This is a genomic window from Candidatus Mancarchaeum acidiphilum (assembly GCF_002214165.1).
Lineage (GTDB): Archaea > Micrarchaeota > Micrarchaeia > Micrarchaeales > Micrarchaeaceae > Mancarchaeum > Mancarchaeum acidiphilum.
The window spans coordinates 573,941-631,611 of sequence record NZ_CP019964.1 but is presented as its reverse complement, the minus strand read 5'-3'; the positions used below and the strand labels follow the sequence as shown (position 1 = coordinate 631,611).

The following is a 57,671-nucleotide window of genomic DNA, read 5'->3' as shown; positions in this document are numbered from 1 at the left end:
GCTCCTTCCAAATTCAAGTGTTCAGGGATGTTACCTAAATATAGCTAACAAAACCAAGAACATCTCTTACTGCGGCCTTGTAAACACCTCTTCAACGGCTTACCAGAACTGCGTTTACTCTTTCACAAATGCCTCAAATTCAAACATATGCCTTTCAAACAGCAATGCGACCTTAAGATCCGAATGTGCCTCCAAACTTGAACTAATATCAAACCAGACCGATGACAAATACTGCAGCTACCTGTTAGGGGATGCAAACAAATCCCTATGCTATAATGAATATTACTTCAAGTCCGCAATCTACGATAACGTGCCGGAATACTGCAGCTACCTTCCGGACAATACATCGGTTCCTTTGTCAAATCTCCTTGAGATGCTACCATTAAATAAAAGCGCGGACTATAATCTTGAGGGGGATTCACTTTATCTGGACCAAAACCATATCGTAAACGATAGGAGCCTCTGCTATGTATCACTTTTCGAGCTCACGAACAACAGGTCGCTGTGCAGCGATATACCAAGCTCGCTATCATACTTGTGCAGCTATAATGTGACAACGCCCACTTTGATAAACTCAACCGAGATAAACGAGACCTGTGCCGATGTGCCGTCCCTGCTGCACAGCGTATGTATATCAGAGGAATACTATAACCTTGCGAATGAAACAAAGAACTATAGCTATTGCAGGTATGTAACTAATGCTACATTGAAGTCAAAATGCAATGAAATCAAGTGAACAAGAAGGCAGATAAACAAATTTTAAGTGATCTTATGTCAAATGAAGAAGTGATAATAACATCAATAAAGTCAAATCCAAGATATGATGACTGCTACTATACAGCCATCAATTCCCATAGCATATTCATGTTCAAGGCCAAATCGGGATACAAGCTTTATGACAAGTTAAATTATGATCCGGAGGACGGATCTATAGATACGATAGGCGCAGCCACAAAAGAATATTACGAGGAAGTGTTATCTGCACTGTCGGGCCAAATACATGGGATGAATCCGGATGACAAGAATATAAAGAAGATGGAGAAGCCACTTAAAGAAGCCTCCAATATGGTTGTAAGGTCTTTGCTGTCAGGGGCTCCAATGGCGGTCAGATTCCATATGGACGGGGACGGAGCTTCAGGGGCAATCGCACTCTATAAAGCATTTGGAGCGATAGGGAACATATTTGGGATAAAACGGCCAAATGTCATATGGAGCCCTAACAAAGGTGTGGGTTACAGCCCTTGGATTTACAACATAGACAGGTCATATGTGCAAAGTTTTGAATCGATAGAAAAGCCCATTATACTTCTTACTGATTTTGGCACAACTCCCGAAAGCGAACCTGCAATAAAAGAGTTCACGGAAAATGTAATCTGGCTGGAGCACCATCCCATATATGAAGGATTTCCAATCGAAAATATCAAGCTTTACATAAACCCGTGGATGTATGGAATGGATTCAAATGTGACCGCTGGATTCCTTACAGCCGAATTTGCATCAATGATAGCGGGCGAGAGATACAATAATCTGGAAGGCGCTTCGCTTATAAGTGACCATAGCAATTTCGCGGACCTCAACGACAAAGCATCAAACGACCTTGCCACCGTTCTTGATGCACTCACAGTAAACGAGTTCTACGACAATTACAACAGGATATCCCCCGCTTATATGATTGGTATAATAGAGGACAAAGCCGGTTTTGAGTATGTCTTGAACAAAGCAATATCCGAGCTTAACGAATCACTCGATATAGGGGTAAAAAGGTCAAGGAAGCATGTACTTAAGGATGGCACAATCGTGTATACAATGGACTACAAGTTCATAGACGAAAGGAACTACGACTACATGAAGCATGGAAGGTATACGACAAAGCTTCACGACAGGCTTGAGGAGCTTAACCATGGAGGCAACGTCACAATGGTCTACTTCAGCAAATACATCTCAATAAGGGTTAGCGACAGCCTTGTCGAAAGGGTGCAGCTCCTAAAGGTAATAAAAGAGCTTGAAGATGAGGATTTAATATGCAATGGGGGAGGGCACAACGAGGCTGCCAGCATAAAGGTGAAGCCAGAGGAGGGCAGCCTTGAGAAAACAATAGAAATGATAATATCTAAACTTGATGACTTACCAAATGAGGGCGGCAAGCATGATTAAAGAGTCCATCCATAATAAGCGGTCATAAGCTGTTGTCCTTGATCCAATCGACTTCCTTTGCATTCAGCCCATACTTCCTCGAAAAAAATTCATAGGACTCTGGATCCAAAATACCATCTTTTGAATTTGACCTTATCATCTCCTTAATAAGAGGAAGGTAGTACTCCTTTATTGTGAAGACGCTCTCATTTATCATATGCTTTAGATCAATAGATATCTCATTCATCTTGGCATTTGAATCCTTCCTAATCCCCCTCTCCTTTATCATCTTTGGATAGGAGTAGCGGGAGTTTGAGGTATAATACCTGCTTTTTGAAAGGGCTACACCGCTTGTCATAAAGATGTTCATATATCTCCAATAAGCATAATGCTGCCTTCTCACTGCTCTCGAATTGTACACAGTGGCAAGCGATAGCATATTGAATGCGGATGCAAGGTCATTTCCCTTATATATCTTGGGTATATTCTCAGCCAGCCATTGCATCGTCATATCAGGAGTCAGGTCTATGAGCGAAAGGGCATGGAGCGGACTCGAGAATGTGATTGAGGAGAAAACCTTGTTCAGGAAAGAGAAGATGTCATCCGTCTTGTCCCTTAGGCCGACAACATTGTAGCCGTCATATTCTCCGTCATCTTCAATACCGCCCGCATACACGGCATAAAGATCATTGATTGCGGCTCTTGCATCTCCATTTACGGCTTTTGCTATATAATCTATCAATTCCGATTTAGGCCTTATTCCGAATTTATCCGCTTTGCCCGAAAGTAGCTTCCTGATATTGATCTCATTAAGTTTTTTGAATTCAACCTTGTCTGCCTTGTCTCTGAGGAATGATATGCCTTTATCATATGCATCGTTTGCTATGAATATTATAGGGCTTACAGATATCTTTATAAGTTCGGTTATTGCAGATGATGCTCCTTTGTCGAATTTTAGGTCAAGATTGTCTATTTCATCAAGAAGTATCATATTCCTCTTATTCGATAGGGACATTGAATTGGAAGCGTAGAAGAGCTGCTTCTCAATAGAATCCTTGTCCCTGTAATCGCTCGCATCCAAGTTTATTATATTGTAGCCAAGCTTTTCAGCCAAGAATTTGACTATAGAGGTCTTTCCAGTGCCTGTGGGCCCGTATACAAGAAGGGGCTTTCTCTTCTCCTTTGGAGAGAAGTTCTTTAAGTATAAGGTTATAGAGTCGATAGACTCCTTGTTGCCATAGAACTCGTCAAGAGAATCAAACCTATAAAGCTCATCAATATCCATCGGATCAATTAGTATTAGTGTTAAACAAATATAAATTTTATGAGCAAGCAGAAAGAATTAACTGCCATCCAAATCTCAAATAAAAAATAAAAAAGGAAGATATCAAATCAGGATATCTTCATTGTAACCTTCGCCACCTCTACAGCATAATATGGGGCAGTATTATTGGTTGCCTGCAGTGTGTATATTGCCCAGATCTCTCCGGAAGTCGTTGAACCTATACCTCCAGGTATGCTTCCCACTTTAGGGCAACTGGAAAGTGCATTGCCTTCTATGCAGTCATCGCTTGATGGGTCATCATTGAAGAATACTTTAGTTGGAAATCCTGATTTCATGGCTGTGGCTCCCTGTGCACCATCGAAGTTTCCGCCGTTAAGGCTTATGACGTTCCCAATAACCGAGCCATCAGGGTAAGAGAGCATATTCTCGGTAGCGGGCATTATAGAGCTTGAAGGCACAAACGCCAAGGTCGTAGCTGCCCAATCTGTCTGGCCTATATTTGTCAATGAAACAGAGAAATTATAAGGTGCTGCTATAGGGGATGTGCACAATGCACCGTAAGCAGGAGAACAGGATGTGCCTACAAAAGTTGACCCATTGAATACGCCAAGCACATAAAGTGCTGCCAGCACTATCGCAACAATCAATATTGCCCAACCATATGTCATCAGATATTCCATAGCGCTTTGCGCTTTGAAATTTTTTTCCATATTACCACAACCATTTTAAATGAAGGATTAGGATAAACCGCATTTAAACTATTTAAACGTTTGTTATTAAACTATCTGCTAATGATCGAGTATCAATAAAGCATCAATAAAACAAGCTTAAAAGAAATAGTAGTTAATCAAAATTCAAATAAAAAAATAAAAAGAAGATATCAAATCAGGATATCTTCATTGTTGCCTTTCCAAGTTCCTGTGCATAGAAAGGAGATGAATCATTTGTTGTAGGCAGTGTGTATATTGCCCAGATCTCTCCAGATGTTGTTGATCCTACTGCACTTGGTATGCTGCTGCATTTGCTTATAGCATTATTGTCCTGTGAGGTTAAGCAATCTGTAGCTGCATCAAAAGTTACTGTTGTTGTAAATCCACTTGTCATTGAAGATGCACCAGGTACATCACCACTAGTACCACCCGCATACGGTATTATATCATTTACTGTGCCTGAAGGAACACCCAGCACTGAATTAGCAGGGTATGAAGTCATACTTGTTGTTGCTGGCATCACAGATCCTGTTGGCACAAACGCGAACGTTGTTGCTGCCCAATCGGTCGTGCTAACCTGCCCTAATGTCACTGAAAATGTGCTCGGCGAAGCTATAGGAGATGTACATAGTGCTCCAGATGTTGCTGTGCACGTTGTCCCTATGAACGCAGAACCATTGAACACTCCAAGTATGTACAGTGCCGCAAGTACTATTGCAATAATCAATATTGCCCAACCATAAGTCATCAGATATTCCATAGCGCTTTGCGCTTTGAAATTTTTGGTCATTCTATCCACCACTCATATAATTCTTAAATTTAAAGTATTTAAACCTTGCTATTATTTAGCAGGTCCCGCAGTTCTTCTGCCTCCACATCAATATTATGGTCTTTCATTATCGACGCGAGCACATTTTTGCTTCCCTTCTCCTTGAATTCCTTCACTATCCCAAGAAGCTCATCTTTGCTGAGCTTCCTCAGCTTCCTTTCCTCAGCGATCCTGTAAAGATCGCCTTTGTCCGCGGAAGGGGATTCTTCGGCTGCCGCCCTGACCATCTGCACAATCCCCCTCTTTGTCAGCTTACCCTCCTTGTATATCTCGAATATCGACTTCAGGGTGCCATCGCTCATGCTGTCCACGTCAATGCCTTCTCTTTTCATCTCAGTGAATTTTTGCATGAGGATGTCGGCTATTATCTTTTTGTCTACGTCAATGGATGACGATATCTCCTTGTATAGCGGATATCTTGGCGAAAGCAGGAGATTTTTGACCAATGCTTCGTCTTTTATCGCATCCTCCAGCTCATTTATCGCGTTTTCGAGATTGGGCTTCGATTCTTCCGCCTGCTTTATCATCTCTTCGGTAACAAGTATTGGCTTTGCATCTGTTTCGGGGTACATCCTTGAGCCTCCCGCTATTGGCCTCATGAATCTTGTCGTATAAAGCTTGTCATCGTATACGGACCTTGTTTCAGGAGGAACGCCTTTCGCGAAATATGCTATCCTCCCAAGCGCATAATCCAATGCCTTTTCCGCTTTCGCCTTGGGCGCTGTTACCATTATGAACGAATCATCATCTTTAATGTTGAGCCTGCCCCTGATTGCCGATATCTCGGAATCCGATAATCCATATTTCGATTTTAAATCCTCATCCGCATGTATCAATCCTTTCACGCCTGCAAGCTTTGCGTAGTCGCTCACCTCGCTTCCGAGCCTTCTGTCGGGATTGATCTCCTTGCCCAAGTAACCTTTGAATCCTTTCACGTTCACCGCGATTACCGATCCGTTCTTTTCAAGAGACGCTTTTATCAAGCGCGAGCTTGTGCCCACGAATAAGTCTGTCAAATCCTCGAAATTGCCGAATTCAGGCTTCCAGTCGATTTTTGCAAGCTCCCCCTTTACCAATATAAGGCTCCTCTGCCTCTCTATCTCGTTCTCTATGTACCTGTCCATGCTTCCGAGATCCTGGAATCCCTTTATCTCAACCCTTGCCCCTCCTTTTATAGAGACGTTTACATCCTGCCTTATAGTGCCTATGCCCCTTTGGACCTTTCCTGTTATCCTGAGCAGCATCCCAATGTATGAGGCCACATCCTTTGCCTCCGCGGGGCTCCTTATATAAGGGTCCGTATCTATCTCCACCAAAGGTATGCCAAGCCTGTCCGTGTTGAACACAGCCTCGTCATCCCCATTTGAGACAATTCCTGCGGATTCCTCCTCAAGCATCATCGAAGGTATGAGCACATCATGGCCGTTGACCTTTATCCTGCCATCCAATCCCACAATCGTGGTCCTCTGGAATGCGCTCGTGTTGCTTCCATCAACAACCTCCTTCCTCATCGGCTCCAGCTCCTTGAATATATGCATTTTAAATGCGGCCGCCAATGACAATGCAATTCCCAATGCCTCGCCGTTCATCTGGTGCGGCGGCTCTTCATCTATGTCGACAAGGCAGGTATTGTCCTTGAATACGTTGTAATGGTATGCTTTCTTCTTCCCTTCCTCTATCTTTGCTGCCGCGTCTATCTTTCCCAACTCTCCCGCGACCGCGCGCTGGTACCTTGTGATGCTCGCCTCCGGCTTTTCATCATCATCGATAGGCTTCGAGGTGCACGAGCAGAAAAGCTTCTCTTTTGTGTTGAGCCTCTGGTGTATCTCAAGGCCGCACATGAATCCTATAGACTTGTAATAATCTTCATCCATTTGATCATCTATATGAGAAATTCATCGTAAAGGGTCCTGTCCCTTATCTCTCCGGCTATGTTCTTGTTAAGCAGCTGCCTTGCTTCATCCCTATTGTAATTTCCCAGCAGCCATCCAAGCTTTATGTATGCGGTTTCCGGTGTCATGTCCTCGCAGTATACGACTCCGGCATTGCTGAGGAGCCTCAGGTTTGTGTAAACCTTGGAGTTTACCCTTCCATATAGGCATTGCGAGGTCATCCCTATTATCATGCCGGAATCAATCGCTTCCTTTATGTTATTCAAATATGATTTTTCAGGCCTTCCCGATACCGAAGTATGTCCGAGCCCTGTGCCCTCTATTATTATCCCTTTGTAGCCTTTATTTTTGTAATAATTTATTATGTCAGGATCGGAATTAGGGTATACCTTAAGCAGCGCTACCTTATCTGAGAACTTGTCCATAATGGTTATCCCTTCGGCCGAACTTTTGACTTTGTTGTAATCGCTGTCGTAATGTATCTCCCCTTTTATGCCAAGATGCGCTATAGGCAGGTCGTTTATTGGCCTGAATGCATCCCTCCTGCTCGTGTTCATCTTCCTTGCCTTCGTTCCTCTTATCAATTGGCAGTAGTCATCGGAGCTGTCCTTGTGCATGCAGATGCCCACCTCCGCTATGTCCGATTCAGCTGCTATGCGCACCGAGCATATGAGGTTCATGAATGAGTCGCTGGACCCCCTGTCGCTGCTTCTTTGCGATCCGGTAAATACAACAGGTGCATTGAGGCCTTTGAGCATAAAGCTTAAGGCAGATGAGACATAATGCATCGTGTCCGTTCCTATTGTTATGACAACTCCTCTGCTTCCGCCCTTTATCTCTTCTGCAACAGTGCTTGCTATCCGCTGCCATTCAAGGTATGTCATGTCCTCGCTTGCTATGCTGAAGAGGTGCACCGGATGTAGCATTGCTATATTAGATAGCTCGGGGACGTTGGCTATAAGCTCCTCCGGCTTCAGAAGCATATGCACCCCCCCAGTCCTGTAATCGAGCTTGCTCCCTATGGTGCCCCCAGTATATATTATAGATACTTGGGGTAGATCTTTGTTCAATTCAATACTCTGCAATTCCGATTCAGAAGGATCATCAGATTTCTCCTTGTGCTCCGCCTTCTCTATACTATCTATCTCATCGACAGATATTCCGAAGTTGTATCCGCTTTCAAGCTTGACTACCAATATCCCTTTCTCCGTGAATTCGGAATTCGGCAGTATCTTTACCACCTCCTTTGAATTGCCAAATTCAATTAGAGCAAAGTCTCCTATCTTTAAGCCATTTTTATCAAGAAGCTCCTTTACCAAGCCATTGTACATGGTCACACCATTTTGAATGCATTAATTAAATCTGCTATAAGCACCGAATCAATTTAGCACTTTCCCATATAAAGCGTTTGATGTCGACGAGTATATTTTCACTTTGCATCTGTCTCCCAATTCAAGGCCATCGCTTTCTCCAGCTATTATTACCTGCTTGTATGACGGGTTCCTGCCGTTTATCGAAATCCCCGTCCTTTCCGTGAGCATCACATCCTGCGATGTGCCGATGAGTTTTTTGTTTATCGAATTCTGGACCCTGCGTATGATGCGTGTTGCCTCAACACTCCTTCTCTTTATCTCGTTCTCCGAAAGCTGCTCAAGCTTCGATGCCCTTGCATGGGGCCTTCTTGCGAACTTTGAAAGGTTTGATACGTCAGGCTTTACATCTTTCACCATCTCGAGGGTTTCCTCAAAATCCTTTTCCTTCTCCGTAGGGTATCCGACTATTATATCGGTTTCAAGCATAAGATCCTTCACATTGGACCTGAGCCTGTCAACAACCTCATAGAACTGCGAAATGTCGTAATCCCTGTTCATGTCCTTAAGTACCGAGTCGCTTCCCGACTGCACAGGAAGGTGTATGAATTTGTAAAAATGGCCGCTGTTAAGCGCATCTGTGAATGCCTCTATATGCTTAAGAGCATGCTCCGGATTAAGCATCCCTATCCTTATATAGTAGTCATCTCCTATGTCAAGGGTTTTTATCTTGTCCAGTAGCTCCGCGATGCTGCTCTTTCTGTCTGCTCCATACGCCCCGACATCCTGAGATGTCAGTTCTATCTCCTTTGCCCCCTTCCGGACGCTGTAAGAGATCGCCTTAGCTATGAGGTCTGAGGAGAAGCTGTTCAGAGGGCCTCTTGCCCTCTTGGTCTCGCAGAATGCGCAGTTGCTCAGGCACCCATCCCCTATCGGGATTCGTGATATTATGCCGCTGCCTGGCTTGAAATAGGACATCCTGTCAACAGCCCCATATCTGTCGTATACAACTCTTTCACCTTCAGCAACTTTGCCAAGTGCAGCAGGAAGGCTGCTTATATTTGGGGCCGTTATTATGCTTACAGAAGGCACGTATTTTGATATGAGATCAGGGTTGGCGGAAGCCATGCACCCTGTGACTATTGTCCTCTTCCCGCTCTTCTGCAGTCTCTCAAGCTTGTTTATTATCCTCTGCTCCGTTGCGGTTTTGACAGTGCAGGTGTTGACTATCACAGCATCAGAATCCGCCTCGTCATCCGAAACGGTGATATTGCTGTCCTTGAGCAGCGTCTTTATTATGTCGCTGTCCGCCTGGTTGAGGGTGCATCCGTAAGTCTTCACATAAACCTTCATGATACCACATTCAAAAATATAAGCGATTATCCAATATGCATTTTTTTCTAAAAAGCTAAATAAACCAATGCTAAACCAATAGGCAATGATCTACAAAAGCGGGCATATCCAGAATCGGCAAAACGGCTAATGCTGAAATAATAAAATAATAATACAAGGAAATACAGAAAAAGACCGAAAAAGAGAAAAAGATTCACATTATGTGTGTCTCAACAGGCTCGTTAAATGCCCTTCCGGATTTGTATGCCTTCCTTTTCTCCATATCGCTCCAGCAGTCCTTGCATATGACTAGCCTTTTCGTCTTTGTAGCCCTCTGGGAAGACTTCATGCAGTTATTGCAAATCTTTCTTCCGCAGTAATCACAAACTTCATACCTGTATATCTCGCGCTTGCATCTTTCACAAAATGTTGTCAATATAACACCTTAATATAATTGATTTGATTAGAAATAATTAAGAAAACAACAATAGGATTTGCTCATTATATTATAAATACCTTTTGCAAAGCCAGCAAAATAACCTGGCAGTACAATGCTATTCATATATAGCCGCACATCCGGTCATTTGCCTCTTTCATTTTTCTCTATCGCTATCTTTATGCTGTTTCCCGGAGATATCTCAAATGAAACCTCCTCCAATCCATTAGCATCGGAGAGCCTTTCATCTATAGACCTGCTGTTTGTGACCTTCTTTATCCTCTCTATATTCTCTTTTACAAGAGCTGAAAGCGCCACGTCCGCTGACAGGTATACGTTTATCCTGTCGGATTTGCTGAATCCTTTTTCCTTCCTGAGCATCTGTATCCTGCGTATAATCTCCCTTACCAACAGCTCGCCCTTGAGGTCGTCCGTTATCTCTGTGTCAAGGTATATAAGGCCGTACTTCGATTCCTCCTCGTTCTCCTTTATAAGGTCTTCCGATATGGTGTACATCTCAGGTTTTATGGTGAAGTTGCCCTTTTCCGTATGCAACGTGTAGTACCCCTCTTTTTCTACGGCTTCCGACAGCTCCTTAGGGTCCGCTTTGCGCAGCGCATCAGATACAACGTTGCTGTTCTCCTTGAATTCAGGGCCTATCTTCGCGAATACAGGTATTATCCTCAAGTTAAGGTTGTCAGATATCTCGGCGCTTATTGTTTTTACATTGGTAAGCGACTCTATTATGTTCGAAAGCTTTGCGACCGCATCCGCAACCTCGTTGTACCTCGTTATAACCTTTGCGTTTGACAGTGGCTGCCTAAGCCTGACACTGTTCTTCTCTCTAAGGTTCAGTATCTCGCTTGAAAGTTCCTTTGCAATGTCGAATTCCTTCTCTATGTTATCGTCAATGTACTTTATATCCGCCTTAGGCCACGGTTCATAGAAAACGCTGCCGCCGTCTATGGAAAATAGCTTCTGATAAATGTACTCCGATGTAAATGGAAGCGCTACGGATGAGATAACCGTAAACTTGTAAAGCACGTAATTTATCAGGTTTGAGAGATACCTAAGCTTCTTCGTACTCATATCCTCGGATTTCTGCTTTGCGATCTTCAAATAAGTCCTGCTGAAATCATTGACAAGGAAGTCTGCCATCTGGTTTATCGCCTGGTCTATCCCGTAAGAATCAAATAGCTCCGTGGAATTCTTCACTATTGTGTTTATCCTTGAAAGTATCCATCTGTCATCCTTGTCTGCAAGTGCCAGGTTCGGCTTCTTCACTCTCTTTGAGTCGGATCCCGAAAGGTTTGAAAACTCCCTCGCAAGCTTCATGATGTTGTAGTAGGTCACAATTATGTTGTCGCTTTCTTTCAGCTCAGAGACTTTTACCTTTAGGTCCTCCCATCTTGGCTTGCCAAGGCACCAAAGCCTGTACCCATCAGCTGACACATACTTGGGCAGGTCCTTTGCAAGTATGAGATTTCCCAGGTGCCTGTGCATCTCCATCCCATGCTCATCGTAAACCATTCCCCCTATCGTTACCTCCTTGAATGGGGTCTTGCCATACAATGCAACCGATGTCCTTATCAGCATGGAGAACCATCCTCTTAATTGGTCCCTGCTTTCGGTTATCCAATCTGAGGGGAACAGCCTCTTCCACTCTTCTTCGCTCAAGCTTGCCGTATGCGCTATTCCAGAATCCCACCATACGTCGAATACGTCCTTGACCCTATGCATGGTCCCTTCGCATTTGTCGCATTTGAAGGTTATATTGTCTATATATGGTATATGAAGGTCTTCAGGCTCTTTGCTCAAGCCTGCCTTCTCCTTGAGCTCTGCGGCGGATCCTATTGCAATGGTGTTGTCGCAGTCGTTGCATTTCCATATTGGTATTGGCGCTCCCCAGTATCTCTGCCTTGATATGCACCAGTCTGGGGAATTGCGCAGTGTATCGTCCTGCCACTCTTTCGTGTTTTTAGGGTGCCATTTTATCTTTGAGTTTGCCTTTATTGTCTTGTCCTTTATCTTCTGTATATCTATGAACCACTGATCTGTCGACCTGTATATAAGCTTGCTGTTGCACCTCCAGCAGTGGGGGTAGCTGTGCGTTATCGATCCTCTGTAAAGCAAGCTTCCATCCTTCTTAAGCTTCTCAAGCACGAATTTGTTTGCTTCATCCGGTATCTTTATCCCTTTAAGCCCGCCTGCCTCATCCGTGTATTCTGCTTGGTCGCTTACAGGGGAGTAAATAGGTATGCCATTCTTGAATCCGACATTGAAGTCCTCTGGACCATGCCCCGGAGCGACATGCACCAATCCTGTTCCATCGCCCATGGAAACAAGCCCTTTCTCCATCAATACCCTATGGAATTTTGCAAACTCCCTCTGCTTAGGTATCTCGTCTTCGAATGGGCCCTTGTAATAAATCCCCTGCAGCTCTGATCCATAGAATTCTCCAAGCACTGTGAAGCTCTGGTCTATGCTCTTCGCGAATGCGTCAAGCCTGTCCTTTGCAACTATATAAATATTATCCCCAAACTGCGCCTTTACATATAGCCCTTCAGGGTTTACCGCAACCGCCATGTTAGACGGAAGCGTCCAAGGTGTTGTAGTCCATATGACAAGGTAAAGGTTGCTCTCAATGTTTATCCTTGAATCTTTTGACCTTTCAGGATCAACCTTGAACCTCACGAATATTGACGGGTCGGTATCATCGGAATATTCTATCTCCGGCCCTTGGGCTGAGAGCACTGTTTCGCAGTGGGGGCAGTAAGCCAGTGCTTTCTTTCCCGAATATACGAGCCCTTTGTCGTATATCCCTTTGAACATCCTCCATCCGGCATCCATGTAATTTTTTTTGTAAGGTATGTATGCATCCTCAAAGTCCAATGAGGAACCATACTTCCTGTAAATATCTATCATCCCGCTGACCTGCTCGTCAGCGAAGCTCTTGCATGCCTCTATGAAATTGTCAATCCCGTATGAATCTATATCCTCCTTCGTCTTCAACCCTAGCTTGTGCTCAACCTTGTTCTCTATAGGAAGGCCATGGACATCGAATCCAGCCCTATCGTGGACATAGAAGCCCCTGAACCTTTTGTACCTAAGCATCACATCCTTTACAACGCCAACCCAGACATGGTGCACCCCAAGCTCTCCTGTCGCATAGGGAGGCCCGTCCAAGAAGTAATATTTTTTCTTGTCCACAGACTCTTTTTTGATTTTTTTAATAGGATCCTCTTTTGACCAGTATTCCTTGGTAAAATTTTCTATCTCTCCGAGATCTATCATCTAATACCCCCAATTAATATGTACGCATAAAAATTAATAATATGCTATAACCGTAATATTAAACTTAAATCGCAGTAAAAATTAATAAACTAAGTGTATAACCATGGGGCATGGAGAATCATCGAGCTACAGCGGAAATGAGTCGTACAGGTACATCGACCCTCTGGTCTCAAACGATGACAGGTACCTTTTCATAATCTCGCCCTTCATAAGCAAAAATTATATCAAAAAATTGGTAAAGATGTCGTCAAGGAAAGAGATAAAGGTGATAACGTCAAAGGCCGCTGCGAGCGGAGAGGTTGCAAAGGATTACATAGCCAAGAGCCATGCCAAGTATCTCATATACGCGGCAATGATATTCGTCATCCTTTCATTGGCGCTTTACTTCACAAAGATGATGCTTCTGCTTTCTATCGTGGTATATGCTGCTGCTTTGGCAATCATCATCTATGTTCTGATCATATCTTTCAATAGGTATCCAAAGAGGCGCAGGCATATAGAGTTCAAGTTCGTGGAAGGCAGGTTTGTGCATGAAAAGCTTTACATAGGGGAGGAGGAAGCGATAACAGGAAGCGCCAACTTCACGTACAGCGGCCTGCACAAGAACATAGAGCACATAGAGGTAGTGCACGACAAGAAAAAGATAAAAGAGCTCACAGACCATTTCTATTCTGTGTGGAATTCGGCCTGAATCAATCCGCTTTTCCGAAAGCGAAGATCCTTGGCTCCTGCTTGCGTATAAGCATGAATGAATCAGAGCTCTCTATGCATAGGGGCTTGTCAAACACCAAGGATATGCTTTTTCCATCAAAAGAGCTTACAGTTGCGCTTGTGTAAGAGAATCCGGATACGAATATATAGGAGGATTTCTCTTTGACATCCTCCTTGTTTATGCTGCTCACGTTTATCGTTGCCGTTATGCTCTTTTTCGGATCTATCTTATAATTTGATAAAGTATCGCCCTTTTTGAATTCATCTGAATCGGCACCCTTAAGCGCAAGCCCAACCCTTGTGCTGACTCCTGCTTCCTGGATGTCCCTGTCCTGGCTTTGTATGGATCTTACAATCACTTCCTTTGAATCTTTGCCCAATAGCTTGTCATGCACTTTTACGGATCCTTTTCTTACTATGCCCAAAACTACCGTGCCTGCGCCTTTTACGTTGAACGACCTGTCTATGTCCACCCTGCATTGGCCGGAAGCGTCATTCGAATCAAGCTTGTAGCTTGCTATCTTCCCAAGTATGTCCTCCATCTTGCATGTTGTATAATTTGGCAGGTTAAGCTGCTTCAGCATGCCCTCCAATTGGGATTGGTCTATTGTATCATGCTCTATTATTATAGTGGGCTTGCCGGCCAATGCCGTGGCTATAAGCACTTCGCCAAGCTGCTTGTCTATCGATTTTGCATCTATCACTATGATATGGGACAAGGTGATAGATTCCGCAAGCCCGTAGAATTTGTCATCCAAGTTTGCAGGAGATATTGCAACAATTGTGTCATCGTTGTAAATCCTGTTATAGTAAACCAAGCTGTCCTCCGCGCCCTTCTTGCCTATGAAGTCGGCTACCCCATTGTTTATCGGTATTGAGATTAAGTGACATCCTCCCACCTGTAAATGGTGTGGGCTTCCAGGGTGGTTATGATTTGTCATCATGATGCCACCCATGTAGTTCCTGCTTCATAGGCAACTGCCTCCCCTGCGGAAGGTCTTATGTCGTCTCCGCGGGCTTGACTTCCCGAATGCCCTTCGGTAGTTGGACTGATGGAGTCCAAAGCCCTTTTGAGTATATTCTGTGCCGCATTCACATCCCTGTCCATTGACATCCCGCACTTTTCGCAGACGAATGTCCTTTGGGATATTGATATACTTTGCACATTGCCACATTTGCTGCATGTCATTGATGTGTATTGAGGATTCACTTTCATTGCCACGCAACCAGCGCTTTCAGCCTTGTATTGCAGCAATTGTGTGAAATTTCCCCAAGAAGATTCATTTATCGATTTTGCGTATCTGTGGTTCTTCACCATATTGTTTATCTCTAAATCTTCATACGCAATGAATGAATAAGAATTCACCAGTTCATTCGAAAGATTGTTTATGCAATCCAATCTTATCCTTGAAATATGCTCTGAGTATCTTGCAAATCTTGTCACTGCCTTTCTTCTGTTGGATGATCCCTTCTCCTTCCTCGATATGTTTTGTTGAAGGGCTCTTGAATGTTTCCTCTCGTGTTTTGTTATTTTTGCGTTTTGGAGTATTGTATTGTCCGAAAGCGCGGCGTATTGCATTATTCCTAAATCAATACCAATCCTTGGTTTACCGTTTGAAATGAATGGCTTGTCCTCCTTTTCAACAGCAATCGTGATGTACCATTCCTGTGATTTTGTCTTCTTTATATTTAATGTTTTTATTCCTCCTTCAATATTTCTGTGGTTCACGAAATTTATCCTTCCTATTTTTGAAAGTTCAACCTTCTTCTTCTCTATCTTGAAGCCATTGGTTTGAGGATATGTCAAAGATGATACGAACTTCTTGTATCTTGGAAATCCCGCCTTTACCTTCTTTCCTTGCTTCTTCTCCTTGCACCTCAAGAAGAAATGTTTGTATGCATCTGACACTCTTTTTGAGATATTCTGAAGAACCTGGGAATGGATTTCCGCAAATTCCGGTTTTTCCTTCTTTAATTTGGTTATCCAACCGTTCATCCTGAATTCCGTTAAGGTTTTTCCTGTCTCCTTGTAATATGACTTTGACTTTTCAAGAAGCAGGTTGTATAGTTCCTTTGAAAGATACATCTGTCTATTCAGAGTTCCCTTCTGTTCCTTTGAAGGATATGCACGATATTTGTATGCAGTTTTCATACAAAACATGTATATTTTATTATCTGTATTTATACATGTTGTGGTGGCTTATATCCCACCGCTGAAGCGTGTGGGTTTTACGCCAAATTTGATAAAAATAGCATATGTATCCAAATTCAGTTCTCTACACCATTAAACGCAATTTGTATCATATGATGCAAAGTACATCAAAGCAAACGTATGAGGCAAATTGCATTTGCTTCGCTGCTTTGCTGATTACACTATCTTCCCTTTTGCGAACGCTATCGCTCCAAGTATAAGCATTGCTATAGCAATTATCCCTAGTACAATTGCGTCCACGTAGCCCGGGAATACCGAAATGCCTATCAGGGCAAACCTCATTCCATCCACTCCGTATGTCAGTGGATTGAAGTATGTTATGTACTTCACAAATGTTGGCAGCACCGTTATAGGGTATATTGCGCCGGACAGGAAGAACAGCGGGAATATGAGCAGGTTTAATATTAGCCCGAAACCCTGCATATCCTTCATGAAAGACGCTATTATAAGGCCCAGGCATATGAAAACAATGCCTATCAGCACCATGAATCCGTATGTTATCAATATGCCTAGTACGCTTGGCAGCTTAAATCCAATGAAAAGAGCTATTATTATAAGCAATGTGCTCTGTATTATAGCAGTGCTCAATCCTCCAAGAACCCTTCCCAGTACTATGCTCACACGCCTAACCGGTGCGACCATAACCTCCTTCAGGAAACCGAACTGTTTGTCCCAAAGAAGCGATATTCCGCTTGTCGTCGCGGCGAAAAGCATTGACATCCCTACTATACCCGGAACCAGGAAGTCTATATAGCTTACACCTGGCGGCAGATGTAGGAATGCTGCCAACGAACCGAAACCGGCATCCAGGAAAAGCAGGAAGAGCACCGGCATTGCAATCGAGCCTATTATCTGGGATGGAGACCTTATGAACCTCTTCATCGCCCTAAGCCAAAGAACATATATTACCGATATATCTCTGTTCATAATATCACCTATTCCTGCTCCTTATAACCGCCTGTATCCTCTCGTTGGGATTTGCCTCCTCATCCCTGATGCTCTTTCCCGTGTAGTGTATGAACACGTCTTCAAGGCTTGGCTTGCGTATGTCTATGCTTGTTATGCTGAGCTTTGACCTGAATGCCTGCTCTATTATCTCTGGCAGGTCTGATGCGGCGCTCTTCACATTTAGATAGGCAATCTTCTTGTCGGCCTCGTCAACCTTTATCGACACTACGTTCTTGAACTTCTTTATATTTTTCTGAAGGAACTTGACCTCCTTTTCCTCCTTTAATGATATCTTGACTATGTCCCCGTGTAGCCCTTCCTTGAGCTTCTGTGGCGTGTCGCACACTATAATCTTTCCGTGGTCTATTATTGCAACCCTGTCGCACAGGTAATCGGCCTCCTCTATGTAATGTGTTGTCAGAAGGACTGATAGGTGGTATTTCTCGTTCAGCTTTTTCACGTATTCGAGTATGTGCCTTCTTGTTTGGGTGTCCAATCCAACAGTTGGCTCATCAAGGAACAGAACTTTTGGCTCATTCAAAAGCCCTCTTGCTATCTCAAGCCTCCTTCTCATCCCTCCCGAATAGCTTGACATAACCACATTGGCTTTGTCTGAAAGCTCAACCATTTCAAGCATCTCATTTATCCTGCGCTTTCTGGTTTCTTTGTCGATTCCATACATCATCGCATGAAGCTCAAGGTTCTCGTACCCTGTAAGCCTGTCATCTATTGATGGGTCCTGGAAGACAATTCCTATTTTTGACCTTACCTCATCCTTGTGCTTTGAAACATCGAATCCGGACACATATGCGTCTCCGGAAGTCTTGTCTATTATTGTAGTGAGGATGTGCACGGTTGTCGTCTTTCCTGCACCATTAGGGCCCAGGAAGCCAAAGATCTCGCCTTCTTTCACATCAAATGATATGCCATCGACTGCGGTAAAATCCCCATACCTCTTTACCAAATTTGATACATGTATTGAATAATCAGTGGATTTCATATATACCGGTAATTATTGGGATAGTTTATTTTTAAACCTTTAGGTAAATAATTTTTATTTGGTTAAGACGGCTCGAGCAAAAATTGCATCCTATCGCTTATTTCTTTTCCTCTTTGTCCACCGCTTCCGGAGAACCTTTTGATTCTGAAAGGCCCAAGCGGAGAAGTATCACAAGGAAGAATGCTATTATCAATCCGCCCACTATTCCAAATGCAAGGACAAGAGGCTGGGTTGAGGGCGTAACCAAAAGGCTGGCGAACGCAAGTTTGTCATTGAACAATCCGGGGTACTCAAGAAGCTCAAATGAGAGTATTGAAATGAACAACGTTATTGGCACTGCAAACTTGGTATACCTCTCCTTATATGCGTATGTTGACAGGGAGATTGCAATCAATATTATTGGAATGGCTAACAGGTAGTATTCAGAGTACATGTTGCTTATCAGGTAGTTCAAGTTGCCTACATAAAGTGATGATATTATGAACAGCAGAGACAGCACAACAATGGCAATTGGGTAGATGATGCGCTTTGAGAACCTGAATATCAACATGTCTGCAAACAATGCCAGCAACGCCTCGCCTATGAAAAGCGTTATGTTAAATCCGTTGAATATCGATTGAAGCACGTTAAGGCTGTATGATGACAGGTTTACACCTATGCCGCTTACGGTTGAATTCAGCACGGACATCGCAAGGAATGCGACAAATATGATTGATATCGCATATACCCTAAGATACTTCTTTTCGTTCACTTTGTTGCTTATGAATTCAGAGTACCCGAAGAATGAATTCCTGAACACGAATATTATTCCCGCAAGCATTATTGGTATTATGTAAAGGAATCCAATAGGGACCAACGCAGTTGGGAACGTCGCTTCCGTATCCACCAAATAGAACACGCCGAAGGTGCCGTCTATCTCCCAGACTGGCACAAGGTAGCGCATTATTTTCTCCTTGTCCTTGAAATCAATCAGCAGAAGGAGGGCAAGCCCAACTTCTATCAGGAATGCCGAAAGGAATATGGCGAAGATTATAAAATTGAACAATATTATATCATGCATTTTCTAATTCACCTTTCAGCGGCCTTGAATCAAACAGCCTCTTAAGCACATATGCGGTTGCTGGGATTATGAATATGTATATCAATATGATTATTGCTGCGAAATATGCAATTGACGGCGATGTGTTTGCTGCCGCGGATATTGGCATGACATCATAGACTATCCATGGCACTCTGCCTACCTCGTCAACAACCCATCCGCTTTCCATAGTTATCAACACAACCGCTTCTATTATTACGAACAGCACCAGCACTGCCTTGTTCTCAAAGAAATTCTTTTTAATGAACAGCTTTATCAGCATCACAAGCCATATGAATCCGCCAAGCAGGAATCCTATCCCAACCATCATGTCAAACAGCGTGTGTATGAACAGAGGTGGCCATGTGTCCTTTGGATAAGCGTTTAGCCCTTTTATTACGATTGACTGTGCACTTTTTCCAAACCCGTAAGCGAGTATGCTCTGCAGACCCGGTATCTGAATCCCTCCTACGACGGTTCCGTTGACAACTGTTCCGTTATATACGGTATGCCCTAGCGGGCTATAGGTGCCAAATATTATCTCAGGCACATCGGAACGCGTTATTAAGTCAAGTTCAATGGCATCAAATTTTTCGGTCTGGTACTGCATAAGCGTGGTTATTGACATTATTCCGCTTATTATCACGAATACTATTATCACTGCGATGATGCCAAATGTTATGTTAAGCCCTCTCTTATAATATTCTCTCTCGTCATTGTCCTTTGTCTTCAGAAGTTTGTACGCGAAATAAGAGAAGAACACGCTTACGCCTGCCAGTATTGAGGTAGATATAACATGGAATACCTCTATTCCGGTTGAAGGAGTGTCAAATGCAGTCAGTGGATGCACGTCGGCAATTGTCTTGAACCCTGAAGATATGAACAATGCAGTGTTGAAGCCCGTGGGCGTATTCATCCATGCATTGACCATAGTTATCAGAACTCCGGACAATGCCGCTGCAAAAGCTACAATTATTATTGATGCAATCTTCAGCTTCTCGCTCTTTATTTTGTCTCCGAAGTACACATATATTGACAGGAATATGACTTCCGTAAAGAATGCGAATACCTCTGTGAAGAACGGGAGTATTGCGACGTACCCTACCAGCCTCATGAACGCGGGCCATAGGAATGCAAGTTCAAGCGCAACCAATGTGCCTGAAGCAGTGCCAACTGCAAAAAGTACCACCAGAATCAAGGACAGCCTATGGGCAAGTGCACGATAGTACTTGTCATTCTTTTTATAGGCCAAGTACTCCGCTGTTGCCACTATTATGGGAAGCCCTATGCCTATCGTTGCTAATATTATATGTATGCCTAATGAGAAGCCCTGCGTGAATTCGTACAATGAGAGCAAAGACAATATATACACCTAAACTGCATCCGCTTTCTTACCTAAAGTATATTTAACCGATAATTTTTTAACTTTCCTGTTAATTTGCATATTGTTTAATACCACCTTCAGATTTCATATGAACCCATACCAAAGCAGTAGTATCCCTATGAATTCGGAATAATAAAGGAAGACCGGTATCTCAGCTATGTACAATGTTCCGGCAACTGAAACCACCAATACGCCTATTATTATGCTTATCATCTTGTAGCTTTTCTTCTTTAGGTAGCTTACCACTGCTATCGCTATAAGAAGTATTGCGGCTGGGAATGTTACCAAAGATGATGAGAGCACCACACTTAACGGCAGAACTGAAAAGACTATGTAATGCTCAACTATATCCTTTATATTAGATGTCAGCAGTGATGCCAGCAGTATCGCGGTTGAGGCAATCATGAATGCCCCATACGCTATCGATGCTTTCCTTGATTTAAGCAGCTGCACGGAACCCATTGCAAGCATCTCTACTATTATCGACACAAATAGCAGATACAAATCTCCAACTAACACATTGTAGTAGCCGAATGAGAAAAACAGCTCTATTAGGACACCTATGGTGAAAAACCACATCCCAGTGCTCCAGAACAGCAAAGGCTTTATCTTTGATTTTAAGTACCTCTTGGTCATTATTATTGTAAGTCCAAGAGAAAGTAGCAGTATTACAAATACCGATATCTCAACAAATGCTTCTGAGGTTAATATTGACATCAATATCTTTATGGTATATAAATTTTAATATGTTTTGATTTGGGGTTTATAATGATTTCCAGTAACCTATAAATATTAAAAATTTCCCAAGATATATCGGGTTTAAAATCCCGATAGGGTATTTATGTACGAAACACCGGAAAGATTGAAAAATAAGAATTATGAGAGGAAAAAGGACAACATAAGCGAAGATTACCTTGAGCATAAGAATGGTTATCTTGGCAAGATTCTTGTCACCGCCGGTGGCGCACTGGCATTTATCGCAACCGACCTTTATTTCCATATCAAGGAAGTTTCACCCGCTATTTATGAAGGAAGCCGTACAATTCCCGCACAATACCTGTCTGCTGATCACGGCATACCTTGGATTGGGATAGCATTTACTATATCGGGAGTCGCAAGCTTGGGCTTGATGGCATTAGGATTAAAAAGGATCCTCAGGGATAATGAGGATAGTGAAGGCAATGGGAATACGGATGAAAGCAAGGAGACAAAGGAATAGATTGGTTTTATAAGCTTGTGGCATTCCCAAGCTTCTTTAAACTTTGGAAAGGCTCTGAATTATAACCTAATTTTTTCAGGTTTGCTGAAAATATATGAGAATTCTCCCCATATGTGTATATCTTCTTCGGGTCTGCGAAATCTATGTATCTCAAGGCTTGCTTAAAGTCGGAATGGTCGCTTAGTTCAAACTGCTTTTCTACGGATAGGCTGAATACCTTGGAGAATCCGGTCGTTTCGGCCGTGTATACGGGCTTGTGGTGAAGGTAGGAGAGCATATGCTTTACCTTCTTAAGGCTCCTTGTACCTATTATCCCTACAAAATCCCCATCGAAAAGGTCCTCGTCCCCCTCGTATATTGACCCGTAATCAAGGTTCTGGCCATACTTGTTGTAAACTTTTGATATTGCGGATATTTTTCTGTTGACCGCAGGCTTTATCCCTATTTCATTAAGGATCTTTATTATCTCTTGGGCTTTACCCATTGGATAAACCCCGAATAATATAATGCCTTTTCTTACGGTTCTCTCAACCCACTCCTGTATTTCGTATTCTACTTCTTCTCGGTCCCTGAACACAAACTGCTCCGAAGGATATGTTGAATCTATTATCAATATGTCGCATCCCTCCACTTTTATAGGATTTGAAGCCTTTGACTTGGCCATCAGGTAATCCCCTGAATATATTATTTTATTTCCAGAATCGTAATCTTCTATGGCTATCTGCTTTGCCCCAAGCATATGCCCAGAATCTATCAGCCTTATAAAATCAGGATATGCTGCCCTGTTTATGCCTATCTTGTATCCTGAATATATTAGGTCGGAAGTTTCATCGCTTGCGATCACAGATTTTGATGACTTGGCAGCCATTATGTGGTCACTGTGCGCATGGGATATGAAGTCGAAATCTGACCCTTCCTCCTTCCTGTCTAATGAGATGTTTAAGTTGTTAATCCTTATCATGAGCCTGCCTTTTTGCAATTATAGTTTTATTCATCAAATTTATAAACAGCTACGAAAATTTCTATTTCTTTGCTAAACTTTTTCGGATGGGTGCCTAATGCGCAGGCGCACTTTTTGTAAGGTCTGTGCATAAGTTTTTTGTAAAAGATTATAAAGATTGATAACCAAATATTAATGTGATAAAAATGGTAGAGGATGTTATCGTAATAGGGGGAGGCCCTGCCGGGTTAAGCGCCTCCTTGTATCTTGCAAGAGAAGACTTTCATCCAATGGTTATAGCAGGATTGGAAGCTGGAGGGCAGCTGCTGCTCACTACTACTGTTGAGAATTATCCGGGATTTCCAGAAGGTATACAGGGCCCGGAGCTGGTTGACAAATTCAGGAAGCAGTCTTCAAGGTTCGGGACGAGGTTTGTAGATGAAAATGCTGTATCAATAGACTTGAAAAGCCGGCCTTTTACAGTAAAAACCGCAAGTGATGAGTACAAGGCAAACTGCATAATAGTGGCAACAGGTGCATCTCCAAGGCTTCTTGGTCTTGAATCCGAAAAGAAGTTCATAGGGAAGGGTGTAAGCACCTGCGCCACCTGTGATGCACCATTCTTCAAGAACAAGAAGGTTATAGTTGTTGGAGGGGGAGATACTGCTATGGAGGATTCCGATTTCCTTACAAAATTTGCTGAAAGCGTCACAATAGTGCACAGAAGGGACGAGTTCAGAGCCAGTAAGATAATGCAGGAAAGGGTCAAATCGAACAAGAAGATAAACATCATATGGAACAGCGAGGTTGTCGAGATTCTTGGGGATGCCAAGGTCACGGGTGCAAGGATAAAGAATGTTGTTAATGGAGAGGAGTCCACAATAGAAACAGATGGGGTTTTCATGGCTATAGGGTACTCGCCTAATACGAAATTCCTTGAAGGAGTACTGCCAATGGAGAACGGCTATATAGTGACAAAGGATGACGTGAATACGGACATACCTGGAGTATATGTGGCAGGAGACGATGCCGATTTCAAGTACAGGCAGGCGGCAACTGCTGTAGGCAGCGGGGTCAAGGCAGCATTGGAAGCGCGTGCATATATACAACAGCTCAAGTATGATGAATCAAAAGGGCAGGAGAAAGCTTGAGCTTAAAACAGCTTGTGCTGGTGCGCCGAATCCGTAAGGCTGGATACCTTAACACCAACCCTTCTCACCAGTATATTGTCTTTTATCAACGGCTTTATCAGCTCTGATGCTTCGGAATAAAGCACATCGGAGGAGTCTGAGTAATATGACAGCGTTTTTGTCTTTATTTTTGTTGTAAAATCGTAGTATCTTACCTTTACTGTTATTGACTTGTAGAGCTTTTGGGTGCTTCTTACCGCATTGGCAGCATCTTCTGAAAGCTCTTTGAGCTGAGCCATTATTGTTGGAATGTCGTTGGTATCCTCATACAGGTTTTTCTCCCTGCTTATTGAAAGCGCCGTATAATCGCTCACTATCTTCTCTTCGTCAATTCCTTTTGACAGCTTATATAGTTCTGAGCCATATTCGCCAAGCAGTCCTACAAGCACCTGCACATTGGAATTCTGGATATCCCCTATGTAGTGTATGTTCAATCCTGCGAGCTTTCCCTCAGTCTTTGCGCCTACTCCTGGTATATCGGATACCTTTTTGTACTTTATGAACTCTATTGTCTCGTAATCCTTTATGAAAAGGAAGCCGTTTGGCTTTGCTGAATCGCATGCCATCTTTGCAAATGTCTTGCCTTTTGCAATCCCTATCGTGCATTTAAGCTTAAGCTCGTTGGATATCTTAGTTTTTATACCTTTCGCTACCTCAAGGACCTGGGATTCATTAAGTTCAGTTGTATCAATTGCGGCTTCATCAACACTGACCGCTTCCATTTTAAATCCATAGGATTTGATTATTTCCATTACTTCATTTGAGATTTTCTCATAATAATCATAGTCTTCTTTTATGCAGTGCAAATTCGGATATAGCTGCAACGCCTTCATTGTTGGCATCCCGCTGTGTATGCCAAACTTCCTTGCCGAGTAGCTCGCAGTTTGCACAACCCCTCTGAATTTGTCCAATGAATCGGTCACTACCGCAAATGGCTTTCCTATTAATTCCGGATGCCTAAGCTGCTCGCATGAAGCAAAGAAGGAATCCATGTCAAGGTATACAACATATCCAGCCTTGCTATCCATGATACTTTATCGTAATTGAAATTTATTAGATTTTGTGATTAATATCTAATTGGTGGTAATTTGAGGGAACCCGTATTCAATGGATCGTTCTATCCAAAATATAAGGATGAGACAGAGAAATTTATAGACTCTGCATTGGAAAAAGCTAAAATTAAAGGGGACTTTTCCAAGGCAAAATGCTATGTGGCACCGCATGCCGGTTACATATATTCCGGATATACCGCTGCTTACACTTACAAGGCCATTGCATCAAACAGCCGCCTGAAAGATGTAGACACGATAGTGCTAATTGGGCCGAATCATACAGGCATAGGCACGCCCCTCTCCATATCCTTTGAGGACTGGAGGACGCCCTTGGGCACTGCAAAGAATGATTTGGAATTCTCAAAAGAGCTAGTAAACTATTCGGGTAGTATTTACCATGATGAATCTGCACATGAGGATGAACACTCTTTAGAGGTACAGCTTCCATTTTTGCAAAGGTTGGTAGGTGAAAAGAGATATGTGTTTGTGTGCATGGGAGATCAGGAGGTAGAGAACAGCGAGCTTTTGGCAAAGGCTGTAACAAGCACAGCAGAAAAGCTTGGAAGGGAGATAATAGTATTGGCAAGCTCAGACTTTGACCATTACGAGAAGGACAGCATAGCCCGCAAAAAGGACATGGAGCTTGCAGGATACCTTAAGAATATGGATTATATTGGTTTCAATAAAGCGGTGAAATCATTAAACGACAGTATATGCGGATTCGGACCCATAACTGCGGCATTGCTATGCTCTAAACATTATGGTGCCAAGAAAGGAGAGATGCTTGATTTTTCAAACTCGGGCAATGTGACAAAGGATTACGATAAAGTGGTAGACTATATGTCATGGGCATTTCTATGACTACCACATTATCGCAAGCAAAGGGAATCTGGCGGATGCAATCATGCACCGCTTATTCGTTTACGCTTTTCAGGTAGTCTATTACCTCATCGGCATGTATGGCAGGCTTTACTTTTGGATAAGCTTTCAATATTGTGCCATCCTTGCCTATTATGTAGGTTGACCTCAACGTCCCGAACCCAATCATGCTTTTTCCATAAGATTCGTATTTCTTTATCATTTCGCTTGTTGGGTCGGATAGAAGCAGGAATTTAAGGTCAAATTTGCTCTTGAATTTATCGTGGGATTTAAGGTCGTCCTTGCTAACTCCAACAACTGTTGCATTAAGTTTTTCTATTTCTTCAATTTTCTCGTTGAACTGCCTTGCCTCAATCGTGCAGCCCGGAGTGTTGTCCTTGGGATAAAAATACAGCACTAGATATTTGCCCTTAAACTCGTCAAGGCTGTGCTTCTTTCCATCAGATCCATCCAACTCAAAATCTGGCGCTTTGGTATTTTCAAGCAACATTTTTTCACCTATACTATATAATTATTTGGGTAAAATATAAAATCTAACCCGAACCAAAGATTTAGGAAGATAAAAATAGTGTTAACATGTCAATTTTCAATAATATAAAGGGCAAGTTGAAGAAAAATGAAACAAAGGGCAAGATCACATCTGTAAAACTTTATTGGAGGGATACATCGCATTCAATGGACGGGATGGATATAAGCGGCAAGGTCTTTACTGTTACCGTCCCTTTCACTAACCATTCAGATACCAGTGAACTGTCATTCCTAAAAACTACTGAAAAACGTGAAACAGTTACCGATATAAGTACTTCGGACCCGTTCTCTATAGATAGCATTGATCCTAAACCTCCGGTAGAGATTAAACCTGGAGAACATATAGACTTTAAAATCAGCTTGAAGGCTCCGGATTACAATTACAATGGACCCCTCACCTTAAGATTTTCTGCACCGAAGAATAAAGATGACTTGATAGACCTCAATATAAACAAGATAGTGCTTAAAAGTGGGGATAAGGAGGTTAATCTGGATGATACAAGGTACTTTACCAATTTTGCAAAAAATCAGATATTTGATATTTCAGTACAAATGTATAGGATATTGGAGTACAAGGGAAAAGTAGGGAGCATTGAGCTTAACGAGCCCTTCAAGCTTGTCAAATTGGATACTGAACTGCCATTCACTATAAATGACCCTAGCAGCTTCGTTGTTAATCTGTCTATAAAAGGACCTGATTTTAACTACTCCGGACCTTTGGAGATAACATTTAAATGATATCGCCGCCGTTAAAGCGTTTTGGTTTTGCACTGCTTTTGATGATTAAGGTGCGGAATAGGTTCTGTACCAAGTTGAGGAATATGCGACATTTGTCTCTTTTCCATTATAGTTGTTTCCGGAATAGTCGTTTGCATTGCCGTTCAATGGCCACCAGCCTACAAGATTCGTTAAATCGATAGGGTCGCCGCCTATGCCTTCCTGGTAAAGTGCGCTAATTTGATTTGAGGAAATGGAGTTATTGTAAATCTGGACATTTGCCAGTTCGCCTTTAAAATAGCTAAGCTGGCTAGGCCAGGCTCCTATAGTTAATACATTACCTGTCTCCAGTGTTTCTTTAGAAATTGTTTGATTATATACCTTATTGTTTACATAAACTTGGATAAGGCCAGAAGATTCATTATATGTACCTGCCATGAAGTACCAAGTATTTAACTTTGGGGTAGTCCCTGATAGTACTGCTTCTTGTTGGGTATTAGCATACCAGACAGAAAATTCAAATTGATAAATACTTGGCTGCAAGAACAGTAAGGACGGCCCATATCCCGGTTCCCATCCTATTATTTGGCCAGTATCACCATAATTAGATTGAGCTAATGAAGCAAAATTGACCCATGCTGTGTAAGTTATGGAATGTGACAGGGTTGGCATTAATACGCTTATTTGACCATTTCCATTGAAGCTTGCAACATACTTTGGCAGCATGTTGGTGCATGTGCCTGTACTGTGAATATCAGTGCTTGTTGTAGGGCCGAAAGGTCTTACAACTTCGCAGGATCCTGCCGATGCTTTTGGGGCAAAAGAATTAGGATTAAAAATTCCAAGAGAATATAGTGCCGCAAGGACAACTGCGATGACAAGTATTGCCCATCCGTATGTCATCAGGTACTCCATTGCGGATTGGGACTTCATTATATCAGAAGTGTTATTTTATAAAATTATTTAAGGTTTCATATATTTTATGAAATTTGGTAACGTTTGATTAGGGTGTGGAATAGGTTCTGTACCAAGTTGAGGAATATGCGACATTTGTCTCTTTTCCATTATAGTTGTTTCCAGAATAGTCGTTTGCATTGCCGTTCAATGGATACCATGCAACCAGATGCGTGAGATCGATAGGGTCGCCGCCTATGCCTTCCTGGTAAAGTGCGCTAATTTGATTTGAGGAAATGGAGTTATTGTAAATCTGGACATTTGCCAGTTCGCCTTTAAAATAGCTAAGCTGGCTAGGCCAGGCTCCTATAGTTAATACATTACCTGTCTCCAGTGTTTCTTTAGAAATTGTTTGATTATATACCTTATTGTTTACATAAACTTGGATAAGGCCAGAAGATTCATTATATGTACCTGCCATGAAGTACCAAGTATTTAACTTTGGGGTAGTCCCTGATAGTACTGCTTCTTGTTGGGTATTAGCATACCAGACAGAAAATTCAAATTGATAAATACTTGGCTGCAAGAACAGTAAGGACGGCCCATATCCCGGTTCCCATCCTATTATTTGGCCAGTATCACCATAATTAGATTGAGCTAATGAAGCAAAATTGACCCATGCTGTGTAAGTTATGGAATGTGACAGGGTTGGCATTAATACGCTTATTTGACCATTTCCATTGAAGCTTGCAACATACTTTGGCAGCATGTTGGTGCATGTGCCTGTACTGTGAATATCAGTGCTTGTTGTAGGGCCGAAAGGTCTTACAACTTCGCAGGATCCTGCCGATGCTTTTGGGGCAAAAGAATTAGGATTAAAAATTCCAAGAGAATATAGTGCCGCAAGGACAACTGCGATGACAAGTATTGCCCATCCGTATGTCATCAGGTACTCCATTGCGGATTGGGACTTCATAGTCATATCGATCTCCTTTAGTTTATATTAAGGATTCTTCATCTACTTCTACTTGGGCAACTCCATCTATTCCATTTAGCTTTTCTTCCATTGTTGATGATCCTTGTTCTGAATCGTCATATGTGAAGAATGCCTTTATTACCTTTATTCCAAAAGCGATATCCTCAGCACTTATGCTTACTGGGCTTAGCTCAGACTTGATCTTTCCCATCAAAGTATCTGCATCCACATCCTGCTTTGGGTATACTTTATATACTACGCCTACTTTTGCCATTACGGTCCCTCGAATTCGCACTCCGCACACTTATATGTGTTGGAAATCTCTCTGCAATGATCGCACCTTATTATGGTTGCCTTTCCGCATTTTGGGCATTTGAATTCGCTGTACTTGTGTGTAAGCCTTCCACAAGAGCTGCAAATCTTGCCCGGCAATATTTCACTCATTTTATCACTCGTTTTATAATAAGCATTTTTATTTATTATCTCTTATTTTTAAACCTTTTGGTATTTCTTGCTTTTCTATTTGGACTAGGTCTGCTTCTGTTATGGCTGTCGCTCAACTCTGATATCCTGCTTTCTATCCTTACGATTTTTACTATAAGAACTAATAGTATTGCTATTATTACAGCAAGTGCCAATACCATAAACAATGCAATATCGACCAATAATATGCCACTGTACGAAACAGAAGATGTGGTTACTGTAACAGGAGCTACTTTGAGGTTGTCGTATATCACCTTTGAATAGTTGCTTAATTCATTGGCAAGCAGGGCAGTGTGGTATGATTGTACCGCATATAGCTCTGATTGGGAGGCGTTGTCAGTTATCTTCGCTTCATAATAATAGAACATCGCCTCATTCGCAAACTGTGTTGCCCAAATGCCATATGTAGAATTGTATGATATGCTCTTTGAACTGTTGAGCATCTCGCTTTCGGTCATGTTGGAGCTGCTGTTGCCATCTATCGCATACGCGTATGCCCCATCGTAAATTGCCAATGGATAATTGCCGGATTTATAAGCGGAGATTGCGGTAGTTGTATATATTCCTGGATAGTTTGATGCATTTTCTACAACTTTGTATGCGATGCCGGACAGGGAAGAGTTCGTTGTGTAATTCAATCCGCCTATTGCTGATGAGGCATTGTACATATATGATGCCGCACCGCACCATGCATTTGATACGCCTGCATCGTACATGTTTCTTATAACTCCATCGCTGTCATCTGTGGTTGCATTGTATTCCTCTGAAGTGCTTTGTGATGTGTACTCTCCCCAAAGCTGCCTCAATTCTCCCCCTATCCGGTAAAGGAAGTTGTTGTTGGTCATTTTTGGTGCCTGTATTGAATTGCATTCTGATTCAACAGCATTTACTGTGTTCAGGCCTTCAGGTATCGATTGGTTGCTGTTAACGAATGTGTAGATGTTTGCATAGTCTAAGAATGCGATATCCGCTGCGGCATAATAATATCCTTTTCCTGATAGCTCCTTTGACTGGTTAAGCAATCCTGAAAATTGGCTTGTTGCATTATACAGCAAAGGATTTGATTCAAGGGTTTGAAGTTCCGAAGATGTCATATTTAAAGTGAAATTTGTAAGGCCTTTGAAATAATTATTATAGCAAGGCCCTATGCACGACAGGGATGCATTTGGTATCTTATTTAAATGGTAATTTGTATAGAAACTGTATTTGACTTCGTTTCCCGATATTGGCTTTCCTTCCATTGCATATCCCATCGCATCGCTTATGTTCGCAACAGGGATAACAGGAATATTGAACCTGAGTTCTATTATATAGTAGATCTCATTTTCAAATGATGTGCTCGGAACTGCTGGAACAAGGACAAATTTCAATCCTTCACGTTTTGCGGCAGAAACCTTGTCATATACCCCTCCTATCTCGCCTATACTGCCATTGGGCAATATCTCGCCTGTCAATGTAAAATTGTGCAGCAATGGCTTGTGCGTCAGTGAAGATATTGCCAAAAGGGTCATCGCCATACCTGCACTCGGCCCTGAAACCGATGCATTCCTATCATTTATAACATAGGTGAAATTGTAGTCGTCTTTGTTTATCCCTAAGTACTTTGCTGCGTAGTTCACAGCATCTTTTGAGGAGTTCAATGTGCTGCTTCCGACGCTTATTGGACCTGTGATATTGACATATCCATCCCCTCTTGTTACGGTCAGGTTTATTGTAGTTATAATACCTGTGTTATTGTATGCAATTAAAGCTGGAGCATGTATTGAAGCTGTGCCGACTACTTGGGCATGCATTGTGCCTGCAAGCATTATCATGATCAGAAAACTTAGACAATAATATTTGAACTTCATCTACCTCGTATTCTTTTGGAATCTAAATATTATTATAATTTTGCGGTTAACCCTTTTAGGTTACTGATATAATTTTCAGGCATTTGACACCATTGTACCATAATCTGTAAAAGAAACCCTTATTGCAAAATCCGAGAGCTTTGACATCTCCTCCTGAAGGCCCTGCAGCTTCCCTTCCTTTGCTATGGTCAATAAAAACCCATCGCCACCTCCTCCCATCAGCCTTACGGCCTGAGCGCCATTTTCCTTTGCTTTCTCTATAAGGCTTTCTATTTTCTTATTTGAAACGCCTTCGCTCAACTCCCTCTTTACCTGCCATCCCTCATTTATAAGACTTGTAAAAGAACTTATGTCGTTGCTTTCGACAGAATTCGCCATATCCAATGCAATATTTTTTAACGCAAGAAGCTTTTGGTTTATCGCGTCGCCCTCTCTTTTCGATGCGTTTATCTGCTCTTTGAGGAATTTGGAGCTTTCCCTAGTGCCTCCTGTATAAACCAGCAGGGTACGGCTCTGCAGTTCTTTCAGGAACTCTGCATTCTTTGAAAGGTCGTGCAGCTCCTCTTTGCCTTTTTGAAACTCCATCATTTTGAAATTGCCTAATGAGATCGCGAAAGGATCCTGTTTACCTAATGCAACCTTAAGGTAATTTCTTTCGATTTCGTAAGATTCCCTTGCCAAATCCCATCCGGATATATTTTCATTCTTTATGGTGTGGATAAGCTTTACTATTGCGGTCGTGAGCGCACTTGATGACCCTAACCCGGATCCGGGAGGGACATCATTGTTTATCATCACCCTCCCTTTGTTTATCCCTTTTGAGTAAAATAAGTTATGTATCTTGCTTATTATCCCTTCATTGTTTGTCGGGACTATTATGCTCTTTACAAGATCCCTTGAAGATATCTCCAGATCATATTCATCAGGTTGGTATGTGACCGTGACCTTGCGGTCTATGGTTGAGTTGACTACCGCACCTCCGTATTTCTCTATAAACGGTTCTACATCTGTTCCTCCACCCGCAAATGTTATCCTCAAAGGGCTTGTTACAGTATAACTTTTCATTGCAAACACCTATTCAGCTGCCTTTACTAAAATTTTCGTAACTCTTTGACCTATTCCATATTTCATTGAACCTTCTGAATGCCTCATCGTGGTTCAAGCTCACAATGTGCTCGCTTTTCCTGTTTATTATGTTTATCGGAGGTATCTTATAGGCTGTATTCGAATCCATCATTATCCTCTCATGCTGCCTCGAGAAGTCCTCCCTGCCCATTATCCTCAATTCAAACTTTATGTTCTTATTCTGGAGCTCGTTCTTAAAATCGGTATATCCCCTTCCAAATCCCCTGCTGTTCTCTTCGAGATAAGTCAATATGTATATGGATGTGTACTTGTTCATGTTCCTGAGTATAAGCCTGCTGAGATTGTCAAAAGATGTATTGTCAAAATGGGAATCCAGTATCCTTAGGTCCCCTTTTAGGTGCCTCATCAATTTATTTGATATTATAGCCATGTTTGAATATGGAGTCAGCGGGTTTATTTCTATCTCAAAATCGCTATCCGAGCCATAGAGTATGGCAATTAATGAATATACAGAAAGTGCAAGGATCAAGAGATTTATAATATAGGGCACCATGAAAGATTCTGCAAAACCATTAAAATTAAAATTGGATTCCAGCAGATGCACTAACATGACATATATTGCGGAAAGTATTATTATAGCAGATACGCTCCACTTGCTGTAAAGTCTTGAAAACATCCATAGTATTGCTATGGCGAACATCATGACTGATATCGGGATCATTATGTATACAATATCAAGAGCTATTCCAAGAGTTGGCAAAGTTGACAGACCCAACTTAAGTGATTGGCTCAGAGTAATGTTGTAATGCTCTGATATAGTCAATATGCCCTCATAAATTCCAATGGACCTTGAAATATCTATTATATAGTAAAAAGTGTAGAATAAGGCTATGAATACGCATATTACGATTACTATGCTCAAGTAATTATTGTAGTCGCTTGTAAACCTCGTATAATCACTTATGGGTAAGATTTATTTTTACAAAATAAATAACTTTGTTTGGCAAAAGCAAATTTTCTCTTAAAATCCCAATTTTTACATAAAATTTTGCCTTGAAAAATTTGTCGTCTAAAAGTGCAAATTCACCTCTCTTGAAACTTTTATTTATATATCATTTACAAATATAAATTAAATAGCCAAAGGGGAAAATCTTTTAAGCTAACGGGTATATTTATAAAATCACTATTTATGGGGTGATACCAGATGGCTAAGATGCAGATAAAAGAGATTAGTTTGGAAATGCCTGAAGTCATAGGCAAGCATGTTTACGGCAACTTGGATATGGTTGACCCCAAGTTAATATCAAACCTGAACGCTTTGATAAAGATTGTAGTTGAATCCACTAAAATAGGCAACTTGCATATAATAGAGATGATAACCAAAAAGTTCAATCCTTACAATGGCTTTGACGGTGGAGTATCCATAATAGCATTGATAGAGGAAAGTCACATAGCGCTTCATACATGGCCGGAGAGCATGTATGCAACTCTTGACATATACTCGTGCGGAGAAGAGAGCAATCCCGATGCAGCTTTCAACTATATAGTCAGCAAATTAAAGCCGAAGAAGATAGTCTCTAATTTTGTAGACAGGGGAAAATTAAACAATGTTTGATTTTCTTATTTCTATTTTTTAGATTACTTCCTGATCTTGTCTTTATCTTCTTTGTTGACCGATCTAGGATTTGCTGCTGAAGGATTTAGCTTGCTTTCAAGCTCTGCATATTCCTTTGCTTTATTGATGAATTTTTTAAATTCCTCCGAATCCATTAAGATAGTCTCTATGACCTTTGAAATGCTGATGTCTTTTTCTATGGAAGCTATCATCAAGGCATTATATATGTCGGGATTTAGGGATATATTTATATGGTCTGCTTTTTTAGCTTTTTCTGATTTCATGATACCACTTTTGCTTAAAATTAACTGCATTACAATATTTATATTATCTTTTTAGTTTAAACCGGCTTCACAGATTTAAGGTGCAGAATAGGTCCTGTACCAAGTTGATGAGTACTCTACATTAATTGCATTGCCATTGTAATCATTGCCTGAATAGTCGTTTGCATTGCCATTCAATTGGTACCAAGCAACTAAATGCGTCAAGTCAATCGGGTCGCCTCCTATGCCTTCCTGGTAAAGTGCATTGACCTGGCCCTGTGATAACGCTATATTGTAAACCTGCATATTTGCCATCATTCCTTCTAAGTAATCTCCGTTTCCGGGATCATTCCCTATTCTCATTTCATCGGCTGGGCGGTAGGAGGGGGATTCAGGACCAGAAACGTATAACCTCTTCCCGTTTAAGTAAATTGAGTATACTACATCTCCGCCGCTTGCAGGTGAGATGGTGAATATTATGTTGTACCACCTTGAGCTGTTTATGTATTCGCTTGTGTATATCCACCTTATGCTTGATTCTAATATATTGAATTCATTATCTGATAGATAAAGCCCATAGCCAATATTGTCTCCCCCATTGGGAGATAACAGGAATAAGGGTGCAAAGTAATTGGAATTATCAGATTGATACCAAAGGCTGAAAGAGACATTAACTGTTTTATTGGTAGGGATGGGTGATGTAATGTAATTGTCATTTCCATCGAATAAAGCAACATACTTAGGAAGCATGTTGGTGCATGTTCCCTCACGGCCAAGATTGCTTGTCGTCCCTGGACCTGAAGGCCTGACAACCTCGCATGATCCTGCAGATGCTTTTGGGGCAAATGTGTTTGGGTTGAATATTCCTATAGAGTATAATGCAGCAAGTACGATTGCAATTATGAGGATTGCCCATCCATACGTCATCAGGTATTCCATTGCGGATTGGGACTTCATTATATCATATCTTCTTTCTAAGATAAAGTTTAAAAAGGTGATTTTGTAACTGTTTGAGAATCCGAATAACTTAACTTTTTATACTTTGAAAGATAACTGTAATTGCAGGTTTTAGATTTATATGACAGAATTCTTATTTAGGTTTGACGAGGCACGAGGATCCCAGAAAGAGATGATGAAAGATATATATAGTTCTCTTTCGGACGGGAAGGACATCCTCATAAATGCGCCTACAGGCATAGGAAAAACAGATGCCTCATTAAGCGCAGCTATAACCTATGCGATTAAGAATGACAAGGACATACTGTTCCTAACCCCAAAGATATCACAGCATAGGATAGCGGTAGACGTGCTCAGAGGGTTGAAGCAAAAATTTAACCTTGGAATATCCTTTGTAGATGTTGTGGGCAAAAGGAACATGTGCATCAACCCTGATGTAAACAACATCTATGACTCATCCTTCTACAATGCCTGCGAGAACCTCATAAAGAAGAATCAGTGCCCTTATTTCAACAAGCTGAAGCATTTTGACCTTGACGGAGATTACGAAATGCTAAATTCATTTTCTGAAGGGCATAATGCAATATTAAGCCAATCCTACAAAGAAGGGCTGTGCCCCTATGAGGTCTCAATGAGGTTTGCCAAGAAAGCTGATATAATAATAGCAGGCTATTCGCATATACTAAATCCTTATACCAAGGAGACCTTCCTGAAAAAGCTTTCCCATGATTTATCTGATACTATAATTATATGGGATGAAGCGCACAACATATTCAATTCGGCGGTTTCCTATTTCAGCACTTCAATATCCGAGAACGTAATAAACAGGGCGGCGGCAGAGCTAGCCGCGATAACGAGCGACATAGACATTAGCTTCCTAAGCTTTGAATTGAACAAGCTTGCAGCTAAAATGCTATCAATAGAAAAGAATGAGGCATTTGTTGATTCGTCTGATTTCCTTTCAGGGGAAAAGGACATGCTTGGCGATATAATCTCGGATATGGAAAAGGCAGGAATGATGTATATAGAGAACAAGCATGCTAAGCGTTCATCATTAATGCATATAGCGTCATTCCTGCAGGGTTGGGAATCTTCTGACGCAGCCACTACAAGGATAATTGCAAGAGGCGGAGGCAGGGTTGAGCTGAAGCTAAGCAATCTTTACCCTGAAAGGGCGCTTTCGGTATTCAAGGAAGCATACGCAAATGTTTTCATGAGCGGCACGCTTATACCCTTGGAGATGTACAGGGATATACTTGGAGTGGAGGGAGCGGATACAAAAAGCTACAAATCACCATTCTCGAAGGACAAGCAGTTTGTTGCTATAGACTCTACGGTGTCCACTAAGTTCACAGGCAGGACCACGGATCTCTACAGGTCAATCGCATCCAAGATAAATGGAATATACTCTTCAATACCAGGCAACACATCTGTATTTTTCCCAAGCTTCAGCATGCTTGAAAGCACCTACCGCTACCTTGATTTAGGCAGGATAAGCGAGGCCTTCATACAGCGTAAGGCAATGAGCAATATAGAGGTTGAGAGGCTGATAAACGAGTTCAAGGCCTCAAAGAAAGGCTTGATGCTAGGAGTCATGGGGGGAAGCCTGAGCGAGGGTATAAACTACGACAACAATTCAATAAAATGCATTGTTATAGTTGGCATACCTTTAACAAAGCCGGACCTTGAACTGCAGGCAAGGATAAACTATATGAACAAGAAATTCCATGAAAGCGGAATAGAATATATCTATACTATCCCTGCTGTCATAAGAGCTATACAGGCTGCAGGCAGGGCGATAAGGAGCGAAAGCGACAAAGCCTCCATAATATTCATGGACAGCAGGTATGAATGGAAGAACTACAAGATGCTCATAAAGAACTTCTTCGCACTTTACGAAGGAAAAGACTACTTGGAGAGGATGAAGCAGTTCTGGAGCTCTGAAAGCATCGAGTGGAAATCAAGATATGATGACTAGCGGACTGTTTTTATTCCTGTGCTGTATTTCGTGATATGTGAGCCGTGATCTGCTTTTATAATTGGAATTAATAGTGAACAGCTGGTGAACTATTGCATCGATAAAAAGGCAAATCGTAAACGATGCATTCAAATGAAGATTCGAGATTGCTTTAAGGCGCTGAATAGGTTCTGTACCATGTTGGTGAATAGCCTACGTCAACCCCTTTACCGTTATAATCATTGCCTGAATAGTCGTTTGCATTGCCGTTCAATGGCCACCAGCCTACAAGATTCGTTAAATCGATAGGGTCGCCGCCTATGCCTTCATCGTAAAGTGCACTAATTTGATTTGCTGAAAGGGAGGAGTTATAGATTTGGAAATTAGATACATATCCATCTATGCTTCCCATACTGCCGCCTTCTCCAAGTTCTATTTGTCCATCTAACACAACATTGCTGCCTGTATTTCCACCAACAAACTTTCCATTTAAGTAAGCAGAAATATTGTTTTTATTTGCTGGGTTATAAGTCCATGTAATAAAGAGCCATTTTCCAGTTTGGACTGGGTAAAAAATATCCCTATCCCATGTAAACCAATGCAAGCTTGTAGTTCTAAGGTCAAAATCTATAACACACAGATAATTAGGGGTAGAGCTACATTTATTAGGATTTATATACATAGTTACATTTTCACCGCAATTGCCCCCATTACTAGATGTATAACAAGTGGTATATCCTAAATAATATTCCCAGAAAGATATTGTAAACGGTGTAGTGTTGAAGTTATATGTGTTAAGTGTTATCCCTGTGCTTCCCTTTCCATTAAACTGCGCTACATATTTAGGAAGCATGTTGGTGCAGGTGCCTTCAAGATGGATATCTGTAGTTGTAGTCGGACCAAAAGGCCGGACAACCTCACATGATCCTGCAGATGCTTTTGGGGCAAAAGTGCTTGGATTGAAGATTCCGAGAGAATATAGTGCTGCAAGAACAACTGCAATGACAAGGATTGCCCATCCATACGTCATCAGGTACTCCATTGCGGATTGGGACTTCATTATATCAGAATTGTTTTGTTATAAAGTATTAAAAATTAATTTATTAAGGTGCGGAATATGTTCTGTACCAGGTTGAGGAATATGAGACATTGAATGCTTTTCCATTATAATTATTTCCTGAATAATCTTGTGCATTGCCATTTAGGGGGTACCATGCAACTAAATGTGTAAGGTCGATTGGGTCGCCGCCTATGCCTTCATCGTAAAGTGCACTAATTTGATTTGCTGAAAGGGAGGAGTTATAGATTTGGAAATTAGATACATATCCATCTATGCTTCCCATACTGCCGCCTTCTCCAAGTTCTATTTGTCCATCTAACACAACATTGCTGCCTGTATTTCCACCAACAAACTTTCCATTTAAGTAAGCAGAAATATTGTTTTTATTTGCTGGGTTATAAGTCCATGTAATAAAGAGCCATTTTCCAGTTTGGACTGGGTAAAAAATATCCCTATCCCATGTAAACCAATGCAAGCTTGTAGTTCTAAGGTCAAAATCTATAACACACAGATAATTAGGGGTAGAGCTACATTTATTAGGATTTATATACATAGTTACATTTTCACCGCAATTGCCCCCATTACTAGATGTATAACAAGTGGTATATCCTAAATAATATTCCCAGAAAGATATTGTAAACGGTGTAGTGTTGAAGTTATATGTGTTAAGTGTTATCCCTGTGCTTCCCTTTCCATTAAACTGCGCTACATATTTAGGAAGCATGTTGGTGCAGGTGCCTTCAAGATGGATATCTGTAGTTGTAGTCGGACCAAAAGGCCGGACAACCTCACATGATCCTGCAGATGCTTTTGGGGCAAAAGTGCTTGGATTGAAGATTCCGAGAGAATATAGTGCTGCAAGAACAACTGCAATGACAAGGATTGCCCATCCATACGTCATCAGGTACTCCATTGCGGATTGGGACTTCATTATATCAGAATTGTTTTGTTATAAAGTATTAAAAATTAATTTATTAAGGTGCGGAATATGTTCTGTACCAGGTTGAGGAATATGAGACATTGAATGCTTTTCCATTATAATTATTTCCTGAATAATCTTGTGCATTGCCATTTAGGGGGTACCATGCAACTAAATGTGTAAGGTCGATTGGGTCGCCGCCTATGCCTTCATCGTAAAGTGCACTAATTTGATTTGATGAAAGGGATTTATTGTATATTTGCAAATTGGCAATCATGCCTGGAAAATATCCTCTCACTGTCCAGTAACCTATATAAAAAGGAGATTCTCCAGTATTAACTCCTAATTGTTGCGAATTGATTGATATAATAGAACCATTATCACTTAAGTAACCAATCTGGTAAGTTCCATTATATTCGTCTGCAACAAAATACCAACGATCTAAACTAATTGTTGGGACATCTGGAAAACTTTGGCATGTGCACCAATTATCAATAAATAATTCACTGTTATCACAAGTAGAACTTGGTGTTGTTGCAGAAACCCAAAAGGTTTCATCGCAGGTATTTGCAGTACCATAAGCAAATATTGCAGATTGCCCATTACTAGTTGATGGTTCAGCGGTCAAATAAAACCATACAATAACTGTTCTTGGCTGTTTACCCTCTGGTAAACTGCTTATATTTGAATATACGTAACCATCATTGCCATTTAAACTTGCAACATACTTTGGAAGCATGTTGGTGCACGTTCCCTCAAGATGAACATCAGTACTTGTGGTTGGACCGAAGGGTCTTACAACTTCGCAGGATCCTGCCGATGCCTTTGGAGCAAAAGAAGAAGGATTGAATATACCTAAAGAGTATAATGCTGCAAGAACAACCGCAATGACAAGGATTGCCCATCCGTATGTCATCAGGTATTCCATTGCGGATTGGGACTTCATTATATCAGAATTGTTATGTTATAAAATTATTTAAACTTTAATTTTGTTTTGTGAATTAAATTATTGCTTTTCCAAAATTAATCTTATGCCTTTTACAAAATCTTTAATATCGCTGAGATCGTTTGCCTGATTGAAAGTGTCCTTGTCGTAATGCATTTCAAAATAAGCGTGTACTAATATGTTTCTCAGCGATCTTCTTTTTTTAAATCCCTCTATTGCTTTTTTACTGAGTAGATCGTTAAATTTATTTACAAGTGAATCATCACCTCCAGATATGCCTAAATCAAGACCTTTGTATGCGAGTACAAGTACCTCCAACTCCAAATCATTTATTAGTTGTAAATATCTTTCAACAGCAGCCTTGGTGGTGATGTCCGATTTTATATAATCATCATAATTGTTGGGAACTATTTTGCTTAATACATTAGAATAATGCTTTATATCTGCAAGTCTTCTAACAATACGCTCCGTATCAATCATGCTTACACCAGTGCAGAATCAATAATAGGCTTTATATCGGACCATTTGATTATTATATCAGAACTTACCTCTTTTAGATCATAATCCTTTCTGTTGTATATCACTATACATTCGTTGAGTACTCTGCTTTTCATATTCATTGGCATATCGTTGAATATGGAAAAATCAAATCTGGGTTCTTCAGGTACAGAACTTTCAATAATAGATAAGACTTTTAGTTTATCTGCATTACTTTCGATTACTATTGCAATATCAATATCATGATAAGGTTCTTTTCTTGCATAGCTTCCAAATAGAAGAAGTGCTAATATATTCTTTTCACCTATTGCGGCTTCTTTAAGCTTTTCAAATGCGGTTGTTACTATTTGCTCTTTCTCTACCCACATTGATAGAGCTTCCTCCGCAGCTTTGCTTATTGAGCCTCTACCATACCCAAAGCGTTTCATTGCTAGCTCTTTCCACTTTTCGGCTAATTTATCGTCAATATAAACTTTAGTGTTCATATTAAAGATATTTATGGATAAAGATATTTATACCTTATTAATTGAATTCCGTGAGTACTATAATTGAATATTGAAAATTATTTGGCAGTACCATTAATCGAAACTTTATTGGATTTAATTTTCTGATTAATTAAGGTGCGGAATATGTTCTGTACCAAGTTGATGAATATGCGATATTTGTTGCTTTTCCGTTGTTATTATTCCCAGAATAGTCGTTTGAATTGCCATTAAGTGGCCACCAGCCAACAAGATTTTGTAAATCAATTGGATCACCTCCGATACCTTCATCGTAAAGAGCAGTAATTTGATTTGATGAAAGAGCTGTGTTGTAAAGTTGAACATTTGACATTGAACCATAATAATATGGCCAACCAGGATATGGAGCACCTATTAACCCTTCTAAGCCAGTTGTGGGAACGTTGATTGGGGTAATTTGATATGGACCATATGGTATTCCATTTACATAAAGTATTACCTTAGATGTACCGCTCTTAAGAGTCCAACCAACAAAATTCCAAGTGTTGTTGTCTAACACTGGTCCATTAGATATAGCATCACATGAAAAATCTGCTTGTAGTTTAGGGGATACTTCTAATCTTACACTACCTTCACATATATTGTTTGACGGGGAATAGTACTCAAACACACCCTCGCTAGATCTTGTTGTTTTTATCCAAACAAAAATACTTATTCCTGGCTCAGAACTGGCAGGAAATTCAGATGGTGAACTTATTGTTATGCCACTATCAGCTCCATTGAAACTTGCAACATATTTAGGAAGCATGTTGGTGCACGTTCCCTCAAGATGAACATCCGTTGTTGTAGTTGGACCGAAAGGTCGTACAACCTCGCAGGAACCTGCGGATGCTTTTGGAGCAAATGTGCTTGGATTGAATATACCTAAAGAGTATAATGCTGCAAGAACAACCGCAATGACAAGGATTGCCCATCCGTATGTCATCAGGTATTCCATTGCGGATTGGGACTTCATTATATCAGAATTGTTATGTTATAAAATTATTTAAACTTTAATTTTGTTTTGTGAATTAAATTATTGCTTTTCCAAAATTAATCTTATGCCTTTTACAAAATCTTTAATATCGCTGAGATCGTTTGCCTGATTGAAAGTGTCCTTGTCGTAATGCATTTCAAAATAAGCGTGTACTAATATGTTTCTCAGCGATCTTCTTTTTTTAAATCCCTCTATTGCTTTTTTACTGAGTAGATCGTTAAATTTATTTACAAGTGAATCATCACCTCCAGATATGCCTAAATCAAGACCTTTGTATGCGAGTACAAGTACCTCCAACTCCAAATCATTTATTAGTTGTAAATATCTTTCAACAGCAGCCTTGGTGGTGATGTCCGATTTTATATAATCATCATAATTGTTGGGAACTATTTTGCTTAATACATTAGAATAATGCTTTATATCTGCAAGTCTTCTAACAATACGCTCCGTATCAATCATGCTTACACCAGTGCAGAATCAATAATAGGCTTTATATCGGACCATTTGATTATTATATCAGAACTTACCTCTTTTAGATCATAATCCTTTCTGTTGTATATCACTATACATTCGTTGAGTACTCTGCTTTTCATATTCATTGGCATATCGTTGAATATGGAAAAATCAAATCTGGGTTCTTCAGGTACAGAACTTTCAATAATAGATAAGACTTTTAGTTTATCTGCATTACTTTCGATTACTATTGCAATATCAATATCATGATAAGGTTCTTTTCTTGCATAGCTTCCAAATAGAAGAAGTGCTAATATATTCTTTTCACCTATTGCGGCTTCTTTAAGCTTTTCAAATGCGGTTGTTACTATTTGCTCTTTCTCTACCCACATTGATAGAGCTTCCTCCGCAGCTTTGCTTATTGAGCCTCTACCATACCCAAAGCGTTTCATTGCTAGCTCTTTCCACTTTTCGGCTAATTTATCGTCAATATAAACTTTAGTGTTCATATTAAAGATATTTATGGATAAAGATATTTATACCTTATTAATTGAATTCCGTGAGTACTATAATTGAATATTGAAAATTATTTGGCAGTACCATTAATCGAAACTTTATTGGATTTAATTTTCTGATTAATTAAGGTGCGGAATATGTTCTGTACCAAGTTGATGAATATGCGATATTTGTTGCTTTTCCGTTGTTATTATTCCCAGAATAGTCGTTTGAATTGCCATTAAGTGGCCACCAGCCAACAAGATTTTGTAAATCAATTGGATCACCTCCGATACCTTCATCGTAAAGAGCAGTAATTTGATTTGATGAAAGAGCTGTGTTGTAAAGTTGAACATTTGACATTGAACCATAATAATATGGCCAACCAGGATATGGAGCACCTATTAACCCTTCTAAGCCAGTTGTGGGAACGTTGATTGGGGTAATTTGATATGGACCATATGGTATTCCATTTACATAAAGTATTACCTTAGATGTACCGCTCTTAAGAGTCCAACCAACAAAATTCCAAGTGTTGTTGTCTAACACTGGTCCATTAGATATAGCATCACATGAAAAATCTGCTTGTAGTTTAGGGGATACTTCTAATCTTACACTACCTTCACATATATTGTTTGACGGGGAATAGTACTCAAACACACCCTCGCTAGATCTTGTTGTTTTTATCCAAACAAAAATACTTATTCCTGGCTCAGAACTGGCAGGAAATTCAGATGGTGAACTTATTGTTATGCCACTATCAGCTCCATTGAAACTTGCAACATATTTAGGAAGCATGTTGGTGCACGTTCCCTCAAGATGAACATCCGTTGTTGTAGTTGGACCGAAAGGTCGTACAACCTCGCAGGAACCTGCGGATGCTTTTGGAGCAAATGTGCTTGGATTGAATATACCTAAAGAGTATAATGCTGCAAGAACAACCGCAATGACAAGGATTGCCCATCCGTATGTCATCAGGTATTCCATTGCGGATTGGGACTTCATTATATCAGAATTGTTATGTTATAAAATTATTTAAACTTTAATTTTGTTTTGTGAATTAAATTATTGCTTTTCCAAAATTAATCTTATGCCTTTTACAAAATCTTTAATATCGCTGAGATCGTTTGCCTGATTGAAAGTGTCCTTGTCGTAATGCATTTCAAAATAAGCGTGTACTAATATGTTTCTCAGCGATCTTCTTTTTTTAAATCCCTCTATTGCTTTTTTACTGAGTAGATCGTTAAATTTATTTACAAGTGAATCATCACCTCCAGATATGCCTAAATCAAGACCTTTGTATGCGAGTACAAGTACCTCCAACTCCAAATCATTTATTAGTTGTAAATATCTTTCAACAGCAGCCTTGGTGGTGATGTCCGATTTTATATAATCATCATAATTGTTGGGAACTATTTTGCTTAATACATTAGAATAATGCTTTATATCTGCAAGTCTTCTAACAATACGCTCCGTATCAATCATGCTTACACCAGTGCAGAATCAATAATAGGCTTTATATCGGACCATTTGATTATTATATCAGAACTTACCTCTTTTAGATCATAATCCTTTCTGTTGTATATCACTATACATTCGTTGAGTACTCTGCTTTTCATATTCATTGGCATATCGTTGAATATGGAAAAATCAAATCTGGGTTCTTCAGGTACAGAACTTTCAATAATAGATAAGACTTTTAGTTTATCTGCATTACTTTCGATTACTATTGCAATATCAATATCATGATAAGGTTCTTTTCTTGCATAGCTTCCAAATAGAAGAAGTGCTAATATATTCTTTTCACCTATTGCGGCTTCTTTAAGCTTTTCAAATGCGGTTGTTACTATTTGCTCTTTCTCTACCCACATTGATAGAGCTTCCTCCGCAGCTTTGCTTATTGAGCCTCTACCATACCCAAAGCGTTTCATTGCTAGCTCTTTCCACTTTTCGGCTAATTTATCGTCAATATAAACTTTAGTGTTCATATTAAAGATATTTATGGATAAAGATATTTATACCTTATTAATTGAATTCCGTGAGTACTATAATTGAATATTGAAAATTATTTGGCAGTACCATTAATCGAAACTTTATTGGATTTAATTTTCTGATTAATTAAGGTGCGGAATATGTTCTGTACCAAGTTGATGAATATGCGATATTTGTTGCTTTTCCGTTGTTATTATTCCCAGAATAGTCGTTTGAATTGCCATTAAGTGGCCACCAGCCAACAAGATTTTGTAAATCAATTGGATCACCTCCGATACCTTCATCGTAAAGAGCAGTAATTTGATTTGATGAAAGAGCTGTGTTGTAAAGTTGAACATTTGACATTGAACCATAATAATATGGCCAACCAGGATATGGAGCACCTATTAACCCTTCTAAGCCAGTTGTGGGAACGTTGATTGGGGTAATTTGATATGGACCATATGGTATTCCATTTACATAAAGTATTACCTTAGATGTACCGCTCTTAAGAGTCCAACCAACAAAATTCCAAGTGTTGTTGTCTAACACTGGTCCATTAGATATAGCATCACATGAAAAATCTGCTTGTAGTTTAGGGGATACTTCTAATCTTACACTACCTTCACATATATTGTTTGACGGGGAATAGTACTCAAACACACCCTCGCTAGATCTTGTTGTTTTTATCCAAACAAAAATACTTATTCCTGGCTCAGAACTGGCAGGAAATTCAGATGGTGAACTTATTGTTATGCCACTATCAGCTCCATTGAAACTTGCAACATATTTAGGAAGCATGTTGGTGCACGTTCCCTCAAGATGAACATCCGTTGTTGTAGTTGGACCGAAAGGTCGTACAACCTCGCAGGAACCTGCGGATGCTTTTGGAGCAAATGTGCTTGGATTGAATATACCTAAAGAGTATAATGCTGCAAGAACAACCGCAATGACAAGGATTGCCCATCCGTATGTCATCAGGTATTCCATTGCGGATTGGGACTTCATTATATCAGAATTGTTATGTTATAAAATTATTTAAACTTTAATTTTGTTTTGTGAATTAAATTATTGCTTTTCCAAAATTAATCTTATGCCTTTTACAAAATCTTTAATATCGCTGAGATCGTTTGCCTGATTGAAAGTGTCCTTGTCGTAATGCATTTCAAAATAAGCGTGTACTAATATGTTTCTCAGCGATCTTCTTTTTTTAAATCCCTCTATTGCTTTTTTACTGAGTAGATCGTTAAATTTATTTACAAGTGAATCATCACCTCCAGATATGCCTAAATCAAGACCTTTGTATGCGAGTACAAGTACCTCCAACTCCAAATCATTTATTAGTTGTAAATATCTTTCAACAGCAGCCTTGGTGGTGATGTCCGATTTTATATAATCATCATAATTGTTGGGAACTATTTTGCTTAATACATTAGAATAATGCTTTATATCTGCAAGTCTTCTAACAATACGCTCCGTATCAATCATGCTTACACCAGTGCAGAATCAATAATAGGCTTTATATCGGACCATTTGATTATTATATCAGAACTTACCTCTTTTAGATCATAATCCTTTCTGTTGTATATCACTATACATTCGTTGAGTACTCTGCTTTTCATATTCATTGGCATATCGTTGAATATGGAAAAATCAAATCTGGGTTCTTCAGGTACAGAACTTTCAATAATAGATAAGACTTTTAGTTTATCTGCATTACTTTCGATTACTATTGCAATATCAATATCATGATAAGGTTCTTTTCTTGCATAGCTTCCAAATAGAAGAAGTGCTAATATATTCTTTTCACCTATTGCGGCTTCTTTAAGCTTTTCAAATGCGGTTGTTACTATTTGCTCTTTCTCTACCCACATTGATAGAGCTTCCTCCGCAGCTTTGCTTATTGAGCCTCTACCATACCCAAAGCGTTTCATTGCTAGCTCTTTCCACTTTTCGGCTAATTTATCGTCAATATAAACTTTAGTGTTCATATTAAAGATATTTATGGATAAAGATATTTATACCTTATTAATTGAATTCCGTGAGTACTATAATTGAATATTGAAAATTATTTGGCAGTACCATTAATCGAAACTTTATTGGATTTAATTTTCTGATTAATTAAGGTGCGGAATATGTTCTGTACCAAGTTGATGAATATGCGATATTTGTTGCTTTTCCGTTGTTATTATTCCCAGAATAGTCGTTTGAATTGCCATTAAGTGGCCACCAGCCAACAAGATTTTGTAAATCAATTGGATCACCTCCGATACCTTCATCGTAAAGAGCAGTAATTTGATTTGATGAAAGAGCTGTGTTGTAAAGTTGAACATTTGACATTGAACCATAATAATATGGCCAACCAGGATATGGAGCACCTATTAACCCTTCTAAGCCAGTTGTGGGAACGTTGATTGGGGTAATTTGATATGGACCATATGGTATTCCATTTACATAAAGTATTACCTTAGATGTACCGCTCTTAAGAGTCCAACCAACAAAATTCCAAGTGTTGTTGTCTAACACTGGTCCATTAGATATAGCATCACATGAAAAATCTGCTTGTAGTTTAGGGGATACTTCTAATCTTACACTACCTTCACATATATTGTTTGACGGGGAATAGTACTCAAACACACCCTCGCTAGATCTTGTTGTTTTTATCCAAACAAAAATACTTATTCCTGGCTCAGAACTGGCAGGAAATTCAGATGGTGAACTTATTGTTATGCCACTATCAGCTCCATTGAAACTTGCAACATATTTAGGAAGCATGTTGGTGCACGTTCCCTCAAGATGAACATCAGTACTTGTGGTTGGACCGAAAGGTCGTACAACCTCGCAGGAACCTGCGGATGCTTTTGGAGCAAATGTGCTTGGATTGAATATACCTAAAGAATAAAGTGCTGCAAGGACAATTGCAATGACAAGGATCGCCCATCCGTATGTCATCAGGTATTCCATTGCGGATTGGGACTTCATTATATCAGAATTGTTTTGTTATAAAAATTTATAAACATTATACATAGGATTACAGAAGAGTTAACTCAAAAGCCATTTCCATACAGGGATAACATTGATTGATAAATTTTCTATCTTTATTACACTCTCTTCATTAAAAGTTAGAATCTTTAAGTTTGTGCACCCTGTTTCTTTGGACGCATTTTTCAATGAATCTGTCTCCCTAATATAAGCATTAGGTTCATCTATAGAATAGCTAACCTGTATCAGTTCTTTTATCTCGTCACTTTCTACAACGGCGAAATCAACATCGCTTTTATTTGACTTGTAATACATTACATTTTCCTTTCTCCTGAACAACTCTATGAATGCTATATCTTCTAGTGATTTCCCATCATCATTGGTAAATAATCTCATGATGCCCTGATCAATTGGATAGATGCGGGGGTTGGTAAGGCGCACCTTTAGCTTTTTAGAATACGGGTAAATTAGATGTATTAAAAATACAGACTCTGAATAGTCTAGGTAGTTCAAGGCTGCTTGTCTACTAATATTTAATTCCTTACTGCTTAAAAATTTCAGCATATTTTCTATTGAAAAATTTCTGCATGCAGATGCAAATAATGAATTTGTGAACAATCTAAATTCCGCTTTTTTCCTTATATTATATTTATCTATGAGATCTTTTTGCATGACCATAGTATATATGTTTGATAGTATCTGTTTCTTGAATTCGGTATCATCTGATTTTACAACCTCGGGATATCCTCCATATAGCATAAAATCTGAAAATGCATTTAATATTGACGCAGTATCCTCAAAATTCATATATTTTTCATAATTTATATGCTTTGCTTTGCAGTATTCCTTGAAAGAAAAAGGCAGCACTAATGTTTCTATTGATCTTCCCCTGAGTTGTATTGGCAATTGTTCTCCCGATAATTCCGAAGTTGATCCAGATATAATTAGATTATAATAATTTTCATCAAACAATGTCCTTACCCATTTTGACCAATAAGGAAAATTTTGAATCTCGTCTATGAACAAGTATACTTTTTCTTGTGAACTTATATCGTATATGCGCCTTATCTCAATTTCTATTTTATCTAAACCCTCTACAGTCAAGCCTTCAAAATCTATATCTTCGCCATTTATAAAAATGACTTTTTTGTTTTCTTTGCGCAGTTCATTCATATACAATAGCATTATTGAACTTTTACCTGCTCTTCTAGGACCAATTAGGGAGTTAATAAAATTGGCTTTTGATAAAGTTGCATCTCTATCTATCAACTTTACGCCTTTGCCATAATCTTTATACCTTAGTATAGCGTTCTCGATGTTCATACATATAATTATAAATGCTAAAATATTTAAAATAAACTATTACTAATTGACTATTTTTACATTTTTGTCAATTAGCAGTTTATCAAAATGTTAATTTAATTGGTTTATGGTGCAGAGTATGCCGTATACCAGGTTGAGGAATAACCTATTGTACCGGATACTTTACCATCATAATCATTTCCAGAATAGTCATTCGCATTGCCATTAAACGGCCACCATCCGACAAGATGCGTGAGATCAATAGGGTCTCCGCCTATACCTTCCTGGTAAAGATGTTCCACTTGGCCGGTGGATAAGGCCGTATTGTATATCTGCACATTTGCCATCATCCCGTCAAATAAATCATTGCACCCAGTGCCTAAATCTGTGCCGAACCTGATTATATTTCCTCCGGTGTTAGTCTTGCCAAAGTCTTCGTTCAAATCCGGATTTCCGTCAATATATGCTTTTACATAGCTTCCATTATATGTAAATGTCAAAAAGTACCACGTGTTTAAGTTTGTGCTTTTATTTCCGAAGTAATTATACTGTGAACCGCTATTATTCCAAAGTTCAAACATTTCTTCATCATTTGCAGGAAAACTATCAAGTCCACCGGTTCCTGATAACCCAGCTCTAAATAATGAATGACCATTTGAGGTTAACCTCAATTCACTATCCTCGCAATCTGTCCCTTTTTCATTATATCGCCATATAGTTATAGTGAAAGGCTGCCCTTCGTCCTTAAATACCCTGCTTAAATTAGCATTTGCATATATATTTTGGCCATTGAAAACGCTGACGTATTTTGGAAGCATGTTGGTGCATGTCCCCTCAAGGCCCAGATCGCTAGTCGTCCCTGGACCTGAAGGCCTGACAACCTCGCATGATCCTGCAGATGCTTTTGGGGCAAATGTGTTTGGGTTGAAGATTCCTATAGAGTATAATGCAGCAAGTACGATTGCAATTATGAGGATTGCCCATCCGTATGTCATCAGGTATTCCATTGCGGATTGGGACTTCATTGTATCATATTACTTACGAAGTCAGATTCTTAAATATTTATCTTTCGATAGTAAAAACCTGCCAATATTATTCTTGGTGATTGGATAAAGATGTGACTTAAAAATATAAAACACGGAAGGTTCCTGCTTATGCAAGAGCATGGTAAAAATGGCGATTTAGCTTTTGGTTAAAAGTTCCCTTATAGTTTGGAATATGGTGCGATATATATATTTAGTGAGAGCTGCACTATGACAATATAAATTTAGTTAAGGTAAACTAAATTGGTTTTGTAGAGATGCCGGAAGGCCATGAATTTTGACTAAATCGCATTTATAGCTATCTGAAGTTCTATTTGCCATTTCCTTTGTAGACCCCGTGTACGGTAAACTCCCTCCTATTATGAGGCAATTTCTTTAATTTTATGCTCTTGTAATTTTTAGAAAGTTCTGCCTCAACGGTAGAAACGTGCTTGTTAAAATTTCTTGTAACCAATTTGGCTGTCATTACCAATGATGCTTCTGGATTCAGCAATCCAGCTAAAGAGTTTACAATTGTCGTGCTTTCTAATGGTGACGTATTTGTATCTATAGCTAATAGGTCAAATTTGCCAAACTTCTTTAGCAGCTCAAGCCTGTCATTCGGCTCCATGTTGGCTTTTATGTGGATTATGTCATAGTTCTTAAAATCTATGCTTTCATTAACAATGCTTTCGACCGAGATGGTGTTGGCTAGATTTTCTGTCTTTATTATCTCCTTGATTTTTGGTGTGTCTATTTCATCAGCCAGAATCAGGACCTTTTTATCCCCCATTTTTTTGTAGTTTAATAGAGCTTTGTCAACAGCAACCATTCTTACCCCTTTCTGGGACAGATAATGGGTCCAACCACCTGGTGCAGCACCTATATCTAAACCAATATGGCACTTGCTTAAATCAATATCAAAGAACTTTGCCGCTTCTTCTATTTTGAATTCCGCCCTATTAAGCTTTTCAATTTTTTCTTTACTTGACTGCCTAAATAAGTCTAGTATATAATCTTTTTGCATGCTGGTATCAACATGGCCAATTACTACAGATGTATTGAGCAGTATTGCATACATCATTACTTTAGGGGTTTTAAGATCTGCTTTATACCCTAATTTCTCGAGGTCTCCACCTAAATGCACTTCAATAGACTTGGCCGTTTCGTCAAGTTTGTGATCTACTTTCTTCACTTCTATCTTGAATGATGCATATCCACAATTGTCAATAATCTTGCGTATGACATCTTCAATCTTTTCATATTTGATGGAATTACCTATGTCAATTATTGAATCTACTGGCATTACAAAATCAACGAAAGATGAGGCAGATTTCTTAATCATTTTGGGGATATCATCAGATGTATTTTTGATTTCTAATTTGAAGAAAACAGTATTGAAATCGCTGTTATTATTCAGCTCATATGGTTTAAGCTGGCATTGAGGCAAAACAAATTTAATTGCCTTTTCAGCCATTTTACTAAACCGATGGTCCACAAAAATCAGATAGCTTTTGTCTTCTGTATTTTCAATCATTGTGTGGTTCGCTATTTTTACTTTGTTCATTAAATCACAGGGTATTAAAATTTATGCCTATATCCTTTAGGTCTAAGTAAATTTCTTTCACAGTGTCAAGTGTTTCTTTTGATATCCTTTTGTCTTTGCTGAAATTTTCTAATTCATTGATATGCTTATTTTTAATATATTCCAATAAATTATATACTGCATTTACATCATTACATTCTGTTTCTAATATAGTACCTTTATGTGGGAAAAATATGTATATTTTGCCCATATCCTCCCGTTTCTTTATTATTAATTGATTATAATTCATTTGTACACCTATCTAGAGACATAGCAAGAAGGAATATTTTCATAAGGATTATTTATATCATGTGACATCCTCCCACCCGTAAACGGTGTGGGCTTCCTCTACGTCATACAAACACCACATCCCGCAAAGGATGTGTTTTATCGGTTCTCAGTTCAGCGAGAACTGCCTCCCTTTGAGGCCTTACACTCTCTCCCCGAGCGTGACTTTCCCTCTGTCCGAGGGTAGTTGCTCTGTGCAATATGTTTATTGATGCATTTATATCTCTGTCAATTTCCAGTCCGCAGACGTTGCAGCGGTATAACCTGTCTCCTAAAGTCAACCTTTCACTGCCTTCCTTTATATGGTGGCAGTTGCTGCATTCCTGCGTCGTGTCCCTTGAATCTACTTTTATTACTTTCATACCAGCACTTTCAGCCTTGTATGAGAGCATTTGGATGAACCTGTTCCATGAAACGTTTTGTATCGAACCTGCTAATCTATGATTCTTTACCATATTCTGAATGTTGAGTTTCTCTACTGCGAATGAGGTATATCCTGAATTTACGAGTTTATCTGACAGTTTATGCAAGTAGTCGTCCGACTGGTTTGTCGAATATTCGTATGTATTTTGGAGATGTATTTTTGCCTTCCCCCTTCTCTTTGAACCTTTGTTTCTTCGTGCGACTATTCTCTGCCAACGCGCAATCCTCTTTCTTTCCTGTTGCATGAATTTCGGCTTTTCTATTTTTGTTCCATCTGACATTGCAACGAATGAATTCAATCCCATGTCTATTCCGATTGGATTTGTGTCCTCCACTTGTGGGGTTTTGATTTCGTTTAGTGTGGTAAGAACAGCATAATAATTTCTTCCCTCTCTCTTTATCGCAAGCGTCTTTATTGTGCCTTCAATCTTCCTATGCAATTCTATCCTCATTGTGCCTATCCTTGAGACTCTCAGCCTGCCCCTCTTTATCGAGAAAGAGCCATTGTACTGAGGATATGTTATTGACTTGTACCTGTCCCTTGACCTGAATCTCGGGAATCCTGCCTTCCTGTTTCCTTCCTTGATTCTCCTGAAGAAGTTTTGATATGCCTTGAGAAGCCTATATTCAATCTCGCATCTCGTCTGCGAGTATAGTTTCAGGTATTTCTTGTCTTCTTGGATTATTTCTTTGATGAACCTGTTGAACTGTGCCATCGAGACTTTTCTCTTTCCGTTCTGGTAGGATGCGATTGACTTCTCAAGAATCCTGTTGTAGAACTGCTGCGCAAGTATTAGCCTTTCATCTATCTCATTCTGCCTTTTAGTATCTGGATAGATCCTGAATTTATAGGCTCTTGTGGAATCCATGTTGTTTGTATAACCATTCATATTTATACACCTTTACTTTATTCAGCAGTTCGCTTTCATCCCACCGCTAAAGCGTGTGGGATTTCCCGCTCACTTTGTTAAATTGATTAGACTCCCATATATCTCTTGCCTCCTCCAGTTTATGTATGCTAAAACCATAAAGATTTTTGAACCGTGTATATGGTAATAATGGGCAGGGATAAGCAGTTAGATCAGCTTGAATCGACATAAAATGTAATCCAGCACCGCATTCGAATATCTGATGCCCCGTGCTTTGTGGTTTGGTATCTCCTAAAGATGTAGTAATACCATATTCTTTAGCTTTTTCGAGAATATTATTTAGGGTCTTTTCATCTAGACCGTTTTCTATTCCATCGGTTAATGATTTGTAATTTTCTAAACCCTCTTTAGGCAATAGCAGGCTCAGATCCCACTTATTGATATTATATGAGGATAGTATTTTAGGATATTCTGGCAACTTCTTAATATTGTTTCTTTTGCATTATCGTTTTTTAAGCAGATGAAATTGTTTCATTACTTTATTTATGAATTTATGAGATTATTTTGCAGGTTTTAGTCTAACACTCAGAATATCAATAGATATATTAGCAGGAATATCAGTATTCCGAAAAGCAATGGTGGTATGGCCGGAAGGGCCCTCTTGTACCTGTTCAATAGGAACATTGTGAACAGCATTCCGAATATTGAACCCATCACTATGAACATTGGAAGTATGAAATTGTAGTTTACCTTGAATGCGGATACCGCAACCATCAGAGGGAATATCATGTCTCCAGTACCCAAAGCACTGCTTGTGGGAACTTCTGCATAGCCCTGCTTGTCGAATACCTCAAACAGGTGGGTTTTGCTTTTCTTTGACGCCTCTTTCTCGTTCTGCTCATATTCCTTCAGCTGCTCCGCGGATAATTCGGACCTTGGCACCGCTTCCACTTCTGTAGAATCAACAAGCAGGGCGAGGTTGTTCTCTATCGCGGTATTCGCTAATGTAAGCATATGCTTGGTCACGAATACCGATATGAAATCGTATACCGCCATTATGGCCATGAACGCAAGAGCAATTTCAAAGCTGAATCCTATCCCCAATATTGTGCCAAATCCTATTGCGGATATTATTGCCACGGAGTTCCTTAGATTCGGCCATTTCCTTTTCAGCAGTATCAAGGTTATCCCAAGCAGCCCTGCAACGACCATGCCAATGTAAAGGGATGTTGTGCTTACCTCAAAAGGCGAGAAGAGTTCTATGAAGAAGTAAAAACCTGTAAGGAATATAACAAAAAGCTCAAGAAGCTTGAAAATGTTGCGGTATACTTTAAGCACAATCAGCAGTATTGCAGTCGCTATAACTATATATATCACGAAATAGATTGCTGTAATCGGAGTATTCACAACGTTGGCTGCTGTTATGTCGCTCACAGATATTCCGTTGAACTGTATTGCCACAAGGAAAAGCCCAAAGAACTGCACTATCATGAACATTATTATAATCTGCAGAAATTGCCTTGTACCTATAAGCTTAAGACTCAAAAACAACACCTTTACTCTTCTTCATGCCTAACCACCTTTATGATCCCCATCTTTGGGCTGAATATGTCACCGCTCTGCTCAAGCTCGTTTATGTACTTGTTGGCTGTATTCTTGTCCACTCCCTGCTTGGCGACCTCCTCGAATATCCTGTCTATCTTTGCCGAACCGTCCATCTCTTCAAGCTTCTTCACCGCATCAAGGATGACGTTTATCTTGTCGACCTTCTCCCTTGGCATTCCAGTCAATATTGTGTCTATATCTGTGCGCCCTTCCGTGTCAACCGCCAATGTCTTGAGCATGTATTCGCTTAGGCTTATCGCCAGATTTGCATCTTTTACGCTTACCACATCCCTAAGCTGGCTTTTCGCACTTGCTTCTGCCATCCTGATCAGGCCCTCTATCTGCCTTGGGGTTATAGGAGTCGCACCCTTCATTGAGCCTGCACGCCTCAAGTCCACATAGTACTCTTTTATCCTGTTTGAGGCTTCTTCGCTTAGCCTTGGCATCACATACCTCTTTGCGTAGGCAATATACTTCTTTAGCAGTGAATGCTCTATTGGAGGTTCCTCTGCTGCCACCGAGCTTTCCACATCTGCTATTGCTGCACCTGCGGCCTCGTGCTGATTAAGTATGTAATTCGCAATGCTCTTGTCAAGCTCCGTATCCATTATGTCTCTTATTGGGAATATAAGGTCGAACCTTGAAAGCAATGTCGGGGATATGTCAAACTGCTCCGCGGGGTATTTGTGTGGATCGAACCTTCCGAACTTTGGGTTTGCGGCAGCAAGAACGGACGCCTTTGCATTGAAAGTAGCTATTATTCCTGCTTTTGCTACGCTTATCGTCTGGGATTCAAGAGCCTCGTGAAGCGCCGCTGTATCCTCTTCGCTTATCTTGTCGAATTCGTCTATGGCCACTATCCCCCCATTGCCAAGCACCATTGCCCCCGCTTTCAGGGTCCATCCCCCCTCTGAAAAATCGTCTCTCTCTGCAACTGCTGTCAAACCTCCCCCTGTCACTGATTTTCCACTTACATATATGCCTTTTGGCACCAGCCTTGATACAGATTGCAGTATCCTAGTCTTAGCGCTTCCAGGGTCTCCTATGAGCAGTATATGCATGTCGCTTCTTATCTGGCCTCCGTCAACGAGCTTCTTTCCGGGGGTGCCCCCAAAAAGCTGCAATGCGACCGCCTGCTTAATCTCATTATATCCGTATATTGAAGGGGCTACGGATTGGGTTACTTTGTTGAATATTTCTGGGTCCTTGGACAGCTCCTTTATCTGCCTCTCTTCATCTTCGCTTATGTCAATGTCCGCGAACTCCTTCTGCTTTGTCTCCAACGATGTTACGTTTAAGTACATCGAATATATGCTTGGATCAACTTTGCCTCTTGAATCCTTTCTGGGGCGTATCTTAAGCACCCCTGAAATCTCGATGCGGTCTCCTGGAATCGCCATGTTCACAAGGTCATCGTCAAGCCATGCCTCCAGTTGCCATGTTGGTATGCTGCCGCTAAGCCTTTCAAGAGGGTCTTGGACCGCTATCTTTTGGGAATTGAAAAATGACGACTCTTCGGGGACTATCTTCAACGTGCGCTTCTTGCACTCGGGGCATACCTTGGGTATCTCTTCTTTCTCTAGATTGGCCTTGACCTTCGCATTGCAGAATGTGCATACGAATACTGCGTCCCTTATCTTTGGCCTTATATCAGATCTTTTGACGACCAAAGCGTCTATAGAAACAAACTTGTTTATGTAAGCTGAACCTACATTAAGGACCATTGGCGTGTTTATAGACTGATTGTAAAAACGCACGTGCGGTATATAAGTATCAAAATTCAGACCTGCAAGCTTTCCCATCAGTGATTCGTTTGCAGCATCGATTATGATTTCGGGATCCGCTATAAGGTTTGTTGCCGTATCTGGATCAAACTCCTCCAAGTCACTTATGTTTACTGGCAGGCTGCGCTTGTTGGGGAATTTTATTATTATGTCTTTAATCTCGTCCGAGTAATAGGACTCAAGAAATTCATCGAAAAGCAATTTCAAAGACGAGGTTTGTTGTTCTGCCATTTTGACCACTGTGATTTTATAGCATCTGCACAGCTGTGTTTTTATATTTTATTAAAATCAATTTCTATTATATTTCTATTATTTAAGTATTTATGGTTTAACTGTTACAAGTGCATTGACATGTCAAAATATATAATCACTTCGGCACTCCCTTATGCAGAAGGGGTGCCGCATTTAGGCAACTTTGTAGGGTCGATACTACCTGCTGACGTATTCTACAAGTACATAGATATGAAAGGCGAAGATGCGATATTCATATGCGGGTCAGACCAGCACGGCACCCCAATAGAGATACAGGCAATAAAGAAAGGCATAACCCCAAAGGAGCTGGCGGAATCGGTACATGAAAAGATAAAGGAGGCAATGGCAAGGTTTGAATGCACCTTCACTTATTACGGAAAGACTGATTCGGAAAAGAACAAAGAAACCGTATATTGGCTGTTTGACAAGCTTTACAAAAATGGCTTTATAGTAGAGGTTACTGATATACAGCCATACTGCAATACCGACAAGCTTTTCTTGGCTGACACCTTTATAGAAGGCACCTGCCCATTCTGCGGATATGAAAAGGCAAGAGGAGA

Annotated in this window: 60 protein-coding genes (2 of these 60 running past the window's edge); 10 read left to right on the top strand and 50 right to left on the bottom strand. The window is 40.3% G+C overall.

Translation table 11 applies throughout. The features are described 5' to 3' along the window. Nucleotides 1–736: the 3' portion of a hypothetical protein gene (locus Mia14_RS03300; protein WP_124216893.1), read on the top strand. The gene continues 329 nt to the left of window position 1, outside the view; only the last 736 of its 1,065 coding nucleotides appear in the window; its start codon lies beyond the left edge, outside the window; its stop codon occupies nucleotides 734–736. A 35-nt stretch (nucleotides 737–771) separates the two neighbouring features. After that, entirely contained in the window at nucleotides 772–2,154 is a 1,383-nt protein-coding gene (locus Mia14_RS03295; protein WP_088820235.1) for a hypothetical protein, read from the top strand. 22 nt (nucleotides 2,155–2,176) lie between these two features. Here the strand turns inward: Mia14_RS03295 and Mia14_RS03290 are convergent, their stop codons facing one another. The 8 genes from Mia14_RS03290 to ileS form a co-directional block, all read right to left on the bottom strand. Further along, on the bottom strand, nucleotides 2,177–3,418 hold the full coding sequence (locus tag Mia14_RS03290) for an AAA family ATPase (RefSeq protein ID WP_088820234.1): 1,242 nt from the start codon (nucleotides 3,416–3,418) through the stop codon (nucleotides 2,177–2,179). A gap of 107 nt (nucleotides 3,419–3,525) precedes the next feature. Further along, a complete protein-coding gene (locus tag Mia14_RS03285) occupies nucleotides 3,526–4,128 on the bottom strand; it encodes a hypothetical protein (RefSeq protein WP_088820233.1) in 603 nt (200 codons plus the stop codon). 175 nt (nucleotides 4,129–4,303) lie between these two features. Then, nucleotides 4,304–4,918, bottom strand: a complete 615-nt coding sequence (locus tag Mia14_RS03280) for a hypothetical protein (protein WP_088820232.1) — start codon at nucleotides 4,916–4,918, stop codon at nucleotides 4,304–4,306. A gap of 38 nt (nucleotides 4,919–4,956) precedes the next feature. Then, nucleotides 4,957–6,831 (bottom strand): Glu-tRNA(Gln) amidotransferase subunit GatE, encoded by a 1,875-nt coding sequence (gene gatE, locus Mia14_RS03275; RefSeq protein WP_088820231.1) that lies wholly within the window; start codon nucleotides 6,829–6,831, stop codon nucleotides 4,957–4,959. A gap of 8 nt (nucleotides 6,832–6,839) precedes the next feature. Continuing rightward, nucleotides 6,840–8,180 (bottom strand): Glu-tRNA(Gln) amidotransferase subunit GatD, encoded by a 1,341-nt coding sequence (gatD, locus tag Mia14_RS03270; protein ID WP_088820230.1) that lies wholly within the window; start codon nucleotides 8,178–8,180, stop codon nucleotides 6,840–6,842. 48 nt (nucleotides 8,181–8,228) lie between these two features. After that, nucleotides 8,229–9,512: a tRNA (N(6)-L-threonylcarbamoyladenosine(37)-C(2))-methylthiotransferase gene (locus tag Mia14_RS03265; RefSeq protein WP_088820229.1), complete on the bottom strand. Its 1,284-nt coding sequence runs from the start codon at nucleotides 9,510–9,512 to the stop codon at nucleotides 8,229–8,231. A 193-nt stretch (nucleotides 9,513–9,705) separates the two neighbouring features. Then, complete coding sequence (locus tag Mia14_RS03260) at nucleotides 9,706–9,927, bottom strand: hypothetical protein (RefSeq protein ID WP_088820228.1); 222 nt, start codon at nucleotides 9,925–9,927, stop codon at nucleotides 9,706–9,708. Nucleotides 9,928–10,071: 144 nt separating this feature from the next. Then, nucleotides 10,072–13,221: an isoleucine--tRNA ligase gene (gene ileS / locus Mia14_RS03255; RefSeq protein WP_088820227.1), complete on the bottom strand. Its 3,150-nt coding sequence runs from the start codon at nucleotides 13,219–13,221 to the stop codon at nucleotides 10,072–10,074. A 103-nt stretch (nucleotides 13,222–13,324) separates the two neighbouring features. Here ileS and Mia14_RS03250 point away from each other — a divergent pair, with 103 nt between their 5' ends. Then, complete coding sequence (locus tag Mia14_RS03250) at nucleotides 13,325–13,912, top strand: phospholipase D-like domain-containing protein (RefSeq protein ID WP_088820226.1); 588 nt, start codon at nucleotides 13,325–13,327, stop codon at nucleotides 13,910–13,912. A gap of 1 nt (nucleotide 13,913) precedes the next feature. Here Mia14_RS03250 and Mia14_RS03245 read toward each other — a convergent pair whose 3' ends face one another. The 7 genes from Mia14_RS03245 to Mia14_RS03215 form a co-directional block, all read right to left on the bottom strand. Next, on the bottom strand, nucleotides 13,914–14,876 hold the full coding sequence (locus Mia14_RS03245; RefSeq protein WP_088820225.1) for an EF-Tu/IF-2/RF-3 family GTPase: 963 nt from the start codon (nucleotides 14,874–14,876) through the stop codon (nucleotides 13,914–13,916). Continuing rightward, nucleotides 14,873–16,084 (bottom strand): RNA-guided endonuclease InsQ/TnpB family protein, encoded by a 1,212-nt coding sequence (locus Mia14_RS03240; protein ID WP_198539373.1) that lies wholly within the window; start codon nucleotides 16,082–16,084, stop codon nucleotides 14,873–14,875. The genes Mia14_RS03245 and Mia14_RS03240 overlap by 4 nt, the downstream gene beginning before the upstream one ends. A 216-nt stretch (nucleotides 16,085–16,300) precedes the next feature. Then, a complete protein-coding gene (locus tag Mia14_RS03235; RefSeq protein WP_088820223.1) occupies nucleotides 16,301–17,071 on the bottom strand; it encodes an ABC transporter permease in 771 nt (256 codons plus the stop codon). Between the two features lie 4 nt (nucleotides 17,072–17,075). Further along, nucleotides 17,076–18,092 carry an ATP-binding cassette domain-containing protein gene (locus Mia14_RS03230; protein ID WP_088820222.1) on the bottom strand — a complete coding sequence of 339 codons (1,017 nt, stop codon included), beginning with the start codon at nucleotides 18,090–18,092 and terminating at the stop codon, nucleotides 17,076–17,078. Nucleotides 18,093–18,189: 97 nt separating this feature from the next. Next, complete coding sequence (locus Mia14_RS03225; protein WP_088820221.1) at nucleotides 18,190–19,152, bottom strand: cytochrome d ubiquinol oxidase subunit II; 963 nt, start codon at nucleotides 19,150–19,152, stop codon at nucleotides 18,190–18,192. Continuing rightward, nucleotides 19,145–20,533, bottom strand: a complete 1,389-nt coding sequence (locus tag Mia14_RS03220; RefSeq protein ID WP_157891447.1) for a cytochrome ubiquinol oxidase subunit I — start codon at nucleotides 20,531–20,533, stop codon at nucleotides 19,145–19,147. The genes Mia14_RS03225 and Mia14_RS03220 overlap by 8 nt, the downstream gene beginning before the upstream one ends. A gap of 105 nt (nucleotides 20,534–20,638) precedes the next feature. Further along, the gene (locus tag Mia14_RS03215; protein ID WP_088820219.1) at nucleotides 20,639–21,271 is read right to left on the bottom strand and encodes a hypothetical protein; all 633 of its coding nucleotides are present in this window, start codon (nucleotides 21,269–21,271) and stop codon (nucleotides 20,639–20,641) included. A 124-nt stretch (nucleotides 21,272–21,395) separates the two neighbouring features. On the opposite strand from Mia14_RS03215, the gene Mia14_RS03210 reads away from it, so the two are divergent. Next, entirely contained in the window at nucleotides 21,396–21,773 is a 378-nt protein-coding gene (locus Mia14_RS03210; protein ID WP_088820218.1) for a hypothetical protein, read from the top strand. 7 nt (nucleotides 21,774–21,780) lie between these two features. Here Mia14_RS03210 and Mia14_RS03205 read toward each other — a convergent pair whose 3' ends face one another. Next, on the bottom strand, nucleotides 21,781–22,734 hold the full coding sequence (locus Mia14_RS03205; protein ID WP_088820217.1) for an MBL fold metallo-hydrolase: 954 nt from the start codon (nucleotides 22,732–22,734) through the stop codon (nucleotides 21,781–21,783). Between the two features lie 185 nt (nucleotides 22,735–22,919). Between Mia14_RS03205 and trxB the strand changes: the two genes are divergently transcribed. Further along, a complete protein-coding gene (gene trxB, locus Mia14_RS03200; RefSeq protein WP_088820216.1) occupies nucleotides 22,920–23,864 on the top strand; it encodes a thioredoxin-disulfide reductase in 945 nt (314 codons plus the stop codon). 2 nt (nucleotides 23,865–23,866) lie between these two features. Here trxB and dinB read toward each other — a convergent pair whose 3' ends face one another. Further along, entirely contained in the window at nucleotides 23,867–24,931 is a 1,065-nt protein-coding gene (gene dinB, locus Mia14_RS03195; protein WP_088820215.1) for a DNA polymerase IV, read from the bottom strand. Between the two features lie 60 nt (nucleotides 24,932–24,991). On the opposite strand from dinB, the gene amrB reads away from it, so the two are divergent. After that, nucleotides 24,992–25,816: an AmmeMemoRadiSam system protein B gene (amrB, locus tag Mia14_RS03190; RefSeq protein WP_157891446.1), complete on the top strand. Its 825-nt coding sequence runs from the start codon at nucleotides 24,992–24,994 to the stop codon at nucleotides 25,814–25,816. Between the two features lie 52 nt (nucleotides 25,817–25,868). On the opposite strand, the gene Mia14_RS03185 is transcribed toward amrB, so the two are convergent. After that, on the bottom strand, nucleotides 25,869–26,324 hold the full coding sequence (locus Mia14_RS03185) for a peroxiredoxin (RefSeq protein ID WP_088820213.1): 456 nt from the start codon (nucleotides 26,322–26,324) through the stop codon (nucleotides 25,869–25,871). 86 nt (nucleotides 26,325–26,410) lie between these two features. Here Mia14_RS03185 and Mia14_RS03180 point away from each other — a divergent pair, with 86 nt between their 5' ends. Then, nucleotides 26,411–27,100: a hypothetical protein gene (locus Mia14_RS03180; RefSeq protein WP_088820212.1), complete on the top strand. Its 690-nt coding sequence runs from the start codon at nucleotides 26,411–26,413 to the stop codon at nucleotides 27,098–27,100. Between the two features lie 45 nt (nucleotides 27,101–27,145). Here Mia14_RS03180 and Mia14_RS03175 read toward each other — a convergent pair whose 3' ends face one another. From Mia14_RS03175 to Mia14_RS03150, 7 genes are all read right to left on the bottom strand, one after another. After that, nucleotides 27,146–28,012 carry a LamG domain-containing protein gene (locus Mia14_RS03175; protein WP_088820211.1) on the bottom strand — a complete coding sequence of 289 codons (867 nt, stop codon included), beginning with the start codon at nucleotides 28,010–28,012 and terminating at the stop codon, nucleotides 27,146–27,148. Nucleotides 28,013–28,082: 70 nt separating this feature from the next. After that, nucleotides 28,083–28,949: a LamG domain-containing protein gene (locus Mia14_RS03170; protein ID WP_157891445.1), complete on the bottom strand. Its 867-nt coding sequence runs from the start codon at nucleotides 28,947–28,949 to the stop codon at nucleotides 28,083–28,085. Between the two features lie 22 nt (nucleotides 28,950–28,971). Beyond that, the gene (locus tag Mia14_RS03165; protein ID WP_088820209.1) at nucleotides 28,972–29,223 is read right to left on the bottom strand and encodes a hypothetical protein; all 252 of its coding nucleotides are present in this window, start codon (nucleotides 29,221–29,223) and stop codon (nucleotides 28,972–28,974) included. Then, nucleotides 29,223–29,393, bottom strand: a complete 171-nt coding sequence (locus Mia14_RS05065; protein WP_124216892.1) for a zinc finger domain-containing protein — start codon at nucleotides 29,391–29,393, stop codon at nucleotides 29,223–29,225. The genes Mia14_RS03165 and Mia14_RS05065 overlap by 1 nt, the downstream gene beginning before the upstream one ends. 35 nt (nucleotides 29,394–29,428) lie before the next feature. Further along, nucleotides 29,429–31,282, bottom strand: a complete 1,854-nt coding sequence (locus Mia14_RS03160) for a S16 family serine protease (protein ID WP_088820208.1) — start codon at nucleotides 31,280–31,282, stop codon at nucleotides 29,429–29,431. Nucleotides 31,283–31,357: 75 nt separating this feature from the next. Beyond that, nucleotides 31,358–32,347: a GHMP family kinase ATP-binding protein gene (locus tag Mia14_RS03155; protein ID WP_088820207.1), complete on the bottom strand. Its 990-nt coding sequence runs from the start codon at nucleotides 32,345–32,347 to the stop codon at nucleotides 31,358–31,360. Between the two features lie 13 nt (nucleotides 32,348–32,360). Further along, nucleotides 32,361–33,290, bottom strand: coding sequence for a hypothetical protein (locus Mia14_RS03150; RefSeq protein WP_088820206.1), 930 nt, complete (start codon nucleotides 33,288–33,290; stop codon nucleotides 32,361–32,363). Nucleotides 33,291–33,572: 282 nt separating this feature from the next. Here Mia14_RS03150 and speD point away from each other — a divergent pair, with 282 nt between their 5' ends. Continuing rightward, nucleotides 33,573–33,983 (top strand): adenosylmethionine decarboxylase, encoded by a 411-nt coding sequence (speD, locus tag Mia14_RS03145; protein ID WP_088820205.1) that lies wholly within the window; start codon nucleotides 33,573–33,575, stop codon nucleotides 33,981–33,983. A gap of 23 nt (nucleotides 33,984–34,006) precedes the next feature. Here speD and Mia14_RS03140 read toward each other — a convergent pair whose 3' ends face one another. Both Mia14_RS03140 and Mia14_RS03135 read right to left on the bottom strand, forming a co-directional pair. Further along, nucleotides 34,007–34,267, bottom strand: a complete 261-nt coding sequence (locus tag Mia14_RS03140; RefSeq protein WP_088820204.1) for a hypothetical protein — start codon at nucleotides 34,265–34,267, stop codon at nucleotides 34,007–34,009. Between the two features lie 75 nt (nucleotides 34,268–34,342). Further along, nucleotides 34,343–35,203, bottom strand: a complete 861-nt coding sequence (locus tag Mia14_RS03135; protein WP_088820203.1) for a LamG domain-containing protein — start codon at nucleotides 35,201–35,203, stop codon at nucleotides 34,343–34,345. Nucleotides 35,204–35,324: 121 nt separating this feature from the next. Between Mia14_RS03135 and Mia14_RS03130 the strand changes: the two genes are divergently transcribed. After that, nucleotides 35,325–37,181: an ATP-dependent DNA helicase gene (locus Mia14_RS03130; RefSeq protein ID WP_088820202.1), complete on the top strand. Its 1,857-nt coding sequence runs from the start codon at nucleotides 35,325–35,327 to the stop codon at nucleotides 37,179–37,181. 151 nt (nucleotides 37,182–37,332) lie between these two features. Here Mia14_RS03130 and Mia14_RS03125 read toward each other — a convergent pair whose 3' ends face one another. From Mia14_RS03125 to Mia14_RS03015, 23 genes are all read right to left on the bottom strand, one after another. Beyond that, nucleotides 37,333–38,220 carry a LamG-like jellyroll fold domain-containing protein gene (locus Mia14_RS03125; protein WP_088820201.1) on the bottom strand — a complete coding sequence of 296 codons (888 nt, stop codon included), beginning with the start codon at nucleotides 38,218–38,220 and terminating at the stop codon, nucleotides 37,333–37,335. A 43-nt stretch (nucleotides 38,221–38,263) separates the two neighbouring features. Continuing rightward, on the bottom strand, nucleotides 38,264–39,151 hold the full coding sequence (locus tag Mia14_RS03120) for a LamG-like jellyroll fold domain-containing protein (RefSeq protein ID WP_088820200.1): 888 nt from the start codon (nucleotides 39,149–39,151) through the stop codon (nucleotides 38,264–38,266). Between the two features lie 43 nt (nucleotides 39,152–39,194). Then, on the bottom strand, nucleotides 39,195–40,085 hold the full coding sequence (locus Mia14_RS03115) for a LamG-like jellyroll fold domain-containing protein (RefSeq protein WP_088820199.1): 891 nt from the start codon (nucleotides 40,083–40,085) through the stop codon (nucleotides 39,195–39,197). 60 nt (nucleotides 40,086–40,145) lie between these two features. Continuing rightward, nucleotides 40,146–40,565 carry a DUF86 domain-containing protein gene (locus tag Mia14_RS03110; protein WP_088820197.1) on the bottom strand — a complete coding sequence of 140 codons (420 nt, stop codon included), beginning with the start codon at nucleotides 40,563–40,565 and terminating at the stop codon, nucleotides 40,146–40,148. A gap of 2 nt (nucleotides 40,566–40,567) precedes the next feature. Continuing rightward, nucleotides 40,568–41,068 (bottom strand): nucleotidyltransferase domain-containing protein, encoded by a 501-nt coding sequence (locus tag Mia14_RS03105; protein ID WP_088820196.1) that lies wholly within the window; start codon nucleotides 41,066–41,068, stop codon nucleotides 40,568–40,570. A gap of 130 nt (nucleotides 41,069–41,198) precedes the next feature. Then, a complete protein-coding gene (locus tag Mia14_RS03100; RefSeq protein ID WP_088820198.1) occupies nucleotides 41,199–42,059 on the bottom strand; it encodes a LamG-like jellyroll fold domain-containing protein in 861 nt (286 codons plus the stop codon). A gap of 60 nt (nucleotides 42,060–42,119) precedes the next feature. Continuing rightward, entirely contained in the window at nucleotides 42,120–42,539 is a 420-nt protein-coding gene (locus tag Mia14_RS03095) for a DUF86 domain-containing protein (protein WP_088820197.1), read from the bottom strand. 2 nt (nucleotides 42,540–42,541) lie between these two features. Further along, nucleotides 42,542–43,042: a nucleotidyltransferase domain-containing protein gene (locus tag Mia14_RS03090; protein WP_088820196.1), complete on the bottom strand. Its 501-nt coding sequence runs from the start codon at nucleotides 43,040–43,042 to the stop codon at nucleotides 42,542–42,544. Between the two features lie 130 nt (nucleotides 43,043–43,172). Beyond that, the gene (locus Mia14_RS03085) at nucleotides 43,173–44,033 is read right to left on the bottom strand and encodes a LamG-like jellyroll fold domain-containing protein (protein ID WP_088820198.1); all 861 of its coding nucleotides are present in this window, start codon (nucleotides 44,031–44,033) and stop codon (nucleotides 43,173–43,175) included. A 60-nt stretch (nucleotides 44,034–44,093) separates the two neighbouring features. After that, nucleotides 44,094–44,513: a DUF86 domain-containing protein gene (locus Mia14_RS03080; protein WP_088820197.1), complete on the bottom strand. Its 420-nt coding sequence runs from the start codon at nucleotides 44,511–44,513 to the stop codon at nucleotides 44,094–44,096. A gap of 2 nt (nucleotides 44,514–44,515) precedes the next feature. After that, nucleotides 44,516–45,016, bottom strand: coding sequence for a nucleotidyltransferase domain-containing protein (locus Mia14_RS03075; RefSeq protein ID WP_088820196.1), 501 nt, complete (start codon nucleotides 45,014–45,016; stop codon nucleotides 44,516–44,518). A gap of 130 nt (nucleotides 45,017–45,146) precedes the next feature. Next, entirely contained in the window at nucleotides 45,147–46,007 is an 861-nt protein-coding gene (locus tag Mia14_RS03070; protein ID WP_088820198.1) for a LamG-like jellyroll fold domain-containing protein, read from the bottom strand. A 60-nt stretch (nucleotides 46,008–46,067) separates the two neighbouring features. Next, entirely contained in the window at nucleotides 46,068–46,487 is a 420-nt protein-coding gene (locus Mia14_RS03065; protein ID WP_088820197.1) for a DUF86 domain-containing protein, read from the bottom strand. A 2-nt stretch (nucleotides 46,488–46,489) separates the two neighbouring features. Next, nucleotides 46,490–46,990 (bottom strand): nucleotidyltransferase domain-containing protein, encoded by a 501-nt coding sequence (locus Mia14_RS03060; RefSeq protein WP_088820196.1) that lies wholly within the window; start codon nucleotides 46,988–46,990, stop codon nucleotides 46,490–46,492. 130 nt (nucleotides 46,991–47,120) lie between these two features. Continuing rightward, nucleotides 47,121–47,981 (bottom strand): LamG-like jellyroll fold domain-containing protein, encoded by an 861-nt coding sequence (locus Mia14_RS03055; protein ID WP_088820195.1) that lies wholly within the window; start codon nucleotides 47,979–47,981, stop codon nucleotides 47,121–47,123. 60 nt (nucleotides 47,982–48,041) lie between these two features. Then, nucleotides 48,042–49,304 carry an ATP-binding protein gene (locus Mia14_RS03050; RefSeq protein WP_088820194.1) on the bottom strand — a complete coding sequence of 421 codons (1,263 nt, stop codon included), beginning with the start codon at nucleotides 49,302–49,304 and terminating at the stop codon, nucleotides 48,042–48,044. Between the two features lie 104 nt (nucleotides 49,305–49,408). Continuing rightward, on the bottom strand, nucleotides 49,409–50,308 hold the full coding sequence (locus Mia14_RS03045) for a LamG-like jellyroll fold domain-containing protein (protein ID WP_088820193.1): 900 nt from the start codon (nucleotides 50,306–50,308) through the stop codon (nucleotides 49,409–49,411). A gap of 328 nt (nucleotides 50,309–50,636) precedes the next feature. Next, nucleotides 50,637–51,872 (bottom strand): SAM-dependent methyltransferase, encoded by a 1,236-nt coding sequence (locus Mia14_RS03040; RefSeq protein ID WP_088820192.1) that lies wholly within the window; start codon nucleotides 51,870–51,872, stop codon nucleotides 50,637–50,639. Between the two features lie 4 nt (nucleotides 51,873–51,876). Continuing rightward, a complete protein-coding gene (locus Mia14_RS03035) occupies nucleotides 51,877–52,140 on the bottom strand; it encodes a hypothetical protein (protein ID WP_088820191.1) in 264 nt (87 codons plus the stop codon). Nucleotides 52,141–52,243: 103 nt separating this feature from the next. After that, nucleotides 52,244–53,491 carry an RNA-guided endonuclease InsQ/TnpB family protein gene (locus Mia14_RS03030; RefSeq protein WP_088820190.1) on the bottom strand — a complete coding sequence of 416 codons (1,248 nt, stop codon included), beginning with the start codon at nucleotides 53,489–53,491 and terminating at the stop codon, nucleotides 52,244–52,246. A gap of 46 nt (nucleotides 53,492–53,537) precedes the next feature. Then, nucleotides 53,538–53,948, bottom strand: a complete 411-nt coding sequence (locus Mia14_RS03025; protein WP_124216891.1) for an SPASM domain-containing protein — start codon at nucleotides 53,946–53,948, stop codon at nucleotides 53,538–53,540. A gap of 107 nt (nucleotides 53,949–54,055) precedes the next feature. Beyond that, on the bottom strand, nucleotides 54,056–55,015 hold the full coding sequence (locus Mia14_RS03020) for a presenilin family intramembrane aspartyl protease (RefSeq protein ID WP_088820188.1): 960 nt from the start codon (nucleotides 55,013–55,015) through the stop codon (nucleotides 54,056–54,058). Between the two features lie 11 nt (nucleotides 55,016–55,026). Continuing rightward, a complete protein-coding gene (locus tag Mia14_RS03015) occupies nucleotides 55,027–57,090 on the bottom strand; it encodes a minichromosome maintenance protein MCM (protein ID WP_088820187.1) in 2,064 nt (687 codons plus the stop codon). A gap of 120 nt (nucleotides 57,091–57,210) precedes the next feature. On the opposite strand from Mia14_RS03015, the gene metG reads away from it, so the two are divergent. Then, nucleotides 57,211–57,671, top strand: partial view of a methionine--tRNA ligase gene (gene metG / locus Mia14_RS03010; protein ID WP_088820186.1) — the 5' portion only. It continues 1,189 nt past the right edge of the window; only the first 461 of its 1,650 coding nucleotides appear in the window; it begins with the start codon at nucleotides 57,211–57,213; its stop codon lies off the right edge, out of view.

Excerpts from the sequence above, each read along its gene's own strand:
- Mia14_RS03295 (WP_088820235.1), top strand. The coding sequence starts at position 772 with ATGTCAAATGAAGAAGTGATAATAACATCAATAAAGTCAAATCCAAGA.
- Mia14_RS03290 (WP_088820234.1), bottom strand. The coding sequence starts at position 3,418 with ATGGATATTGATGAGCTTTATAGGTTTGATTCTCTTGACGAGTTCTAT.
- Mia14_RS03285 (WP_088820233.1), bottom strand. The coding sequence starts at position 4,128 with ATGGAAAAAAATTTCAAAGCGCAAAGCGCTATGGAATATCTGATGACA.
- Mia14_RS03280 (WP_088820232.1), bottom strand. The coding sequence starts at position 4,918 with ATGACCAAAAATTTCAAAGCGCAAAGCGCTATGGAATATCTGATGACT.
- gatE (WP_088820231.1), bottom strand. The coding sequence starts at position 6,831 with ATGGATGAAGATTATTACAAGTCTATAGGATTCATGTGCGGCCTTGAG.
- gatD (WP_088820230.1), bottom strand. The coding sequence starts at position 8,180 with ATGTACAATGGCTTGGTAAAGGAGCTTCTTGATAAAAATGGCTTAAAG.
- Mia14_RS03265 (WP_088820229.1), bottom strand. The coding sequence starts at position 9,512 with ATGAAGGTTTATGTGAAGACTTACGGATGCACCCTCAACCAGGCGGAC.
- ileS (WP_088820227.1), bottom strand. The coding sequence starts at position 13,221 with ATGATAGATCTCGGAGAGATAGAAAATTTTACCAAGGAATACTGGTCA.
- Mia14_RS03250 (WP_088820226.1), top strand. The coding sequence starts at position 13,325 with ATGGGGCATGGAGAATCATCGAGCTACAGCGGAAATGAGTCGTACAGG.
- Mia14_RS03245 (WP_088820225.1), bottom strand. The coding sequence starts at position 14,876 with ATGATGACAAATCATAACCACCCTGGAAGCCCACACCATTTACAGGTG.
- Mia14_RS03240 (WP_198539373.1), bottom strand. The coding sequence starts at position 16,084 with ATGAAAACTGCATACAAATATCGTGCATATCCTTCAAAGGAACAGAAG.
- Mia14_RS03235 (WP_088820223.1), bottom strand. The coding sequence starts at position 17,071 with ATGAACAGAGATATATCGGTAATATATGTTCTTTGGCTTAGGGCGATG.
- Mia14_RS03230 (WP_088820222.1), bottom strand. The coding sequence starts at position 18,092 with ATGAAATCCACTGATTATTCAATACATGTATCAAATTTGGTAAAGAGG.
- Mia14_RS03225 (WP_088820221.1), bottom strand. The coding sequence starts at position 19,152 with ATGCATGATATAATATTGTTCAATTTTATAATCTTCGCCATATTCCTT.
- Mia14_RS03215 (WP_088820219.1), bottom strand. The coding sequence starts at position 21,271 with ATGTCAATATTAACCTCAGAAGCATTTGTTGAGATATCGGTATTTGTA.
- Mia14_RS03210 (WP_088820218.1), top strand. The coding sequence starts at position 21,396 with ATGTACGAAACACCGGAAAGATTGAAAAATAAGAATTATGAGAGGAAA.
- Mia14_RS03205 (WP_088820217.1), bottom strand. The coding sequence starts at position 22,734 with ATGATAAGGATTAACAACTTAAACATCTCATTAGACAGGAAGGAGGAA.
- trxB (WP_088820216.1), top strand. The coding sequence starts at position 22,920 with ATGGTAGAGGATGTTATCGTAATAGGGGGAGGCCCTGCCGGGTTAAGC.
- dinB (WP_088820215.1), bottom strand. The coding sequence starts at position 24,931 with ATGGATAGCAAGGCTGGATATGTTGTATACCTTGACATGGATTCCTTC.
- Mia14_RS03185 (WP_088820213.1), bottom strand. The coding sequence starts at position 26,324 with ATGTTGCTTGAAAATACCAAAGCGCCAGATTTTGAGTTGGATGGATCT.
- Mia14_RS03180 (WP_088820212.1), top strand. The coding sequence starts at position 26,411 with ATGTCAATTTTCAATAATATAAAGGGCAAGTTGAAGAAAAATGAAACA.
- Mia14_RS03175 (WP_088820211.1), bottom strand. The coding sequence starts at position 28,012 with ATGAAGTCCCAATCCGCAATGGAGTACCTGATGACATACGGATGGGCA.
- Mia14_RS03170 (WP_157891445.1), bottom strand. The coding sequence starts at position 28,949 with ATGAAGTCCCAATCCGCAATGGAGTACCTGATGACATACGGATGGGCA.
- Mia14_RS03165 (WP_088820209.1), bottom strand. The coding sequence starts at position 29,223 with ATGGCAAAAGTAGGCGTAGTATATAAAGTATACCCAAAGCAGGATGTG.
- Mia14_RS05065 (WP_124216892.1), bottom strand. The coding sequence starts at position 29,393 with ATGAGTGAAATATTGCCGGGCAAGATTTGCAGCTCTTGTGGAAGGCTT.
- Mia14_RS03160 (WP_088820208.1), bottom strand. The coding sequence starts at position 31,282 with ATGAAGTTCAAATATTATTGTCTAAGTTTTCTGATCATGATAATGCTT.
- Mia14_RS03155 (WP_088820207.1), bottom strand. The coding sequence starts at position 32,347 with ATGAAAAGTTATACTGTAACAAGCCCTTTGAGGATAACATTTGCGGGT.
- speD (WP_088820205.1), top strand. The coding sequence starts at position 33,573 with ATGGCTAAGATGCAGATAAAAGAGATTAGTTTGGAAATGCCTGAAGTC.
- Mia14_RS03140 (WP_088820204.1), bottom strand. The coding sequence starts at position 34,267 with ATGAAATCAGAAAAAGCTAAAAAAGCAGACCATATAAATATATCCCTA.
- Mia14_RS03135 (WP_088820203.1), bottom strand. The coding sequence starts at position 35,203 with ATGAAGTCCCAATCCGCAATGGAATACCTGATGACGTATGGATGGGCA.
- Mia14_RS03130 (WP_088820202.1), top strand. The coding sequence starts at position 35,325 with ATGACAGAATTCTTATTTAGGTTTGACGAGGCACGAGGATCCCAGAAA.
- Mia14_RS03125 (WP_088820201.1), bottom strand. The coding sequence starts at position 38,220 with ATGAAGTCCCAATCCGCAATGGAGTACCTGATGACGTATGGATGGGCA.
- Mia14_RS03120 (WP_088820200.1), bottom strand. The coding sequence starts at position 39,151 with ATGAAGTCCCAATCCGCAATGGAGTACCTGATGACGTATGGATGGGCA.
- Mia14_RS03115 (WP_088820199.1), bottom strand. The coding sequence starts at position 40,085 with ATGAAGTCCCAATCCGCAATGGAATACCTGATGACATACGGATGGGCA.
- Mia14_RS03110 (WP_088820197.1), bottom strand. The coding sequence starts at position 40,565 with ATGATTGATACGGAGCGTATTGTTAGAAGACTTGCAGATATAAAGCAT.
- Mia14_RS03105 (WP_088820196.1), bottom strand. The coding sequence starts at position 41,068 with ATGAACACTAAAGTTTATATTGACGATAAATTAGCCGAAAAGTGGAAA.
- Mia14_RS03100 (WP_088820198.1), bottom strand. The coding sequence starts at position 42,059 with ATGAAGTCCCAATCCGCAATGGAATACCTGATGACATACGGATGGGCA.
- Mia14_RS03095 (WP_088820197.1), bottom strand. The coding sequence starts at position 42,539 with ATGATTGATACGGAGCGTATTGTTAGAAGACTTGCAGATATAAAGCAT.
- Mia14_RS03090 (WP_088820196.1), bottom strand. The coding sequence starts at position 43,042 with ATGAACACTAAAGTTTATATTGACGATAAATTAGCCGAAAAGTGGAAA.
- Mia14_RS03085 (WP_088820198.1), bottom strand. The coding sequence starts at position 44,033 with ATGAAGTCCCAATCCGCAATGGAATACCTGATGACATACGGATGGGCA.
- Mia14_RS03080 (WP_088820197.1), bottom strand. The coding sequence starts at position 44,513 with ATGATTGATACGGAGCGTATTGTTAGAAGACTTGCAGATATAAAGCAT.
- Mia14_RS03075 (WP_088820196.1), bottom strand. The coding sequence starts at position 45,016 with ATGAACACTAAAGTTTATATTGACGATAAATTAGCCGAAAAGTGGAAA.
- Mia14_RS03070 (WP_088820198.1), bottom strand. The coding sequence starts at position 46,007 with ATGAAGTCCCAATCCGCAATGGAATACCTGATGACATACGGATGGGCA.
- Mia14_RS03065 (WP_088820197.1), bottom strand. The coding sequence starts at position 46,487 with ATGATTGATACGGAGCGTATTGTTAGAAGACTTGCAGATATAAAGCAT.
- Mia14_RS03060 (WP_088820196.1), bottom strand. The coding sequence starts at position 46,990 with ATGAACACTAAAGTTTATATTGACGATAAATTAGCCGAAAAGTGGAAA.
- Mia14_RS03055 (WP_088820195.1), bottom strand. The coding sequence starts at position 47,981 with ATGAAGTCCCAATCCGCAATGGAATACCTGATGACATACGGATGGGCG.
- Mia14_RS03050 (WP_088820194.1), bottom strand. The coding sequence starts at position 49,304 with ATGAACATCGAGAACGCTATACTAAGGTATAAAGATTATGGCAAAGGC.
- Mia14_RS03045 (WP_088820193.1), bottom strand. The coding sequence starts at position 50,308 with ATGAAGTCCCAATCCGCAATGGAATACCTGATGACATACGGATGGGCA.
- Mia14_RS03040 (WP_088820192.1), bottom strand. The coding sequence starts at position 51,872 with ATGAACAAAGTAAAAATAGCGAACCACACAATGATTGAAAATACAGAA.
- Mia14_RS03035 (WP_088820191.1), bottom strand. The coding sequence starts at position 52,140 with ATGAATTATAATCAATTAATAATAAAGAAACGGGAGGATATGGGCAAA.
- Mia14_RS03030 (WP_088820190.1), bottom strand. The coding sequence starts at position 53,491 with ATGAATGGTTATACAAACAACATGGATTCCACAAGAGCCTATAAATTC.
- Mia14_RS03015 (WP_088820187.1), bottom strand. The coding sequence starts at position 57,090 with ATGGCAGAACAACAAACCTCGTCTTTGAAATTGCTTTTCGATGAATTT.